39 protein-coding genes and 8 pseudogenes are annotated in these 44,049 nt (G+C 69.5%); 32 read left to right on the top strand and 15 right to left on the bottom strand.

The window, feature by feature from the left end:
* Positions 1-84: 84 nt before the first annotated feature.
* From A6302_RS05120 to A6302_RS05140, 5 genes are all read left to right on the top strand, one after another.
* Positions 85-1,023: an HD-GYP domain-containing protein gene (locus A6302_RS05120; protein WP_069306145.1), complete on the top strand. Its 939-nt coding sequence runs from the start codon at positions 85-87 to the stop codon at positions 1,021-1,023.
* 97 nt (positions 1,024-1,120) lie between these two features.
* Positions 1,121-1,984 carry a 23S rRNA (adenine(2030)-N(6))-methyltransferase RlmJ gene (locus tag A6302_RS05125; RefSeq protein ID WP_069306146.1) on the top strand — a complete coding sequence of 288 codons (864 nt, stop codon included), beginning with the start codon at positions 1,121-1,123 and terminating at the stop codon, positions 1,982-1,984.
* A gap of 473 nt (positions 1,985-2,457) precedes the next feature.
* Positions 2,458-2,886 (top strand): hypothetical protein, encoded by a 429-nt coding sequence (locus tag A6302_RS05130; RefSeq protein ID WP_069306147.1) that lies wholly within the window; start codon positions 2,458-2,460, stop codon positions 2,884-2,886.
* A gap of 13 nt (positions 2,887-2,899) precedes the next feature.
* Complete coding sequence (locus A6302_RS05135) at positions 2,900-3,565, top strand: ribonuclease T2 family protein (protein ID WP_069306148.1); 666 nt, start codon at positions 2,900-2,902, stop codon at positions 3,563-3,565.
* Between the two features lie 42 nt (positions 3,566-3,607).
* Positions 3,608-4,225, top strand: a complete 618-nt coding sequence (locus A6302_RS05140) for a glutathione S-transferase family protein (RefSeq protein WP_069306149.1) — start codon at positions 3,608-3,610, stop codon at positions 4,223-4,225.
* 153 nt (positions 4,226-4,378) lie between these two features.
* Here the strand turns inward: A6302_RS05140 and A6302_RS05145 are convergent, their stop codons facing one another.
* The gene (locus A6302_RS05145; protein ID WP_083255539.1) at positions 4,379-5,053 is read right to left on the bottom strand and encodes an outer membrane protein; all 675 of its coding nucleotides are present in this window, start codon (positions 5,051-5,053) and stop codon (positions 4,379-4,381) included.
* 384 nt (positions 5,054-5,437) lie between these two features.
* On the opposite strand from A6302_RS05145, the gene A6302_RS05150 reads away from it, so the two are divergent.
* The 11 genes and pseudogenes from A6302_RS05150 to A6302_RS05200 all read left to right on the top strand — a co-directional run bounded on the left by A6302_RS05150 (position 5,438) and on the right by A6302_RS05200 (position 15,874).
* Positions 5,438-6,253 carry an SDR family oxidoreductase gene (locus tag A6302_RS05150; protein ID WP_083255540.1) on the top strand — a complete coding sequence of 272 codons (816 nt, stop codon included), beginning with the start codon at positions 5,438-5,440 and terminating at the stop codon, positions 6,251-6,253.
* Positions 6,254-6,419: 166 nt separating this feature from the next.
* Positions 6,420-8,410: pseudogene (uvrC, locus tag A6302_RS05155) on the top strand (excinuclease ABC subunit UvrC).
* 368 nt (positions 8,411-8,778) lie between these two features.
* A pseudogene (locus A6302_RS05160) lies at positions 8,779-9,410 on the top strand (oxidoreductase); the annotation flags it as partial.
* A gap of 192 nt (positions 9,411-9,602) precedes the next feature.
* Positions 9,603-9,971: an oxidoreductase gene (locus A6302_RS24140; protein WP_280938852.1), complete on the top strand. Its 369-nt coding sequence runs from the start codon at positions 9,603-9,605 to the stop codon at positions 9,969-9,971.
* A gap of 578 nt (positions 9,972-10,549) precedes the next feature.
* Positions 10,550-10,942 (top strand): DUF6152 family protein, encoded by a 393-nt coding sequence (locus A6302_RS05170; RefSeq protein ID WP_069306152.1) that lies wholly within the window; start codon positions 10,550-10,552, stop codon positions 10,940-10,942.
* Positions 10,939-11,406 (top strand): hypothetical protein, encoded by a 468-nt coding sequence (locus A6302_RS05175; protein WP_069306153.1) that lies wholly within the window; start codon positions 10,939-10,941, stop codon positions 11,404-11,406. The genes A6302_RS05170 and A6302_RS05175 overlap by 4 nt, the downstream gene beginning before the upstream one ends.
* A gap of 158 nt (positions 11,407-11,564) precedes the next feature.
* A complete protein-coding gene (gene pgsA / locus A6302_RS05180) occupies positions 11,565-12,137 on the top strand; it encodes a CDP-diacylglycerol--glycerol-3-phosphate 3-phosphatidyltransferase (RefSeq protein ID WP_069306180.1) in 573 nt (190 codons plus the stop codon).
* Positions 12,138-12,282: 145 nt separating this feature from the next.
* Positions 12,283-12,535: pseudogene (gene moaD / locus A6302_RS05185) on the top strand (molybdopterin converting factor subunit 1).
* Position 12,536: 1 nt separating this feature from the next.
* Entirely contained in the window at positions 12,537-12,989 is a 453-nt protein-coding gene (locus A6302_RS05190; RefSeq protein ID WP_069306154.1) for a molybdenum cofactor biosynthesis protein MoaE, read from the top strand.
* A gap of 301 nt (positions 12,990-13,290) precedes the next feature.
* Positions 13,291-14,547 (top strand): multidrug effflux MFS transporter, encoded by a 1,257-nt coding sequence (locus tag A6302_RS05195; RefSeq protein WP_210183267.1) that lies wholly within the window; start codon positions 13,291-13,293, stop codon positions 14,545-14,547.
* 58 nt (positions 14,548-14,605) lie between these two features.
* Entirely contained in the window at positions 14,606-15,874 is a 1,269-nt protein-coding gene (locus A6302_RS05200) for a Y-family DNA polymerase (protein WP_210183268.1), read from the top strand.
* 234 nt (positions 15,875-16,108) lie between these two features.
* Here the strand turns inward: A6302_RS05200 and A6302_RS05205 are convergent, their stop codons facing one another.
* Positions 16,109-17,005: a branched-chain amino acid aminotransferase gene (locus A6302_RS05205; protein ID WP_069306155.1), complete on the bottom strand. Its 897-nt coding sequence runs from the start codon at positions 17,003-17,005 to the stop codon at positions 16,109-16,111.
* Positions 17,006-17,289: 284 nt separating this feature from the next.
* On the opposite strand from A6302_RS05205, the gene A6302_RS05210 reads away from it, so the two are divergent.
* From A6302_RS05210 to A6302_RS05220, 3 genes are all read left to right on the top strand, one after another.
* A complete protein-coding gene (locus A6302_RS05210; RefSeq protein ID WP_083255541.1) occupies positions 17,290-17,820 on the top strand; it encodes a MarR family winged helix-turn-helix transcriptional regulator in 531 nt (176 codons plus the stop codon).
* A 50-nt stretch (positions 17,821-17,870) separates the two neighbouring features.
* Positions 17,871-18,602, top strand: coding sequence for a response regulator (locus A6302_RS05215; RefSeq protein ID WP_069306157.1), 732 nt, complete (start codon positions 17,871-17,873; stop codon positions 18,600-18,602).
* Between the two features lie 151 nt (positions 18,603-18,753).
* Positions 18,754-20,106 (top strand): ATP-binding protein, encoded by a 1,353-nt coding sequence (locus tag A6302_RS05220; protein WP_069306182.1) that lies wholly within the window; start codon positions 18,754-18,756, stop codon positions 20,104-20,106.
* A 34-nt stretch (positions 20,107-20,140) separates the two neighbouring features.
* Here A6302_RS05220 and A6302_RS05225 read toward each other — a convergent pair whose 3' ends face one another.
* From A6302_RS05225 to A6302_RS05240, 4 genes are all read right to left on the bottom strand, one after another.
* The gene (locus tag A6302_RS05225; protein ID WP_069306158.1) at positions 20,141-20,977 is read right to left on the bottom strand and encodes a hypothetical protein; all 837 of its coding nucleotides are present in this window, start codon (positions 20,975-20,977) and stop codon (positions 20,141-20,143) included.
* Between the two features lie 229 nt (positions 20,978-21,206).
* Complete coding sequence (locus A6302_RS05230; protein ID WP_069306159.1) at positions 21,207-21,560, bottom strand: tRNA-binding protein; 354 nt, start codon at positions 21,558-21,560, stop codon at positions 21,207-21,209.
* A 138-nt stretch (positions 21,561-21,698) separates the two neighbouring features.
* On the bottom strand, positions 21,699-21,923 hold the full coding sequence (locus A6302_RS05235; RefSeq protein ID WP_069306160.1) for a hypothetical protein: 225 nt from the start codon (positions 21,921-21,923) through the stop codon (positions 21,699-21,701).
* Positions 21,908-22,384: a hypothetical protein gene (locus tag A6302_RS05240; protein ID WP_069306161.1), complete on the bottom strand. Its 477-nt coding sequence runs from the start codon at positions 22,382-22,384 to the stop codon at positions 21,908-21,910. The genes A6302_RS05235 and A6302_RS05240 overlap by 16 nt, the downstream gene beginning before the upstream one ends.
* Positions 22,385-22,626: 242 nt before the next feature.
* Between A6302_RS05240 and A6302_RS05245 the strand changes: the two genes are divergently transcribed.
* Positions 22,627-24,045 (top strand): amidase, encoded by a 1,419-nt coding sequence (locus A6302_RS05245; RefSeq protein ID WP_069306162.1) that lies wholly within the window; start codon positions 22,627-22,629, stop codon positions 24,043-24,045.
* Positions 24,046-24,266: 221 nt separating this feature from the next.
* On the opposite strand, the gene proC is transcribed toward A6302_RS05245, so the two are convergent.
* From proC to A6302_RS05260, 3 genes are all read right to left on the bottom strand, one after another.
* Positions 24,267-25,088, bottom strand: coding sequence for a pyrroline-5-carboxylate reductase (gene proC, locus A6302_RS05250; RefSeq protein WP_069306163.1), 822 nt, complete (start codon positions 25,086-25,088; stop codon positions 24,267-24,269).
* Positions 25,089-25,252: 164 nt separating this feature from the next.
* On the bottom strand, positions 25,253-25,753 hold the full coding sequence (locus A6302_RS05255) for a type III secretion system chaperone family protein (RefSeq protein WP_069306164.1): 501 nt from the start codon (positions 25,751-25,753) through the stop codon (positions 25,253-25,255).
* A gap of 539 nt (positions 25,754-26,292) precedes the next feature.
* On the bottom strand, positions 26,293-26,493 hold the full coding sequence (locus A6302_RS05260; protein WP_425349118.1) for an accessory factor UbiK family protein: 201 nt from the start codon (positions 26,491-26,493) through the stop codon (positions 26,293-26,295).
* Positions 26,494-26,790: 297 nt separating this feature from the next.
* Between A6302_RS05260 and lgt the strand changes: the two are divergent.
* From lgt to A6302_RS05285, 6 genes and pseudogenes are all read left to right on the top strand, one after another.
* Positions 26,791-27,603, top strand: a pseudogene (lgt, locus tag A6302_RS21960) (prolipoprotein diacylglyceryl transferase); the annotation flags it as partial.
* Between the two features lie 61 nt (positions 27,604-27,664).
* Positions 27,665-28,740: pseudogene (locus A6302_RS21965) on the top strand (class I SAM-dependent methyltransferase).
* 283 nt (positions 28,741-29,023) lie between these two features.
* Positions 29,024-29,794 (top strand): peptidoglycan editing factor PgeF, encoded by a 771-nt coding sequence (gene pgeF / locus A6302_RS05270; RefSeq protein WP_069306166.1) that lies wholly within the window; start codon positions 29,024-29,026, stop codon positions 29,792-29,794.
* Positions 29,795-29,811: 17 nt separating this feature from the next.
* Positions 29,812-30,965 (top strand): annotated as a pseudogene (locus tag A6302_RS05275) (M24 family metallopeptidase).
* 314 nt (positions 30,966-31,279) lie between these two features.
* The gene (locus tag A6302_RS22715; protein WP_069306167.1) at positions 31,280-31,699 is read left to right on the top strand and encodes a hypothetical protein; all 420 of its coding nucleotides are present in this window, start codon (positions 31,280-31,282) and stop codon (positions 31,697-31,699) included.
* Positions 31,700-31,987: 288 nt separating this feature from the next.
* On the top strand, positions 31,988-32,920 hold the full coding sequence (locus tag A6302_RS05285) for a ribose-phosphate pyrophosphokinase (protein WP_069306168.1): 933 nt from the start codon (positions 31,988-31,990) through the stop codon (positions 32,918-32,920).
* Positions 32,921-33,012: 92 nt separating this feature from the next.
* Here A6302_RS05285 and A6302_RS05290 read toward each other — a convergent pair whose 3' ends face one another.
* Positions 33,013-33,540, bottom strand: a complete 528-nt coding sequence (locus A6302_RS05290; RefSeq protein WP_245293926.1) for a YcxB family protein — start codon at positions 33,538-33,540, stop codon at positions 33,013-33,015.
* A gap of 312 nt (positions 33,541-33,852) precedes the next feature.
* On the opposite strand from A6302_RS05290, the gene A6302_RS05295 reads away from it, so the two are divergent.
* The 4 genes from A6302_RS05295 (at position 33,853) to A6302_RS05310 (ending at position 37,435) form a co-directional block, all read left to right on the top strand.
* Positions 33,853-34,470, top strand: a complete 618-nt coding sequence (locus A6302_RS05295; protein ID WP_069306170.1) for a 50S ribosomal protein L25/general stress protein Ctc — start codon at positions 33,853-33,855, stop codon at positions 34,468-34,470.
* Between the two features lie 106 nt (positions 34,471-34,576).
* Positions 34,577-35,284, top strand: a complete 708-nt coding sequence (gene pth, locus A6302_RS05300; RefSeq protein WP_069306171.1) for an aminoacyl-tRNA hydrolase — start codon at positions 34,577-34,579, stop codon at positions 35,282-35,284.
* A 32-nt stretch (positions 35,285-35,316) separates the two neighbouring features.
* The gene (ychF, locus tag A6302_RS05305; RefSeq protein ID WP_069306172.1) at positions 35,317-36,411 is read left to right on the top strand and encodes a redox-regulated ATPase YchF; all 1,095 of its coding nucleotides are present in this window, start codon (positions 35,317-35,319) and stop codon (positions 36,409-36,411) included.
* Positions 36,412-36,598: 187 nt separating this feature from the next.
* Positions 36,599-37,435, top strand: coding sequence for a hypothetical protein (locus A6302_RS05310; RefSeq protein ID WP_069306173.1), 837 nt, complete (start codon positions 36,599-36,601; stop codon positions 37,433-37,435).
* A 24-nt stretch (positions 37,436-37,459) separates the two neighbouring features.
* Here A6302_RS05310 and A6302_RS05315 read toward each other — a convergent pair whose 3' ends face one another.
* On the bottom strand, positions 37,460-38,353 hold the full coding sequence (locus tag A6302_RS05315) for a protein-methionine-sulfoxide reductase heme-binding subunit MsrQ (protein ID WP_210183269.1): 894 nt from the start codon (positions 38,351-38,353) through the stop codon (positions 37,460-37,462).
* Between the two features lie 448 nt (positions 38,354-38,801).
* Here A6302_RS05315 and A6302_RS05320 point away from each other — a divergent pair.
* Both A6302_RS05320 and A6302_RS05325 read left to right on the top strand, forming a co-directional pair.
* Positions 38,802-40,212 (top strand): annotated as a pseudogene (locus A6302_RS05320) (alanine/glycine:cation symporter family protein).
* Positions 40,213-40,406: 194 nt separating this feature from the next.
* Positions 40,407-41,198, top strand: a complete 792-nt coding sequence (locus A6302_RS05325) for a sulfotransferase-like domain-containing protein (protein ID WP_210183270.1) — start codon at positions 40,407-40,409, stop codon at positions 41,196-41,198.
* 89 nt (positions 41,199-41,287) lie between these two features.
* Here the strand turns inward: A6302_RS05325 and A6302_RS05330 are convergent, their stop codons facing one another.
* From A6302_RS05330 to fliI, 4 genes and pseudogenes are all read right to left on the bottom strand, one after another.
* A complete protein-coding gene (locus A6302_RS05330) occupies positions 41,288-41,671 on the bottom strand; it encodes a VOC family protein (protein ID WP_069306175.1) in 384 nt (127 codons plus the stop codon).
* 94 nt (positions 41,672-41,765) lie between these two features.
* Complete coding sequence (locus A6302_RS05335) at positions 41,766-42,074, bottom strand: addiction module antidote protein (protein WP_069306176.1); 309 nt, start codon at positions 42,072-42,074, stop codon at positions 41,766-41,768.
* 98 nt (positions 42,075-42,172) lie between these two features.
* A pseudogene (gene fliJ, locus A6302_RS05340) lies at positions 42,173-42,579 on the bottom strand (flagellar export protein FliJ).
* A gap of 67 nt (positions 42,580-42,646) precedes the next feature.
* On the bottom strand, positions 42,647-43,999 hold the full coding sequence (gene fliI, locus A6302_RS05345) for a flagellar protein export ATPase FliI (RefSeq protein WP_069306177.1): 1,353 nt from the start codon (positions 43,997-43,999) through the stop codon (positions 42,647-42,649).
* Between the last annotated feature and the right edge of the window lie 50 nt (positions 44,000-44,049).

Consider the following 44,049-nt stretch of genomic DNA (forward strand, 5'->3'; position numbering starts at 1 on the left):
ATTCACGCAGGACGGGCGGGCGATTCTGTTCGCGAGGTCGCCACGCAGTTCGGTTCGGACATCATATCGATTTCAGACACGCGGATGATTGGTAAGATCACTTATCCCGTTCTGGTCGACATCGATCTGCACAACCGCCATCATGTCGAGACGTTGCGACGGGAGTTGCCGAAACGCTCGCGCGCGGACGCGCTGATCTTTGCCGTCCACAGCGACGACCGCGCGGCGATCGTCCAGGCGAAGATCCTCGGCGGTACCTTCCTGGTGCGCAAGCCGCTCAAGATCGACGAAGTGCGCTTCTGCCTCGACAGCCGGCCGAAAGCCGCCGACCCCCCGGCCAACGGTGTTCCGGTCGCCATGTCCGCCACGGCCGCCGTCCTCGACCACGCGATGTCCGCCCTGCGGACCGGCGTTCCCCTCGACATCACGCCGGTGGCAAAGACGGCCCAGCAATTGGTCAGTGCCATCGCCGAAGTCGGGATCGACGCCTGGCTGAACGCGGTGCGCAACCACCATGAAGGCACGTTCCAGCACTGCATGCTCGTGACCGGCGTCGCCACGGCCTACGGCCACGGCACTGCCCTGCCGCCGCCGGAGGTCGTCAAGCTGGCCACCGCCGGCCTGCTCCACGACATCGGCAAGGCCTCGATCACCACCGACATCCTCGACAAGCCCGGCCGCCTCACGGATGTGGAATACGCCATCATCAAGCGACACCCGACCGAGGGCTACGAGTTCCTGCGCGCGCACTCGCTGGTCGGCAAGGACGTGCTGGCGGCGGTGCGCGACCACCACGAGTTCCTGGACGGCAGCGGCTACCCGGCCGGTCTGACCCGTGCCGAGATCGCTCCCCTGACCCGCATCCTCACCGTCTGCGACATCTATGCCGCCATGATCGAGGAGCGGTCCTACAAGCCGCCGATGCCGCCGCAGCAGGCGATCGAGGTGCTGAAGTCGATGGCGCGGAGCGGCAAGGTGGAAGACCGCATCGTGGATGGCCTGTCGCGCACGATCGGAGTCTGATACGGCTGCGCCATGCGCGGGCGCGGCCCGCCCGGCCGCCGCGGCTCCTTCGCGACCCCGTCAGGCCCGACGCCTCCGACCGGCAGATCCTTTCGCCATGAACTATCGTCACGCCTTCCATGCCGGCAACTTCGCCGACGTCCTGAAACACGCCCTGCTCGCCCGGATCCTCCGGCGCCTCGGCGTCAAGGACGGCGCCTTCCGCGTCGTCGACACCCATGCCGGCATCGGCCGCTACGACCTGGCCGGCGACGAGGCCGGTCGCACCGGCGAGTGGACAGGGGGCGTCGGCCGCATCGTCGGCGCCGACCTGCCACCCGTGCTGGCCGACTTCCTCGCCCCGTGGCTGGAGGTCGTCGCGGAACTCAACCCGGAGGGCGGGCTGCGCCACTATCCGGGCTCGCCGCTGATCGCGGCCCGGCTGAAACGCCGGCAGGACACGCTGTTTGCCAACGAACTCCACCCGGAGGACGCCGAGCATCTGCAGGCGGCGCTGGCCGGCGAACGCCGCTGCCGGGTGATGAGCCTCGACGGCTGGATGGCGGTCCGCAGCCTGCTGCCGCCACCGGAGCGGCGCGGCCTGCTGATCGTCGATCCGCCCTTCGAACAGGCCGGCGAGTTCGAGCGGCTCGCCGAGACCATGGTCGAGGCGCACCGCCGCTTTGCCACCGGCGTGCAGATGGTCTGGTATCCGCTGAAGGACGCCGGCGCCGTGCGCCGCTTCCACGCCGCCGTGGCGGCCAGCGGCCTGACGCGCATTCTGCGGGTCGAGCAGTGGGTCCGCCGTACCGGTACGGCCGGGCCGCTCGCCGGCGCCGGCCTGCTGCTGGTCAACCCGCCGTGGCAGCTCGACGAAGAGATCGCCGCCGCCCTGCCCGCCCTGACCGCCCTGCTCGCCAACGGCGAGGGCGCCGGCGAGCGGGTCGACTGGCTGGTGGGCGAGGAAGCCCCGGAGGACTGAGCGCGGACGCGATGCGGATAGTGCATATTCCGCGTGCGGCGCCGGATGGCCGGTTCATCTGCGAACGTGAGGATGGCGCGGCCGGTGTTGGCGCGCCCTGATCGCGCACCCGGCCTCGTCCTTCGAGACGGCCCTGCGGACCTCCTCAGGATGAGGCCTCGGGGAATTCTTATCATTCAGAAACAAGGAATTGCTCTTCCCTCATCCTGAGGAAGGCGCGCAGCGCCTGTCTCGAAGAACGAGGGAAAAACCCCCATGTCATCCTGTCGGCAGTTCATCGGCCTGCGGGCGAGATGCGCAGCGCGGCAGCGATCCCGCAACCTGCGCGCCTGCTCATCCCGCAGAAAAACCCCGGTTCGCCAAGGCGATCGCGCCCGTTCGTTAACATTGTCTTAAAATTTAGCTCCGGCTCGGGTTGATTCGCCCGCCCCGCTTGGACACTCTGGCCCTCTTCCGTCCGACAGGGACATCCGATGCGCCAGATCAGTATCTCGTACTGCGCAACCCTTGCGCTCGTCCTCTTTTCGAGCCCCGCCACCGCCTTCGAGACCATCTCGCTGACGGGCAACGCGGCCCAGTCCCTCCCCGCCTGCAGCGATGCCGGCGTCCTCGGCACGATCCGCAGCCGCCACGCGGCGGCGACGCCGGAGGCGCGCGACGGCATCGAGATCCGCGACATTCACGATGCCGGTCCCGGCCGTCTGGAGGCCTTCGGACCGAGCGCCATCGCCACGCGCCACTGCGCCGCAAAGGCCCGGCTGGCCGATGGCCGCACCGGCCGGCTCTACTACATGCTGTCCGCGGGCCGGGGCTTTGCCGGCATCGGCTGGAACGTCGACTTCTGCGTCGCCGGTCACGATCCGTGGTATGTCTACGGTCAGGAATGCCGAAGCCTGAAATGATCGACGGACCGACATGACACCAGTTGCCCTGCGGCCGCGCGCCCGTCTGCGCGGCCTTGCTCTCGCCCTGCTGGCGGCCGTCGGCACCATGGCTCCGGCCGCCGCCGACGACCGGCCCGGGGATTTCGACTTCTATGTCCTGTCGCTCTCGTGGTCGCCGACCTATTGCGAGGATCGGCAGGGCCGCGACAGCCTGCAATGCGGACCGGGCCGCGCCTACGGCTTCGTCGTCCACGGGCTGTGGCCGCAATACGAGCGCGGCTGGCCCGAGTTCTGCGACGCACGGGCCGAGCCCCGGCGCCGGACCATCGACGCCGTGATCGACCTGATGCCCAGCGTCGGCCTCATCCGCCACCAGTGGCGCAAGCACGGTGCCTGCACCGGCCTCGATCCCGAAGACTACTTCGATCTCGTCCGCAAGGCCCACGCCCGCGTCGTGATCCCGCCGTCGCTGCGCCGGCTCGACCGCCATGTGGTCACCAGCCCGCAGGCGGTGGAATCCGCCTTCCGCGCCGCCAATCCCGCGATCCAGGGCAGCGGCATCGCCGTCTCCTGCGACGGGCGGCGGCTGGACGAGGTGCGGATCTGCATGACGCCCGACCTTGAATTCCGGCCCTGCGCGGAGGTGGACGCCAAGGGCTGCCGCTCGGCCTCGGTCGTGCTGCCGCCGATCCGCTGAGCGCCCTTCCCCCGTCCCACGCTCATTATTCCGGAGAGACAGATGACCGACGCCGACCTTCTGCTTCGCGGCTCGCCCGCCTCGCCCTTCGTGCGCAAGGCCCGGATCGCCGCCGCCGTCCTCGGCCTGGGGCCGCGCCTGCGCCTCGTCGAGACCGACACGGCGACGCCCGGTCCGGATCTCCTCGCCGACAATCCGCTCGGCAAGATCCCGGTTCTCGTCGGCCCCTCGGGCAAGCCGGTCTACGACAGCCGCGTGATCGTCGAATATCTCGACCATCTCGCCGGTGGTGGGCTGTTTCCGGCCGATGCGGAGGCGCGCTTCGACGACCTGGTGCTGCAGGCGACCGCCGACGGTCTCGCGGACGCGGCCTTGCTGATCGTCTACGAAACGCGGTTCCGCGCCGACGGTGAACGCAGCGAGACCTGGGTGGCACGGCAGATGGCCAAGATCACCCGCACGCTGGCCATGCTGGAAGCAACGCGCGCCCCCTTTGCGGCGCCGGTGACCGCAGGGGCTGTCGCGCTCGCCTGCGCACTCGGCTATCTCGACCTGCGCTTTGCCGGAGACTGGCGCGCGGAGCGGCCGCGCCTCGTCGGATGGCTTGAGGATTTCTCCGCGGCGGTTCCGGCCTTCGCGGCAACGCGGCCCGCCGGCTGAACGCCGGCATCGCACCGCATCGCGGCCGACGGGGTCAAAGAAGATCACGCAAAGAAAAGGCGCGCGGCCCTTGGGGCCGCACGCCGAAGTCGCGGGACGCTGGTCCCGGGAGGAAACCGGCGGAGCGCAGGGCGCTCCGCCCGATCGCAGAGATCAGAACTTGTAGCCGACGCCGACCTTGATCAGGCTGCCGTCGAGGTCCGCCTTGGCCGACTCGCCGGCGACCGTGTAGGTCTCTTCCGACATGTCGGTGTAGGTGTACTCGGCGCGGGCCGTGATGTTCTCGGTGAGGGCCGCTTCGACGCCGCCGCCGACAACCCAGCCGACGTGGGTGTTCTCGTCCTTGCCGCCATTGAACTTCGCTTCGCCGCCAGCGATCGCGACACCGGTGGTGCCGTAGACCATGACGTTGTCGAAGGCGTAGCCCACGCGGCCACGGACCGAACCGGCGACCGACGAGTCGGCCTTCACGTCCGTGCCCTGGAAGCGGAACTTGGCATCGTCGCCGAGGCCGAGGTCGGCTTCGGCGCCGACCACGACATTCGGGGTGACCATGTAGTTGTAGCCGCCGTAGATGCCGCCGGTGAAGCCGTCGACGTCGATGTCACGGCTGCCGTCGGCATTCGAGACGTCATAGGAGCCGAAGCCGTAAGCGCCGTAGGCGCCGACATACGGGCCGTTCCAGTCGAAGGTGGTCGGCGCGACATAGGGGTCGGCGATCGGAGCCGCGGGGATCGGCTCGGAAATGTCGGCCGCGAGGGCCACGCCACCGGTGGCGAGAACCGCGGCGGAGACGCCGGCCATCATCCGGATGATCGAGATACGCATGTAAGACTCCTAATTTCTGTCCCTGACGCGGGAAGGTCACGCCAGGTGGAACACCGGACATCCGAGGCCCCACCCGTCCCGAACCACCTTTCGGTGATTTGCCGGCAGGACAACGCGGCTTTGGCTCGGACTGTTCCGTTGATGTGAAACTGCCCGCGCAATGTGGCGCTGCACCCGGCCGCAAATGGCGAAAATGTGACGATTGCAAGGTGATTGTGCGGTGCGGTTAACAGGTGTTGACCATGAGTGAACTGGCCGTCCCGCGTTGACACGCCCCGTGAAGACCCCGGAAATCCGGCGCCGGACGGTGATCCGCCGGATCGCCGCCGCGTATAGAGCGCACGGCGGCGGCCGCGGGGCCGCCATGATCCGGAGACGGTGTCGATGGGCTACGAGGATCGCACGGAACGCTATCGGATCGACGGCGGCACCGGCCGTCGCCAGCCCCGCGAAACGGCGCTGGTGACCGGCGGTGCGCGGCGCATCGGCCGGGCGATCGCCGTCGGTCTCGCCCGCGCGGGATTTCGGGTGGCGATCCACTGCAACACCTCGCGGGCCGAGGCGCAACGCGTGGTGGCCGAGATCGCCGCGGCCGGCGGCGAGGCGGCGATCGTCCGTGGCGACCTTGCCGATGCGGCCGCGGTCGCGGAACTGATCCCCCAGGCCGAGGCGGCGCTGGGGCCGGTCAGCCTCGTCGTCAACAACGCCTCGATGTTCGTCGGCGATACGGTGGACGATCTCGACCCCGACCTGTTCGCCCGGCAGATGGCGGTGAACCTCGCTGCGCCCTGCCTGCTGGCCAGCCAGCTTGCCGCGCGCCTGCCGGACGGCTGGAGCGGCAACGTCGTCAACATGATCGACCAGCGGGTCTGGCGCCTGACGCCGAACTTCTTCTCCTACACGCTGGCGAAATCGGCGCTGTGGACCGCGACGCGGACGATGGCGCAGGGCCTTGCCCCGCGGATCCGCGTCAACGGCATCGGCCCCGGCCCGACGCTGGCCAACGAGCGTCAGTCGCCGGAGGATTTCCGGCGCCAGTCGGAGGCGGTGCTGCTCGGCGCCGGCCCGGGGACCGACGAGATCGTCGCCGCCGTGCTGTTCCTCGTGACCACGCCCTCGATCACCGGCCAGATGCTCGCGCTCGACGGCGGCCAGCATCTTGCGTGGCAGACGCCGGACGTCGTAGGCATCGTCGAATGAGGCGAGTCGGCACCCCATATGCGGGTGGCGGAGCAAAGGACGGGCGCGGGACGATCGGCGGAGCGACGCCGGCGGCGTGACCCGGCAGGATCCCCACGGGACCATGGACGACGACGACATCACCGACATCGACGCGCCGGAGACGGGCGGGACCGGGTCCGAAGGCATGGCGCCCGAAGGCACGACTCCGGACGGGATCGAGCCGACGGAGCCGGGCGCCACCCCGTCCACCGACGACGAGGACGCGGACGAGACCACCCCCGCCGGCGCGGCAGCGGCCGAGGCGCGCCTGCGCCGCGGCGTGGACGTGATCGCCGATGCGGTGAAGCTCTTGCCGATGGGCCCCGGCGTCTACCGCATGCTGTCTGCAACCGGCGACGTGCTCTATGTCGGCAAGGCGCGCAGCCTGAAGAAGCGGGTCGCCAACTACACCCGGATCATGGGACAGTCGAACCGCATCGCCCGGATGATCCAGGCGACGGCGGCGATGGAATTCGTCACCACCGCGACCGAGACCGAGGCGCTGCTGCTCGAGGCCAACCTCATCAAGCAGCTGAAGCCGAAGTTCAACGTGCTGCTGCGCGACGACAAGTCGTTTCCCTACATCCTGATCACCGGCGACCACCCGGCGCCGCAGCTGGTCAAGCACCGCGGCGCCCGCTCGCGGCCAGGCCGCTTCTTCGGCCCCTTCGCCAGCGCCGGTGCGGTGGCGCGCACCATCAACGCCATGCAGAAGGCGTTCCTGATCCGCACCTGCACCGACGCAGTGTTCGAGAGCCGCACCCGCCCCTGCCTGCTGCACCAGATCAAGCGCTGCTCGGCGCCCTGCACCGGCGAGATCTCGCCGCCGGACTATGCCGAGCTGGTGCGCGAGGCGACCGCCTTCCTCTCGGGCAAGAGCCGGGCGATCCGCGACACGCTCGCCGCGAGATGCAGGCCGCCTCCGCCGAGATGGAGTTCGAGCGCGCCGCGGTCTACCGCGACCGCCTCGCCGCCCTCTCCCACGTGGTCTCGCACCAGGGGATCAATCCGCAGACGGTGGAGGAGGCCGACGTCTTCGCGCTCCACCAGGAGGCGGGTCAGGCCTGCGTGCAGGTGTTCTTCTTCCGCACCGGCCAGAACTGGGGCAACCGCGCCTATTTCCCGCGCGCCGACAAGGCGATGGAGCCGGGCGAGATCATGGCGAGCTTCATCGGCCAGTTCTACGACGACAAGCCGGCGCCACGTCTCGTGCTGGTCGGCCACGAACCGGACGAGCTCGACCTGCTGTCGGCCGCGCTGTCGGAACGCGCCGGCCACCGGGTGGAGATCGCCGCGCCGAAGCGGGGCGAGAAGAAGGACCTCGTCGACCATGCCCTGCAGAACGCCCGCGAGGCGCTCGGCCGCAAGCTGGCCGACACCTCCTCCCAGGGCGTTCTGCTCGACGGCGTCGCCCGCGTGTTCGGCCTCGACGCCCCGCCGCGCCGGATCGAGGTCTACGACAACTCGCACATCCAGGGTTCGAACCCGGTCGGCGGCATGATCGTCGCGGGGCCGGAAGGCTTCGTGAAGGGCCAGTATCGCAAGTTCAACATCCGCTCGACCGACATCACCCCCGGCGACGACTTCGGCATGATGCGCGAGGTGCTGATGCGGCGCTTCTCCCGGCTCGTGAAGGAGCACGGGGTTCGCGGCGACACGGCCTCTCCCGAGGGCGAGGTCGGGCCGTGGCCGGATCTGGTGCTGATCGACGGCGGCGCCGGCCAGCTTTCGGCGGCCAAAGCGATCCTCGACGAACTCGGCATCGACGACGTGCCGCTGGTGGGCGTCGCCAAGGGCCCGGACCGCGACGCGGGGCGCGAAAAATTCCACGTACCCGGCAAGCCCGACTTCATGCTGCCGCTGCGCGACCCGGTGCTCTACTACATCCAGCGCCTGCGCGACGAAGCCCACCGCTTCGCCATCGGCTCGCATCGGGCCCGACGCTCCAAGGACATCGGCCGCGCCGGCCTCGAAGAGATCCCCGGCGTCGGCCCGACCCGCAAGCGCGCCCTGCTCAACCATTTCGGTACCCTGAAAGCCATCGAACGCGCCGGCCTCGACGACCTCGCGTCGGTCGACGGGATCTCGGCGGCGACGGCCAAGGCGATCCACGACTATTTTCATGAGGGGTCGTGAGGGGGGAAGGCGCGTCGAGTTCTGCTCCGCCTCGCCGCCGTCTTCGCCGGGCCTTACTCGAGCTCCACGCACCCGCCTCGCCCTTCGAGACGGCCCTGCGGGCTTCCTCGGGACGAGGCCTTCGGGAGACGGGAGTTCCCTGCGAGAGTCGCTCTTTCCCCTCCTCCTGAGGAAGGCGCGCAGCGACTGTCTCGAAGGATGAGGGGAAAGCCACGGCCGCTGTTGCACCTCACCCGCCCATTGAACTAGATTAAATCCAATGTGAGTATGATCGAAATTCACCCCCCCCCCCGCAGCGCTTGTGCCCCGCGCGGAGGATCGGAGATCTGCGCGATGGTTTTCGCCGCGCGAAGCTGGGAGGGATGGCCATGCGGGCGCTGCAACCGGGGACGATCGGCGGGCTGCGCATTCCCAACCGGATCGTCCGGGCGGCGACGTCGGAGGCGCGCGGCGGCCCGGGGGGTGAGGTGACGCCGGAGGCGATCGAGTTCTATCGCCGGCTGGGTGCCGGTGGCGCGGGTCTCGTCATCACCGGCCACATCTACGTCCACCCGCGCGGCCGCCATCACGGCCTGCAGACCGGCATCCATCACGACGGCCTGATCGAGGGCCATGCCCGATTGACCGAGGCCGTGCACCGCGAGGGCGGGCTGATCTTCGCCGAACTCGGCCACGTGGGATCGCAGACGATGATCCCCGAGATCGCGCCGCTGGCGCCCTCGGCCGTGACCAATCCGATGACCGGCATCACCGCCAGCGAGATGACCGAGGCCGACCTTGCCGAAGTGATCGACGCCTTCGGCGCGGCGCGCGCCGGGCCAAGGCCGCCGGCTACGACAGCATCTTCCTGCTGGGGGCAAGCGGCTACCTGCTCAGCCAGTCGATGTCGCCCTATTCCAACCAGCGCAGCGACGGCTGGGGCGGCGATGCAACACGGCGCGCCCGGCTGGTGACCGAGGTGATCCGCCGCATCCGCGCCGAGGTCGGCGAGGGCTTCCCCTTCGCCGCCCGGCTCGGCCTGATGGACAAGGTGGACGGCGGCCTGACGCTGGAAGAGGGACTGGACCGGCTGTCGGCGATCCACGCCGAGGGCCTGCTCGACGCGGTGGAACCGGGGCTGAACATCCTCCACGACTATGCCGAGAACATCCGCCCCTATGTGGGCGTCGGACCGCTGCGGGCCCTGCAGGACATGCTGCTGCACCGGGTGTTTGCCCGCGGCCCGGCGGAGGCCTATTTCCGGCCGCTTGCCCGCGAGGTGAAGGCCCGCACCGGCCTGCCGGTGATCCTGATGGGCGGCATCCGGTCGACGGAGATCATGGAAGAGGTGCTCGCCTCCGGCGACGCCGACTTCCTCGCCATGGCCCGCCCCTTCATCCGCGAGCCGGACATCGCCCGCCAGATCGTGCAGGGCCGCCGCGGCAAGGTCGACTGCGTGTCGTGCAACGCCTGCCTGATCCACGACGGCTTCGGTCCGGTGCAGTGCTGGCGCACGCCGAAGACGCGGCTGGTGGAGCATTTTTACAAGGTGCTGTGGGCGTATCGGGGGAAGGGTCACTGAGGAGGATCTCGTGGGTTTGTGGGTGTGGCTCACCCCTCACCCTGTCCCTCTCCCCCTAGGGGAGAGGGAACGCCGGATTGCAGCGGCTTTCGTCAGATGACTGTCCGTTCCGGCGGGATGCCGGAGGTGAACGCGGCATCGCCTCCATCGTCCCCTCTCCCCGCTGGGGAGAGGGTCAGGGTGAGGGGGTCTGCGAGGCGGCCGGCTGTCGGGTCGGGTGGAGCGGCGTGCAAACCCGGCGCATCGAGAAAGCCTGTTCGTAGGCGTCGTGCCGTGGGGGCTCCCCCCTCCCTGTCCCTCCCCCACGAGGGGGGACGAAACGCTGCTGTCGAATGCGGAAGATGCGCCCATCGTCTCCTCCCCCCCTCGCGGGGGTGAGGCCGATGGCCGAACGCCGAGGGGCCCGTGATCCATGGCCGGCAGGACAGGGAGGGGGGTGCGGCAGAACCCTCCTCAAAGACCCCCGCTCAACATTCCGTGAACCCGCCTCCTTCCACCTTGCCCTTGCCGCACTCCGCGCGACCCTTGGACGGGAGACCACCTGGCGCTGTGCCGGGCGGCAGCACAGGGAGGCCGGTATGAGGCAGACAACACGGCGCGGGATTCTCGCGCTCGGCGGCGCACTGGTCGCCAGCGGCGGGCTGGCCGGCGCGGCCTTCGCCCACCATGGCTGGTCGTGGACCGAGGACGGCTTCTTCCAGCTCGAGGGCGTCGTCCGCGAGGTCTATGTCGGCAATCCGCATGCGACGCTCGACGTGGACGTCGAGGGCACGATCTGGCGGGTGGAGCTTGCCCCGCCCTATGCCACCCGCGCCGCCGGTTTCACCGAGGACAGCGCCGCCCCCGGCGAGGAGGTGACCGCGATCGGCAATCGCTCGCGGGAAGACACCGAACCGCGGATGAAGGCGGTGCGGCTGATCGTGCGCGGCACCACCTATGACGTCTATCCGCGCCGGACCGACGGGCTTTGACCGAGTGGCTGCAGGCGCTGGAGGCCTCGGCGCCGGCCGCGGCGCTGCGCGCGTCCTTCTGGATCTATCCGCTGGTGAATGCGCTGCACATCGCCGGCCTCGGCGCGCTGGTGACCTCGGTTCTGGTGATGGACGTCCAGTTGCTGCGCCGCGCTGCGGACGGGGCCGCGGCCGAGCGCCTGCTGCGCCCGGTCGCGATCGCCGGCCTCGTGGTCGCGCTGCTGACGGGCTTCGCGCTGTTTTCCGTCCGGCCGGTGGACTATGCCGCCAACCCGGCCTTCCGGCTGAAGCTGGTGCTGCTCGCCCTTGCGCTGGCCAATGCGGCGATCTTCCTGACCACGTCGCGCGGCGCGGTCGCAGGCTCGCCGGTTCGCCGACCGCTGGCGCTGCTCTGCCTCGGGCTGTCGCTGCTGCTCTGGCCGGCCGTGCTCGTCGCCGGCCGCTTCATCGGCTTCGTGGAATAGTCCGCCGGCTGACCATGGCCTCCGGTGGCGGACGGCTGGCCCGTTGCGGCAAAGCCGCTTTGTCGCCGCCGCTCATTGACGCGGACCGCCCGGCATGGTCTCAAAGGCCGATGGCGCACCCGGCGCCCGTGACCGTCCGCCGAGCCGAGACCCGACGTATCATGAAGTCCCACGCGCTTTCCCTGCCCAACGTCCTGACCTATTTCAGGATCGCCGCCGTGCCGATGGTGGCGGCCTCGATGTATGTGGAGGGGGATTCCGGGCGCTGGCTGGCCTTCGGCCTGTTCCTCGTGGCAAGCGTGACCGACTATCTCGACGGCTATCTCGCCCGCGCCTGGAAGCAGCAGTCGGCGCTCGGCCGGATGCTCGACCCGATCGCCGACAAGCTGCTGGTCGCCGTGTCGCTGCTGGTGCTGACCGGCGAGGGCACCATCGGCGGCTGGTCGCTGTGGGCGGCGGTGATCATCCTGATGCGCGAGATCTTCGTCTCGGGCCTGCGCGAGTTCCTCGCCGAGCTGAAGGTCAGCGTGCCCGTGACCTGGCTCGCCAAGTGGAAGACCGCGGCCCAGCTGGTCGCGATCGGCTTCCTGCTCACCGGCGAGGCCGGCGACAACCTCATTCCCGGCACCAGCCTTGTCGGCCTGACCCTGCTGTGGGCGGCCGCGCTGGTGACGCTCTACACCGGCTACGACTATCTCCGCGCCGGCCTCGTCCATCTGATGGACGATTGAGCCTTTCCCCGGAAACCTGACGCGTCAGGTTTCCGGACTCACGGCCTGACCGGCCGGCGCCCGGTCGGGCGATTCCTCACGCACACGCCCCTGCAGGCAGGGGCATGCGCGGCTCGGTGAGACGCAGACCTGCAAGGAAACACCCGTGGTCAAGCTCGTCTACTTCGCCTGGGTCCGCGAGCGGATCGGCCGGACGGAAGAAACCCTCGATCTGCCGGACGATGTCGTCACCGTCGCCGACCTGCTGACCTTCCTGAGCGCGCGGCGAGGGCTATGCCGCCGCGCTGGACGACGACGCGCGCATCCGCGTGGCGCTCGACCAGACCCACGCCCAGCATGACGAGCCGGTGGCCGGCACCCGCGAGATCGCGCTGTTCCCGCCGATGACCGGAGGCTGAGATGGCGACCATCCGCGTCACCGCCGAGGATTTCGATCCCGGCGCCGAGATCGCCGCCCTGTCCGAGGGCCGGGCCGATGTCGGCGCGGTGGCGAGCTTCGTCGGACTCTGCCGGGACGAGGGCGGCCGGCTCGCCGCGCTGGAGCTGGAGCACTATCCCGGCATGGCCGAGGCAGAGATTGCCCGCGTGGCCGAGGCCGCCGCCGCCCGCTGGCCGCTGCTGGGCCTCACCGTGATCCACCGCCACGGCAGGATCCCGCCGGGCGGCCGCATCGTGCTGGTCGCCTGCGCCTCGTCGCACCGCGAGGCGGCCTTTGCCGCCGCCGAATTCCTGATGGACTACCTGAAGACCGGCGCGCCCTTCTGGAAGAAGGAGCATCTGAAGGACGGCACCTCCGGCGACTGGGTCGAGGCGAAAGCCGACGACGATGCGCGCAAGGCGCGGTGGAGCTGAAAACAGCCCCGCGTCCGCGCCATGCATCCGGCGGGAGGCGGCTCTCTCCAAAAGTTGATCCGCCTTCCTTACGTTTTCAGGTATAGATGATCCGTCGCGCCGGAGAGCGCGGCCCGACCGCGCGTCCGCGTGCCCTGACCGGGCCGCCGGGATGCGCCGTCGCCGTTCCGGCCCCCCGCGGCCGCGACGTCCTCCATTCCGTGCGGAATGCCGTCGCCATTCGCGATGGCGCTCCCATATTTGATCATCATGCATGTGACGGCCGACCGACCAGGTTCGCCGCCGACAGGACTTTCGACCCATGTCTTCCACCCCCCCGAAAGCCGCGCCGCCCTATGTCGCGACCCACGACGGCATCGGCTTCAAGGAATTCATCGCGCTGATGGCGATGGCCATGGCCATGAACGCGCTCGCCATCGACATGATGCTGCCCGCCCTGCCCGACATCGGCAGTGCGCTCGGCGTCACCGACGAGAACGGCAGCCAGCTGGTGGTGACCGCCTACCTGCTCGGCTTCGGCTTCGCCCAGCTGTTCTACGGCCCGATGTCCGACATCTGGGGTCGGCGCAGGGTGCTGATCGCCGGCATCGTCATCTACGTCGCCTTTGCCGGCCTCGCCAGCTTTGCCGGCAGCTTCGAGCAGCTGCTGTTTGCCCGTGCCATGCAGGGCGTCGGCGCCGCCGCGACCCGCGTCATCAGCGTCTCGATCGTGCGCGACTGCTACGGCGGCCGGCGCATGGCGAGCGTGATGTCGCTGATCATGCTGGTGTTCATCCTCGTGCCGGTGATCGCCCCGGCCCTTGGCCAGATCGTCATCCTGCTCGCGCCCTGGCGCTGGGTGTTCGGCCTCCTGACCCTGCTCGGCGCCTTCGTGCTGCTGTGGGCGGTGCTGCGCCTGCCCGAGACGCTGCCGCCCGAGCGCCGCGCCGCGCCGAACGTCACCACCATCGCCCGCGCCTATGTCATGGCCCTCACCAACCGCGTGGCCCTCGGCTACACGATGGCGACGACGCTGATCCTCGGCGCCCTGTTCGGCTTCATCAACCAGTCGCAGCAGGTGTTCGTCGGCGTGTTCGACCTCGGCACGATGTTTCCGCTCGCCTTCGCCTCGATCGCCCTGTTCATGGCGGCGGCCTCCTTCCTCAACTCGAAGATCGTCGAGCGCCTCGGCATGCGCCTCGTCTCCCATGCGGCGCTGATCGGCTTCACCCTCGTCAGCCTGCTGCATGTGCTGGTGATCGCGGCCGGCGGCGAGAGCGTGTGGAGCTTCATCGCGCTGCAGTCGGCGACGATGTTCATGTTCGGCCTGGTGATGTCCAACTTCAACGCCATGGCCATGGAGCCGCTCGGCCACATCGCCGGCACGGCCTCCTCGACCCTGGGCTTTGCCACCACCTTCGGCGGCGCGCTGTTCGGCTTCTTCATCGGCCAGCATTTCGACGGCACCACCCTGCCGCTCGCCCTCGGCTTCACCCTGCTCGGCGCCGGTGCGCTCGCCATCGTGTTCGTGACCGAGGGCGGCCGGCTGTTCCACGCCCGCAACGTGCCGGCGGAATAACCGGCCGCGCGGGTCCGCGCGGTTCCGAAGGCTCTCGACTCTGATCCCGGTCGGCGCTATGTTCTCTTTCTGTTCTCATGATCAGCGAGAGATCCATGCGCGGCCGGACCGTATCGAACGGCTCTACATCGACTTCGACAGCTTCTATGCCAGCGCCGAGCAGCACCTCGATCCGGCGCTCGTCGGGCGGCCTGTCGGCGTCATTCCGATCGAAAGCCGCTCCACCAGCCTGATCGCGGCCAGCCGCGAGGCCAAGCGCTTCGGCGTCAAGACCCACACCCCTCTGCGCGAGGCGCTCCGCCTCCTGCCCGATCTCGTCGTCCGCGTCGCCCGGCCGGACGTCTACGTGCGTCTCCATCACGAGATCCGCGCCGTCGTCGACAGCGTGGTGCCGATCCTCGCGGTGCGCTCCATCGACGAGATGGTCTGCGCGCTGCTGGAGAACGAGGCGGCGCGCGGTGCGGACCTTGCCCGCGCGGTCAAGGACGGCCTGCGCCGCGCCTTCGGCCCGGCCCTCACCGCGTCCATCGGCCTTGCCGCCAACGAACGCCTCGCCAAGATCGCCGCCGAGATGGAAAAGCCCGACGGCTTCGTGCGTCTCGACCCGGACACCCTCCCCGGCCGCCTGCTGGACGTGCCGCTCGGCGACATCCCGGGCATCGGCGAGCGGATGGCGACGCGGCTTGCCCGCGCCGGCGTGACCGACATGCCCGCGCTGTGGGCGCTCGCGCCCAAGCAGATGCGGGCGCTGTGGGGCAGCGTCGAGGGCGAGCGGCTCTGGTACGAACTGCACGGCTACGAGGTGATCCGCGAGGCGACCGAGACCGGCATGTTCAGCCACGGCCGGGTGCTCGCCGGCGACTGGCGCACCCCGGAGCGCCAGCGCGACTGCGCGCGGCTGCTGCTCGGCAAGGCAGCGCGGCGGATGCGCCGGGCCGGCTTTTCCGCGCGGCGGCTGACGCTCTCCATCAAGGGCGAGACCGGCGGACGCTGGCACGGCGAGGCGCCGCTGCCCGACGCCCGCGACGACTTCACCCTGCTCCACGCCCTCGACGGCCTGTTCGCCCGCGCCGCCCGCCAGACGGCGCCGGCCCGGGCACGCGGGGTCGCCGTGTCCCTGTCCGATCTCGTGGCGAGCGACACCCGCGAGGCCGGACTCTTTCCCGGCGCCGACGACGCCGCCCGCGGCCGCCGCGAGCGGCTCGCCGACGTGGTCGACGCCCTCCACGCCCGCCACGGCCGCACCTCGTCACCCTCGGCCTCGAACCGGCGCTGCCCGGCGGCTACGCCGGCGGCAAGATCGCCTTCGGACGGATCCCGGACATGACGGATTTCTGAGGGGGGTAACGCCGGCGCTGTGCCGCATGGCTCCCCCCTCACTGTCCCTCTCCCCTGAGGGGCGAGGGTCAGGGTGAGGGGGTCTGCGAGGCGGCCGCTGTCGGGTCAGCCCCCGAAGCCTTCGCCCCTGCGAACGAAAGGCCCTTTCGGACAACGAAAAAGGCCGAACTTTCGCCCGGCCTTCCCATGCGCCAGCAGCCGGCCAGAACCGGCCGGAAAGGCCTTACTCCGCCGCGGCGGCGGCCGGCTTCGGCTGGACCTCGGCCATGTAGTCGTTCATCAGCGTCTCGGTGATCGTCGCCGGCTGGAAGCGGTAGGGGCCGATTTCCGAGACGGGCGTCACCTCCGCGGCGGTGCCGCAGATGAAGCATTCGCTGAAGGTGGCCAGCTCGTCCGGCAGGATGTGGCGCTCGTTGACCACGAGGCCGCGGCGCCTGGCCAGTTCGATCACCGTCTGGCGGGTGATGCCGTTGAGGAAGCAGTCCGGGGTCGGTGTGTGGATCTCGCCGTCCCTGACGAAGAAGATGTTGGCGCCGGTCGCCTCGGCCACGTAGCCGCGATAGTCGTACATCATCGCGTCCGCATAGCCCTTGGCCTCGGCCGCGTGCTTGGAGATCGTGCAGATCATGTAGAGGCCGGCGGCCTTCGACTTCGACGGCGCAGTCTTCGGATCGGGGCGGTGATACTCGGCGATGTCGAGGCGGATACCCTTCAGCCGCTCTTCCGGCTTGAAGTAGGACGGCCACTCCCAGGCGGCAATCGCAAGGTGGATGGTGTTGTTCTGCGCCGAGACGCCCATCATCTCCGAGCCGCGCCAGGCGACGGGCCGCAGATAGGCATCGACGAGATTCATCCGCGACAGGGTCTCGCGGCAGGCCGCGTCGATCACGTCGGCGCTGTAGGGGATCTTGAAGCCGAGGATGCGGGCCGACTCGATCAGCCGGTCGGTGTGGGCGCGCAGCTTGAAGATCTCGCCGCCATAGGCACGCTCGCCCTCGAACACCGAACTTCCGTAGTGCAGGCCGTGGGTCAGCACGTGCACCTTGGCGTCCTTCCAGTCGACGAATTCGCCGTCGTACCAGATGACGCCGTCACGGCTGTCGAAGGGAACGCTTGCCATTGTCCGAACTCCCGTTTGTTTCGGCCGGGACGCCGCCGGGCCGCTCCGCGAGCTGCGGGGGCCCATTGCACGAGGCGACCATTGTTTTGCGCGGCGGCGAAGGAGCGGATAGTGTCGCACGAAAGCGACCCGGAAGGCATCCGCTGTCGCCGGAACGGTCGGGGGCGCCGGTGGGGCGGCACCCGGGATCCGCGCCGGTCGAAAGGCCGGACGGGCGCAACGCGCCGCATCCGGTCTCCTGCCGAAGCGTCACGGGAATAACAATCGGGACCAAATAAGTCAATATGGCTGACATAAATTTCTCGAAGGTCGCGACGACGATGCGGGACGAGACGGCGGCGGGTGCGGGGGCAACCGGACCGGCCGACGCGCCGGGGCATGTCGACCTGATCGAGCTGATCTTCTTCTCCTATCGCGACTTCGTCGGCGATGCCGACCAGCTGCTGGCGCGCTTCGGCTTCGGCCGCGCCCATCACCGGGTGCTGCATTTCGTCGAGCGCAATCCGGGCATGCGGGTGACCGACCTGCTCGACCTGTTGCGCATCACCAAGCAGAGCCTCGGCCGGGTACTCAAGCAGCTGGTCGACGAGGGCTACATCGTCCAGACCCCCGGCGAGGTCGACCGCCGCCAGCGCCTGCTGACCACGACGCCGCGCGGCAGCCGGCTCGCCCGCGAGCTGATCGCCCTGCAGTCGCGCCGGATCGACCACGCGCTCGCCAGCCTGTCGCCGGCCGAGCAGCCGGCCGTCCGCCGCTTTCTGGAGGCGATGATCGGCGGCGGCGAGGGCGCGCCCCCCGCCGACGACATCGCCTGACCCCATTCGCCTGAGCCGATCCGCCGAGCGCACAGCACGAGGAGCCGACGATGACCCCCGACGCCCGCGGCCAGACGCCCGCCGGTCCCGCCGACGACGCCGCGCACATTCTCGTCGTCGACGACGACAGCCGCATCCGCAGCCTGCTGCAGCGCTTTCTTGCCGCGCGCGGGTTTCGCGTGACGGTGGCGGGGGACGCGGCCGAGGCGCGGCGCAAGCTGGAGACGATCGCCTTCGACCTGCTGGTGCTCGACGTGATGATGCCGGGCGAGGACGGGATCTCGCTGGCGGCCAGCCTCACCGTCAGCCACGAGGTCGGCATCCTGCTGCTCACCGCCCGCGCCGAGGGCGAGGACCGCATCCGCGGCCTCGAGACCGGCGCCGACGACTACATGACCAAGCCCTTCGAGCCGCGCGAACTGGTGCTGCGCATCCAGAACATCCTGAAGCGCCGCGCCCCGGCAGCGGCCGCGCCCGGCACCACGCCCACCCGCCGCGTCGCCTTCGGCCGCTTCAGCTTCGATGTCGCTCGGGGCGAGCTGTTCGAGCGCGACGACCCGGTGCGCCTGACCGAGCGCGAGCGCCAGCTCCTCACGCTGTTCGCCCGCGCGCCCGACGGCGTGGTCGCCCGCGAGGTGCTGGTCGGCGGCGACGGGGCGGTCGGCGAGCGGACGGTCGACGTCCAGATCAACCGGCTCCGGCGCAAGATCGAGGACGATCCGTCGAGCCCGATGTTCCTCCAGACCGTGCGCGGCGTGGGCTATCGCCTGCGCCTCGACTGAGGGCCCGATGGCACCCGGCGACGAGACCCCGCGCGCCTCTCCCGGCGCCCTTCCCGGCGGAGATCCCGACGAGGGCCCCGACCTCGTCAGCCGCGCGCTCGACCGCTCGTCCGACGGGGTGCGCGTCCTGCGCCGGGGGCTGGCGCGGGTGATGCCCGCGCCGCTGGTGCGCGGCTGGCGGGCGCTGGCCCGCGCCGTCAACCGCCAGATGCCCAAGAGCCTGTTCGGCCGGTCGATGCTGATCATCGTGCTGCCGATGGTGATCCTCCTGGCCGTGCTGGCGCAGGTGTTCATCGACCGCCATTACGAACTCGTCACCCGGCGCCTGTCCGACGCAGTGGGCCGCGAGGTGGCGAGCCTCGTCGACCTGATCAAGGCGGCGCCCGACGATGCGGCAATCGCCACGGTCGACCGGGTCGCCACCACACGGCTCAGCATGACCGTGAGCTTCCAGCAGGGTGTGACCTTCGGCCCCCCGCCCGACCCGGGTTTCTCTTCCCTGCTCGACCGGACGCTCGCCAGCAGCCTGACCCGCCACATCGCCGAGCCGGTCCGGATCGACACCACCAGCTACGGCTCGCTGGTGGAAATCCGCGTCCTGCTGCGGGACGGCCTGCTGCGGATCATGGTGCCGCGCAACTTCGCCTATGCCTCGAACTCCCACATCTTCATCGTCTGGATGGTGGTGACGGCGCTGGTGCTGATCATCATCTCGATCATCTTCCTGCGAAACCAGATCCGGCCGATCCAGCGGCTGGCGCAGGCGGCCGAGATGGTCGGCCGCGGCCAGCCCCCGCCCAAGGACTTTGCGCCGTCGGGCGCCCGCGAGGTTCGCCAGGCGGCCCATGCCTTCATCGAGATGCGCCGCCGCATCGAGCGGCAGGTGGAGCAGCGCACCACCATGCTCGCCGGCGTCAGCCATGACCTGCGCACGATCCTCACCCGATTCCGCCTCGAACTGGAGATGCTGCCGCCCGGCGAGGAAACCGAGGCGATGCGCGGCGACGTCGACATCATGCAGGCGATGCTGGAGGCCTATCTCGCCTTCGCGCAAGGAGTGGCCGACGAGGCGAGCGTGCTTTCCGATGTCGGCGATCTCCTCGGCGACATCGAGGCGATGATGCAGCGCGCCGGCCGGATCGTGACCGTCGACTGCCCGCCGGAGCTTGCCGCCCACCTGCGCCCGCTCGCCTTCCGGCGGATGATCGGCAATCTCGTCGGCAATGCCGCCCGCTTCGGCAGCCGCGTGACCGTGACCGCCGCCCGCCAGGGCGACTGGCTGACCGTGACCGTGGACGACGACGGGCCGGGCATTCCGGAGGCCGAGCGCGAGGCGGTGTTCAGGCCGTTCCACCGGCTCGACGACGCCCGCAACCAGGACGTCGCCGGCTCCGGCCTCGGCCTCGCCATCGCCCGGGACATCGCCCTGTCCCACGGCGGCGACATCCGCCTGCTGTCGAGCCCGATCGGGGGATTGAGAGCGCAGGTGCGGTTGCCGGTGTGAGGGGGGGACGACCCATTCGCCGACCCTGGAGGCGTCAGTCGCAACCTGCTCCGGTAACCTTGGTGGTCGCGAATATCTCAGCAATGAATTTCGGCGCCTTGCTGAAGAAACCGGGAGCGAAGTCGCCTTCCTGGAGGATCCCCTTCTCGGCAAGAGAGACGAGGCGGCGGCGAATGCGCGGGTCCGGAGCAAGGAACGCCGGATCGTCGGCACGCGGTTTCTGGTCGAAGTAATCGCTTCCCTCCGTGATCTTCGCGACAGTTTCATCGAACTCCTTGTCACGAAATCCAAATATACTATTGTCGCGCATCATCTGCTCTTCCTGCTCTTTGCGCCATTCGGATTTCTGGACTTCAAGGTAGGACACGACAAGATCAACGATCCGGCCCTTCACTTCGGGGTGGCACAGATCCGTCGCTGGACGCGTCATCGAACAGTCGACGTAGGATGCGACACGTCTGACGCCGACCGGTCCGTACATCCAGGCGACACGCGACGCATCACCGTCATGCATCCGGATGATCGATGCGAGATCGCTTGTGGCGGAGGCAAGGCACTTCCTGTGGATGGATGCTTCCGTTTCCTCCAGCTGCCCACCGCCGAAGCCGACAACCGTATGGAACTTCTCGGCATTGGGAACCTCGCCAACGGACTCCCATGAGCGTGCAAGCTGGTGACCGAGTTGGATGAAGAGGTAGTAGGTAAGCCCGGTGGAGGCGACCAGCAGCACGATGAACACCAGTAACAGGCGCGATGTCAGGGACACTCCCCCGGTGTGGTCCCGAGGCTCCTCGGGATCCATCTCCTTTGGCTGCTCGATCACCACTCTCGGCTTGGGGGCGACAACCACGCCGCGCTTTCCAAAGGACATCCGCTGTCTCCGCTGAACAGGTCGCGATGCACGGCCGTCCGTTCGCCGCGATCCTGCGATCGCGGCCGGGACGTCGCTCTCCGGCACTTGAAGTCATCGACGAAGTGGCGCTGCACCCGCAGCAGCAACGACTGATTGCACAACCTATGCGAAAGAAAATGAAAGGCAGATTAACGTCATACCTTGGAAAATGAGGAGATCGGCGCTGAAGGCGAGGCGATGCACCCCCTCAGAACAGCCGCCCACCCAGCGGCACGTCCTGGTCCGGGGTGATCAGCACGACCTCCCCGTCCGCGTCGGGGACGCCGAGGGTCAGGACTTCGGAGATCGACTTGCCGATCTGCTTGACCGGGAAGTTGACCACGCCGAGCACGCGGCGGCCGATCAGGCTGTCCGGCGTGTAGTGTTTCGTGATCTGCGCCGAGGTGCGTTTGACGCCGATCTGCGGACCGAAGTCGATCTTCAGCTTCAGCGACGGCTTGCGCGCGCCCTCGTTGACCTCGGCCTCGACGACGACGCCGACGCGGATGTCCACTTTCAGGAAGTCGTCGAAGGTGATCAGGGGGACGGCGGCACTGTCCATCGCGGGCTCCGGGGTGTGAGGACGAGGGGCGGACCGCAGATCCGCCCGGTTGTCCATGGAGTTAGCCGCAAAGTGCGCGGATGGCCAGAGGGATCGGGGCCGGAGGGATGGAGCCGGCGGGATGCGCGGACGGGGGTGTCAGATCCCCTCGCCCGCGGCCGCCTCGCCGGGTGTGGCCGGCGGAACCGGCGTGGCTTTCGGCGGCGTCTTGCGGCGGCCGGCGACGCGGCAGGCGATCCGCTCGGCAAGGCCGGCGGCCTTGTCGGCGCAGCCGAGCCAGCGCTCGCCGCGGCGCAGCCCCTTGTCCACGGCGATCATCGTCGCCGACAGGCCCGGATCGGCGTCGTTCAGCCAGGCTTCCATGGTGCGGGTCCAGACGGCGGCAAGGCCCTGCGCCCGCAGGAGCCGGGCAGTCCCGGCCGGTCGGTGGCGGCCGCGACCATCATCCATCGCATCGAGGTGACCGCAAGGCCGTTCAGCGCCAGCGCCAGCGCCGGATCGCGCCGGGCGGCGAGCAGCAGCTTCTTCACGGCGGTCTTGTGCGGGGCGATCACGTCGAGCCGGCGCATCAGCACGTCGAACAGACGCTCGCGCGCCGGCTCGGCGGCCATCTCCGGATCGATCGCCTCCAGCACCGCCATGTCGGTCCGGCGCATGAACTCGGCGAGAATGGCGAGGCGGCCGTCATAGTCGGCACGCAGCTCGGCCGGCGACAGGCCGGCGTCCGCCGCAACGTCCGCAAGGGTCAGCGCCTCCCAGCCGCCATCGGCAAGCCGCTGGAGAAAGGCCTCGACGATCTTCTGCCGCTGGTCCGTGCTGGTCATGACGATCTCCTCGGTTGCCGCAAACGGTCGCCGCCCGCGGGCGGCATGCGCGCCATGATCAAGAGATAGGGGACCGGAGGTCGCCGTGCACCCCCCTTGTGCAGACGCCGCGCGAAGGGCGCCGGCCGCAAGATGCCTGCCGTCACGGTATCCCCGCAAACCGGCGAGGGGCATGGAAAGGCACGGCCATTGCATGCAATTCTGAGATTACCTTTGTGAATCAAGCCAACGAGGACCGCAGGATGAGCACCGAACCGCTGTACTACCGTTCCGCGACCGAGCTTGCCGGCCTGCTCCGCGCCCGCGAGATCTCCGCCATCGAGGTGATGAAGGCCTTCCTCGGCCGGATCGAGGAGGTCAATCCGAAGCTGAATTCGATCGTCACCCTGATGCCGGAAAGCGCGGCGCTGGCGCTCGCCGAGGAGGCCGACCGCAAACTGGCCGCCGGCGATCCGGCCGGCATCCTCCACGGCCTGCCGACCGCCGTGAAGGACCTCAACAAGGTGAAGGGCTTTCCGACCAGCTACGGCACCCGTGCCTTTGCCGAGGCCGCTCCGGAAACCGAGGACGCGCTGTTCGTCAAACGCCTGCGCAGCGCTGGCGCCCTCGTCATCGGCAAGACCAACACGCCGAGCTTCGGCGTCGGCACCCTCGCCTTCAACGAGGTCCATGGTGTCACCCGCAATCCCTGGGACCTCGCCCTGCACGCCGGCGGATCGAGCGGCGGCGGCGCGGCGGTGGCCGCCGGCATGCTGCCGATCGCCGACGGCGGCGACAGCGGCGGCTCGATCCGCTACCCCTCGTCCTTCTGCAACACGGTCGGGCTGCGCACCTCGCCGGGCCGCGTGCCCTTCGAGGCGGTCGGCGACGGCTGGACGCCGCATGTGGTGCTGGGGCCGATGGCCCGCTCGTCGCAGGATGCCGGCCTGCTGCTCGCCGCCATGGCGGGGGCCTCCGACGTCGCGCCGATCGGCCTTGCCGAGGATCCGGCGATCTTCCTGACGCTCGCCGACGTGGATCTCTCCGATGTGCGCATCGCCTGGAGCAAGGATGCCGGCGGCCTGCCGGTGTCGCCGGAAATGCGCGCCGCCTATGCCGGCGCCCGGGCGAGGCTGGAGAGCCTCGGCTGCACGATCGACGACGTGGAACTCGACCTCTCCACCGCCGACCGCGCCTGGGAGGCGATCGAGATGTTCGGCTTCTACACCGACGCGCCGGCGCTGGTGCACAGCCGGCCGGACCTGTTCCGCCCCGACTATGTGCGCAACATCCGCCAGGGCGCGGCCACCGACCCGGCGGAACTGGCGTTTGCCACCCGCGAGCGCACGGCGATCTTCCAGCGCACCGCCGCGCTGCTCCACGACTACGACGTGTTCGTGACCCCGGCAACGCCGGTGACCGCCCCGCCGGCCGAGGTGGAATGGGTGGCCGAAATCGACGGCACGGTGTTCGACCGCTACTTCCTGTGGCAGCGCATGGCGTGCCGGCTGACCATGACCGCCCATCCGATCCTCGTCACCCCCGGCGGCTTCACCGAGCGCGGCCTGCCCTTCGGTCTGCAGATGGTCGGCCGGATGCGCGGGGAACACGCCCTGCTCTCCCTCGGCCACGCCATCGAGACGGCCACCGGCTGGGCGGCGATGCGGCCGACGGGCATCTGAGGCGGGCGGTGATGGAGGGCTGAGACAGGAGGGCGCGGGGCCAAGAGGCGCTGCGCAACCCCTCGGTTGTCATCCCCGGCAAGCCGAGCGACAGCTCGGGTTGGGAAGGGGATCCAGAAGGCAGCTTTTGAATTCCGTAGCCGGCTTCTGGATCCCCTTCCCGTCGGCGCTGCGCGCCGCCGCCGGGGATGACAAGTACCGCGGACCAGCCACCGTCCGCTTCAGCCCCCCGCGAGTTCCCTCGAACGGCGGGTGGCGGCGGCGACGGCCTTTTCCATCAGCGGGCCGAGGCCGTCCTCGGCCATCAGCACCTGCAGGGCGGCGAAGGTGGTGCCGTTCGGCGAGGTGACGTTCTCGCGCAGGGTGGCGGCGGGCAGGGGCGACATGCGCAGGAGTTCGCCGGAGCCGACCACGGTCTGGCGGGCAAGCTTCTCGGCAAGATCGGCCGGCAGGCCGGCGGCGCGGCCCGCCGCGGCCAGCGCCTCGGCGAGGAGGAACACGTAGGCCGGACCGGAGCCGGACACGCCGGTGACGGCATCGATCAGCGCCTCGTCGTCGATCCACGCCGTCTCGCCGACCGCGTTCATCAGCGCGGTGACGAGCGCGCGGTCGCCCTCGCTCACCGCCGCATTGCCGACGCAGACCGACATGCCGCGCCCGACCTGGGCCGGCGTGTTCGGCATCACCCGCACCACCGGCCCGGCGCCGAGCCCGGCCGAAAGGGTGGCGAGCGTGGTGCCGGCGGCAACCGAGACCGTGACCGTGCGCGGCCCGAGCACGCGGCTGGCGGCATGCAGCACCGAACCCATGATCTGCGGCTTGACGGCGAGCACCACCACCGCCGGCGTGAGGCCGATGTCCTCCAGCCGGGCGGCGTGGCTGACGCCGCGCAGGGTGAAGGTTTCCGCCAGCGGCGACAGCGTCGGGTCGACGATCGTCACCGACGCCGGGTCGAGCCCCTGGTCGAGCCAGCCGTCGAGCATGGCGCCGCCCATCTTTCCGGCGCCGACGAGAACGAGGGGAGCGGCGGTGGCGAGCGACATGGGAACAACCTCGTGGACATGGCGCGGCGGACGGTCACCGGCGCGAAACAAGAAAAAAGGCCCCCGCCGAATGGCGGGAGCCCTTGATAGCCTTGATCGGGAGGGAACGGGAACCGGTTTCTGCCGCAGGTCCAGCCCTGGCCAACGCCTGCGGCTCGCCGGGGTCACGCCTCGCCGACGGTCTCGATCATCGCCATGTCCAGCGATTCGCGGGCGGTCTTGCCGGCCCAGACCACGAACTGGAACGCCTGGTAGAAGCGCTCGCAGGTCTCCAGCGCGGTCTCCAGCATCCGGCCGATCTGCTCGTCGGTCGCCTCGAGGCAGCCGGCGAGCAGCAGCCCGTGCCGGTACATCACCACGCCCTCGTCCTGCCAGAGATCGAAATGACCGATCCAGAGCTGCTCGTTGACCAGCGACAGCAGCCGCACGACCTCGGTGCGCCGTGCCTCGAGCACCTTGATGTCGAAGGCGCAGGCGAGATGCAGCGATTCCAGCTCTTCCATCCACGTGAACGACACATGGTAGTCGCACCAGTGGCCGGTGACGGACACGGTGATCTCCTCCTCGCCGGACCGCTCGAAGGTCCAGTCGTTGTGGGCGGCGATCAGCTCGATGTTGTCCACGGGATTTGCGGGGCGTTCGGTCGAGATATCGATGAGGGTCATGGCGACCTCCAGAGGTTGCGACTGACGAGACCGTGCCCGGCCGGGCCGGACCCGGGCAGGAGCCTCTGACCAACCGGCTGCAGACTCGGCATCGTCACGGCGGACGACGCCCGGACCTGCAGGCCGGCCACCGGCCACGGCCGAAACGGATCAACGGATCCGGTCCCCGCACCGCGGCCACTCTTTCCACGCCGGCTGACCGCCGGCCGCAGAATCCGCATGCATCCCTCATGCGCACCGGCCCCGATGCCCCGGACGGGGCGCTGCCGCAAGGCACGGGCCGAAGCGCGAATCCGAACTTCCTGAAGACTATAGAGCGCCCCCGGAAATTTACGAATGGTTAACGCGGCCCGGATCGCGGTGCGGTGGACAACCGCATGTGGAATGGCGGCAGACGTGGCACATCGGCCACAGCGGAAGAGCAGGAAGCCGCGGGACGCCGGTCGGCGGCAGGGCACGCCTGAACCCCTGCCGGCGGACGGACCGCACGCGGCAGACGCCTTGCAGACGTGGGAACCGGGACGAATCGCGGAACCGTCTCAGGCACCGTCGACCGGCTCGTCCGGCAGCGGGCCGGCACCGGTGGCAGTCGGCAGCCTCGCTTCCAGATCCTCGATGCGGCGGGTCAGGCGCTCGACCTCGGCAAGGGCCTTCACCGCCAGTTCGCGGACGATCTCGATATCCTCGCGCTTGGCAAGGTCCATCTCGGAGACGAACCGTTCGCCCTGCGAACGGAACATGGTCTCGACCTCGCGGCGGGCGCCCTGCGCGCGCCGGCGGCGTCGGTCATCAGCTTGGCAAACTCGTCGAACAGGCGGCCCTGGGTCTGGGTCATCGTCGTCTCCGTGACATGTCATCCGCGCAGGTTGGCCGGGCAGTGTCCGGCGGCGCGGCGCTTTCCTGCAAGATGGGCGGTCGGGCGCGTCAACGCAAGGCGGCCGATCCGGGGGAGACGGGGCGGAGGCCCTGCCCGGCTTGACGCGGGCCCGCGCTTTCGACCAACGTGCCGCCGCCCGCGACCGGAGACGACACGCCCCATGCTCGCCCTGCCCTTTCCGGCCATCGGCCCGGACATCGTCAGTATCGGTCCGTTCGATCTCGGCGGATTCGCGCTCGGCCCGTTTGCGCTGCGCTGGTATGCGCTCGCCTATGTGGGCGGCCTCATGTTCGGCTGGTGGTATCTGCGCCGCATGGTGCGTACCGACCGGCTCTGGGCCGGACGGACGCGGCCGGACGAGATCGACATCGACGATCTGCTGGTGTGGATGACGGCCGGCGTCGTGCTCGGCGGCCGCATCGGCTACGTGCTGTTCTACGATCTCGGCGCCTATCTCGCCGCCCCCTCGGAAATCCTGAAGGTCTGGCACGGCGGCATGTCGTTCCACGGCGGCCTCGCCGGCACGGCGCTCGCCATGCTGATCTTCGCCCGCCGCCGCGGCCTGTCGGTCCGCACCCTGTTCGATCTGTCCGCCGCCGCCGTGCCGCTCGGTCTCGGGCTCGGCCGCATCGCCAACTTCATCAACGGTGAGCTCTGGGGCCGGGTCACCGACGTGCCCTGGGCCGTGGTGTTTCCCCGCGAGGCCGCCGGCTGGGTGCCGCGCCATCCGAGCCAGCTCTACGAGGCGGCGCTGGAAGGCGTGGTGCTGATGGCCGTCCTCACCGTGCTGGTGTGGAAGCGGCAGGCGCTGGCCCGGCCCGGCCTCGTCACCGGCGTGTTCGGCATCGGCTACGGCCTGTCGCGGATCGTCGTGGAGCATTTCCGCATGCCCGACCCGCAGGTCGGCTACCTCGCCTTCGACGTGGTGACCATGGGCATGGTGCTGTCGGTGCCGATGGTGCTGATCGGCCTCGCCTTCGTGCTGGCCGCGCCGAAGCGCCGGCCGGGACGCGCGACACGCCCGATCCGGACCGATGACCCCGCGGCCGGGAACCACGCGGCTCGGCGCGCGGATCGCCGGGCTGATCCGCGCGGGCGGGCCGTTGTCCGTCGCCGACTACATGGCGCTCTGCCTCGGCGATCCGCAGGACGGCTACTACATGGCCCGCGAGCCCTTCGGCGCCGCCGGCGACTTCGTGACCGCGCCCGAGATCAGCCAGATGTTCGGCGAACTGATCGGCCTCTGGTGCTTGGCGAATGGCAGAAGATGGGCGCGCCGGCGCGGGTCGCGCTGGTGGAACTCGGCCCCGGGCGCGGCACGCTGATGGCCGACGCCCTGCGCGCCGCCGCCGTCCGGCCCGACTTCCGCCGGGCGCTGGAGGTGCATCTGGTCGAGACCAGCGCGCGGCTGCGGGCGCGGCAGGCCGAGGCGCTCGCCGGTGCCGCGCCGGTCTGGCACGACGACATCGCCAGTCTGCCGGACCTGCCGCGGATCGTGATCGCCAACGAATTCTTCGACGCCCTGCCGGTGCGCCAGTATGTGAAGACCGGCGCCGGCTGGCTGGAGCGCGTGGTCGGCCTGTCTCAGGACGGCGAAAGCCTCGCCTTCGGCCTTGGCCCCGGCCGGCCCGATCCGGCCGAACTGCCCGAGGATGCGGCCGGCGCGCCGCAGGGCGCGATCGTCGAGGTCGCCCGCCCGGCGGCGGCGATCATGGCGCGGCTGGCCGAGGACGCCGTGCGCCACGGCGGGGCGATCCTGGCGATCGACTACGGCCACGCCCGCTCCGGTGTCGGCGACACGCTGCAGGCCCTGCGCCACCACGCCTTCACCGACCCGCTGGCCGAGCCGGGCCTCGCCGACCTCACCGCCCACGTGGATTTCGCGGCGCTGGCCCGGGCAGCCCGCGGCGCGGGCGCCCAGGTCGACCCGGTGACGACGCAAGGCGACTTCCTGCTCGCCCTCGGCCTCGTGGAACGCGCCGGGACCCTCGGCGCCGGCAAGGACGCGGCGACGCAGGAGGCGCTCCGGGCAGCGGTGACGCGGCTTGCGGGCAACGGGCCTGGCGAGATGGGGGAACTGTTCAAGGTGCTGGTGGTTCGGGGTGCGTGAGGGGTTTGGTGGTCACGCTCCGCATGAGGCCTCGCATTTCCCCTCTCCCCCAGGGGGAGAGGGTGGCCCGAAGGGTCGGGTGAGGGGGGCGGCCACAGGGGTCGCGTCGCCCGTCAGCCCCCTCATCCGGCCGCTGCGCGGCCATCTTCTCCCCCGAGGGGAGAAGGGTTTTCCCTCACCAGCACACTCCGATCCGGCCGCCGCCCTCAAGACACCCGCCCCGCCCTTTGACAGGCGCGCCCATCCCCGCCACCATCCGCCCCCGTTCGAAAGGTGCTTCGCGATGATGATCCAGTCCCCGGCACTGGCCGCCCTGCCCGGCATTCGCCACGGCTTCTTCACCCGCGAGGGCGGCGTCTCCACGGGGATCTATGCCTCGCTGAACCTCGGCGTCGGCTCGAACGACGACCGGGCGAATGTCATGGAAAACCGCGCCCGCGCGGCGACCGCGCTCGGCGTTGCGCCGGACCACCTCGTTTCGGCCTACCAGATCCACAGCCCGGACTGCCTCGTCGTCACCACGCCGTGGGCGCCGGAGGACAATCCGAAGGTGGATGCGCTGGTCACCCGCACGCCCGGCATCGCGGTCGCGGCCGGTTCGGCCGACTGCGGGCCGATCCTGTTTGCCGACGCGAAGGCCGGCGTGGTCGGCGCGGCGCATTCGGGGTGGAAGGGCGCCTTCACCGGCGTGCTGGAATCGACCGTCGACACCATGGAGCGCGAGGGCGCGCGCCGCGCGGACATCGTTGCCGTGATCGGGCCGATGATCTCGCAGCGCGCCTATGAGGTCGGCCCGGAATTCCTCGCCCGGTTCCTCACCGCCGATCCGGCGAACGCCGCCTTCTTCGGCCCGTCGGAACGCGATGGCCATGCCATGTTCGACCTGCCGGCCTATATCGCCATGCGGCTGAAGGCCGCCGGCGTCGGTCTCGTGGGCAGCACGGGCCTGTGCACCTATGCCGACGAGGCGCGCTTCTTTTCCTACCGCCGCATGACCCATCGCGGCGAGCCGGACTATGGCCGGCACCTGTCCGCCATCGCCCTCGTCGCCTGACGCCTCCCGGAGTTTCCATGGCCCTTCACTTCGACAGTTCCGAATTCGAGGCCCGGCAGGATGCGCTGGTGGCCGGGATGACCGAGCGCAAGCTCGACGCCATGCTGCTGTTTGCCCAGGAAAGCATGTACTGGCTGACCGGCTACGACAGCTTCGGCTTCTGCTTCTTCCAGTGCCTCGTGGTGCTGCGCGACCGCCGCACCGTGCTGCTGACCCGCCTGCCGGACCTGCGCCAGGCCCGCCACACCTCGATCATCGAGGACATCCGCCTGTGGGTGGACCGCGGCGAGGCGAGCCCCGTCGGCCAGCTCAAGGACCTGCTCGACGACCTCGACCTGCTCGGCGCCAAGATCGGCATCGAATACGACACCCACGGCCTGACCGCCAAGAACGGCCGCGCCCTCGACGACGCCTGAAGACCTTCGCCGACCTGTCGGACGCCTCCGACCTCATCGCGGCGCTGCGCACCATCAAGTCGCCGGCCGAGGTCGCCTATGCCCGCGAGGCCGGGCGCCTCGCCGACCTCGCCTTCGAGGCCGGCATGGCCGAGATCCGCCCCGGCGCCGACGAGGGGAAGATTCTCGCGGCCATGCAGGGCGCGGTGTTCGAGAATGGCGGCGAATATCCCGCCAACGACTTCATCATCGGTTCGGGCGCCGACGCGCTGCTGTGCCGCCACAAGGCCGGCCGGCGCAAGCTCGACGCGAGCGACCAGATCACCCTGGAGTTTGCCGGCACCTGCCGTCATTACCACGCGGCCCTGATGCGCACGGTGGTGGTGGGCGAGCCCGGCACCCGGCATCTGGAGCTTTACGCCGCCGCCCGCGAGGCGCTGGAGGCAGTGGAGGCGGTGATGCGGCCCGGCAACGTGTTCGGCGACGTGTTCGACGCCCATGCGGCGGCGATGGACGCCCACGGCCTGATGCAGCACCGGCTGAATGCCTGCGGCTACTCGCTGGGTGCGCGCTTCGCCCCGAGCTGGATGGACTGGCCGATGTTCTACCGCGGCAACAAGGCCGAGATCCGGCCGAACATGACGCTGTTCGCCCACATGATCCTCGCCGACTCGGCAACCGGCACCGCGATGACCCTCGGCCGCACCTATCTCACCACCGAGGGAGACCCGGAGCCGCTGTCGAAACTGTCGCTCGACCTGCCGGTCGTGCGCTGACACGGCCCGGCTTGCCAGAGGCGCCGTAAAATCGGATGGTTCGCCCCGCCGACGAAGCGCCGCAGGGGCCGACGCAGCGCCGCAGAGGCCGACGCGGCGCAGAGGATGGAGCAGACCGACATGACGGACAGGACGCCGACCCGCCTACAGCCGAGCCGCCGACGGTTTATCGCCGGGCTCGCCGCCAGCGGCGCAAGCCTCCTTCTTGCCGCCTGCCAGAGCCGCACCGGCGGCCAGACCGCCTCGACCACGTCGTCGCCGCAGCGCGCCACCCTCACGCCCCGCCGGATGCGACCCGGCCGAACCGCGCGCCCGTGCAGGGCTCCGCCGCCACCTTCCGCTTCGACCAGATGCTGGGCCTGCCCACCACCCAGGCCGACGATCTCGCCGGCCGGATCGGCAGCCGCGCCCGCAGCCGCGGCCTGGCCCTCGTGCGCCAGGGCGACCCCAACGCCTCCTACCGGGTGCTCGGCTATCTCTCGGCCGCCGGCGACGACAAGGGCACCGCCGTTTCCTACGTGTGGGACGTGATGGACCCGAACAACCGCCGGCTCCACCGCATCTCCGGCTTCGAACTCGCCGGCGACGCCGGCGGCGACCCGTGGTCGGGCGTCAGCAGCACCACGCTCGACGCCATTGCCGCCCGCACCGTGGAGGCGCTGGCCGCCTGGACCAACCTGCCGCCGCCCTCCCCGGCCGCGCCGCAGATCGCCGCCGGCGGCACCTCGATCTGATCGGGGATCTGATCGGGGATCTGATCCTGATCCTCCCGGCAGGCGCCTCCGGGCGCGGATCACGGCGTCCGGATCGTTGCGACCGGTCCCCCGAATTTGCCCGCTGCGGCATCACGCTGTGGATGGCCGTGCCCGCGGCGACGGAGCTGTGCCTGCGGCGCTGTTTACACGGCGACGAGGACACTGATATACCGCGCCTTCCGCGGGAAAAGGCCATCGGCCGCCGCTCGAGGTGCCCCGTCGCATGGAGCCCGCCCGCTCCGTGACGTTTGTCAAGGATCAGGCTCCATGAAGCTCGTTGCCGGCAATTCCAACCGCGCCCTTTCCGAAGCGATTGCCGACTATCTCGATGCGCAACCGACCCGCTGCTCGGTCCGCCGCTTCGCCGATCAGGAAATCTTCGTCGAGATCCAGGAGAACGTGCGCGGCGAGGACGTGTTCGTCATCCAGTCGACGAGCTATCCGGCCAACGACAACCTGATGGAGCTGCTGATCCTGGTCGACGCGCTGCGCCGCTCGTCAGCCCGCCGCATCACCGCGGTGCTGCCCTATTTCGGCTATGCCCGGCAGGACCGCCGCGCCGCCGGCCGCACGCCGATTTCGGCCAAGCTGGTCGCCAACCTGATCACCCACGCCGGCGTCGACCGCGTGCTGACCCTCGATCTCCACGCCGGCCAGATCCAGGGCTTCTTCGACATCCCGACCGACAACCTCTATGCCGCGCCGGTGCTGACCCGCGACATCAAGGAACGCTACAAGCTCGACAACACGGTGATCGTCTCGCCGGACGTCGGCGGCGTGGTCCGCGCCCGCGCGATCGCCAAGCGCATCGATTCCCCGCTCGCCATCGTCGACAAGCGCCGCGAGCGGCCGGGCGAATCGGAAGTGATGAACATCATCGGCGACGTGGAAGGCCGCGACTGCATCCTCGTCGACGACATCGTCGATTCGGGCGGCACGCTGTGCAACGCCGCCGAGGCGCTGCTCGCCGATGGCGCCACCTCGGTCACCGCCTACATCACCCACGGCGTGCTGTCGGGCGGCGCGGTCGCCCGCATCGCCGCCTCCAAGCTCAAGGAACTGGTGATCACGGACTCGATCGAGCCAACCAGCGCGATCGCCGGCGCCCGCAACATCCGGGTGATCTCGGTCGCCACCCTGATCGCCGAGGCCATCGCCCGCACCGCCAACGAGCAGTCGGTGTCGAGCCTGTTCGACTGAGGCGGGCCGGCGAGGACTGCGGGTCACGCGGGTTCTGCCTCTCCACCGTCTCCGCCGGCCATGCGGCAGCTTTGCCTCAGCCCGTCCCCCCCTCAGCCCGTCGTCCGCGCCAGAACCTTCCGCCGCGCCACGTGGCTCGACAGGTCCATGATCTGCGCCTTCGTCAGGACGCGCTTCGGCAGGATCTCGGCCAGCTGCGGCGTATCGTAGAAGACGAACAGGTCGCGGCTCTCGCGGGCGTCGTGGAGTTGCTGCCAGCCGCGCTTCGTCTCCTTCCGCCCCTCGCGCCAGGCGATGCCGGCGTCCGACCACGACAGGCGGCGCGGCGCCTGGAACTGCGGGTTGCGGGCGAACTGCCGGCGCGCGTTGGCCGGCAGCTGCAGATGCCAGCCGGCGAAATGCAGGATCGCCGTCACCGGCACCATCACCACCTGCGACAGCAGGGCGCGGGTCAGCGGATCGCCGGGGATCACGAAATAGGTGATGGCGGAGCCGGCCATGTGGGTGCCGCTGATCGAGCGCCTGAGGCCCCGGAGGAACACCGCCCGGCTGGCGGCCAGCACGTCGGCCTCGGTCAGCTGGTAATCGACCGATCCGCCCGTCTCGCCCGTCTCGTCCATCTCGTCCACAGCATGGTCCTCCCGCGGACAGGTGGCACGCGCCCCCGTCTCTTGCGGGCGGAACGGTACGGGCGGGCACGGTCCGTGTCCATCATGCGGGGCCGGACAAACTGTTGCGAATTCCGTCACCGGCGGGTGTTGCAAGGGGCCTGCAGCGCGGATTTCCGGGAATTCCGCCGCTGGCAGCTTGAGAAAACGGCGCGCATGGCCTATAAGCCCGCCGACCCGGTTCGCACCCCTGGAGGCAGCCGGGCGATGCCGCTTGGAAAAAGCGGCGTCTCAATCCAATCATCTCTTTGAGGAGAAGCACCGATGGCTCAGAACTATGAGCTCAAGGCGACGGTGCGCGAGCGGGTCGGCAAGGGGGCCGCGCGTGCACTTCGTCGCGAAGGACTGGTACCGGCCGTGATCTACGGGGACAAGAAGTCTCCGATCGCGATCTCGATCCCGTCGAAGGAAACCACCCTGCGTCTGCATGGCGGCGGCTTCCTGACCCACGTCGTCACCATCGACGTCGACGGCGAGAAGATCGACGTGATTCCGCGCGACTACCAGCTCGACCCGGTCAAGGACACCCTTGTCCACGTCGACTACCTGCGCGTTTCGGCCTCGTCGAAGCTCACGGTCGACATTCCGGTGCATTTCCTCAACCAGGACACCTGCCCGGGCATCAAGCGCGGCGGCGTGCTGAACATCGTCCGCCACGAGGTGGAGATGGAAGTGTCGGCCGACGCGATCCCCGAGTATATCGAGGTCGATCTGGCGGGCGCCGAAGTCGGTGACTCGATCCACATCTCGGCCGTGACCCTGCCCAAGGGCGCCCGTCCGGTGATTTCCGACCGCGATTTCACGATCGCCACCATCGCGGCCCCCGCCGCGCTGAAGTCGGAAGAAGCCGGCGCCGACGCCGAGGCCGACACGGCGGAGTGATCCGCCGGCCGTCGATGCATCCCTTCGCCGCTGCGGAACCCCGCGGCGGCGAAGCCGTTTTCCGGACCCGCCCGATCCCGGCGGCTCAGTCTCGGGGCAACTCGCCATGCTGCTGATCGCAGGTTTGGGCAATCCCGGCGCCCGCTATGCCGGCAACCGCCACAACATCGGCTTCATGGCGGTCGACCGCATCCATGACCTGTACCGCTTCGGTCCGTGGCGCTCGAAGTTCCAGGCCGAGATCGCCGAAGGCACCATCGACGGCCAGAAGGTGCTGCTGATGAAGCCGCTCACCTTCATGAACGAGAGCGGCCGCGCGGTCGGCGAGGCCGCGCGCTTCCACAAGATCGCGCCCGGGCAGATCGTCGTGATCCATGACGAGCTCGACCTGCCGGCGGCGAAGATGCGGGTGAAGACCGGCGGCGGCCACGGCGGCCACAACGGCCTGCGCTCCCTCGACGCCCACCTCGGCAAGGACTACCGCCGCATCCGCCTCGGCATCGGCCATCCGGGCGACAAGGACCAGGTCCACAACCACGTGCTTGGCGACTTCCACAAGGTCGACCGCGAATGGATCGACCCGCTGCTGGACGCGCTGGCGGCGCAGGCGCCACTGCTGGTCGCCGGCGAGGACGAGACATTCGCGAGCAAGGTGCATCTGGCGACCGCGCCGGACAAGCCCGCGCGCAAGCCGAAGCCCGCCGCCCCTCCCGCCCCGGCGGCCCCCGCCGACATCGCGGCCCCGACCCGGGCCGCCGACACTCCGAAGAGCGCCCTCGCCGAGGGTCTTGCGAAATTGCTGCGCCGGGACTGACCGGTCCGCGCCCGTTGAAAGGTTGAAGTGACATGGGTTTCAAGTGCGGCATCGTCGGCCTGCCGAACGTCGGGAAATCGACGCTGTTCAACGCCCTGACCAAGACGGCGGCGGCGCAGGCGGCCAACTATCCCTTCTGCACCATCGAGCCGAACACCGGCGACGTGGCCGTGCCCGACCCGCGGCTGTTCAGGATTGCCGCGTCCGCCAAGTCGGCGAACATCGTGCCGACCCGCCTCACCTTCGTCGACATCGCCGGCCTGGTGCGCGGCGCGTCCAAGGGTGAGGGCCTCGGCAACCAGTTCCTCGCCAACATCCGCGAGTGCGATGCGATCGCCCACGTGCTGCGCTGCTTCGAGGACGACGACATCACCCACGTCGAGGGCCGGGTCGACCCGATCGCCGACGCCGAGACCATCGAGACCGAGCTGATGCTCGCCGACCTCGAAAGCCTCGAGCGCCGGGTGATCCCGCTGCGCAAGCGGGCCCAGGGCGGCGACAAGGACGCGAAGGAACAGGTCGAGCTGATGGACGCGGCGCTGACGCTGCTGCAGGCCGGACAGCCGGCCCGGCTGGTCGACGTGCCGAAGGGCCAGGAGAAGGCCTTCGCCATGCTCAACCTGCTCTCGTCGAAGCCGATCCTCTACGTCTGCAACGTCGAGGAGGCTGCGGCCGCCACCGGCAATGCCCAGTCCGCCCGGGTGTTCGAGAAGGCGGCCGCCGAAGGCGCGCGCGCCGTGGTGATCTCGGCCGCCATCGAATCGGAGATCGCCCAGCTGCCGGCCGAGGAACAGGCCGACTACATGGAGGCGATCGGACTGGAGGAGCCGGGTCTCGACCGGCTGATCCGCGCCGGCTACGAGCTGCTCGGCCTGATCACCTATTTCACCGCCGGCCCGAAGGAGGCCCGCGCCTGGACGATCACCAAGGGCACCAAGGCGCCGGGCGCCGCGGGCGTGATCCACACCGACTTCGAGCGCGGCTTCATCCGCGCCCAGACCATCGCCTACGAGGATTTCGTGACGCTGGGCGAAGTCGGCGCCAAGGACGCCGGCAAGGCCCGGGACGAAGGCAAGGAATATGTCGTCCACGACGGCGACGTGATGCTGTTCAAGTTCAACACCTGAGCGGTGACACGGACCGGCGACACGGGCCTGTGACATGGGCCTGTGACATGGGCCAACTACATGGGCCCGTGACGGAGTGCGCGATTGCTGTCAGGCTGATTCATCGTGGCGGGTATCCCCGGATTCGGGCCCCCGCCGCAGGCGCATCGGCCGGGGGGCCGGCGATCTTCAACGGGGGGAGGCGCAGATGGGCGACACGGGGCATGATCGCGGAGCGCCGGCGCAAAGCCTGCTCTTCTTCACCTGCGCCACGGGCTACTACGAGAATTTCGTCGTCCCCTACATCTATTTCGCGGCCCGGCACAACAAGGGCGCGAAATTCGAGTTCATTGTCAGCGATCTGAAAAGCTTCACGGCCAAGAACGGCGCGGCGCTGGGCTGGCTGGAGAAGACGCTCGGCGTTCGCCCGCTGATCCGTGACCTGCATGACCTGCCGGTGCGCTCGAAGAACGAGAACGCGCTGCGCTTCATCAACACGCCGATCCAGACCGCGAGCCACGTCTACATCGGCGATGTCGACATCCTGATCTTCGACGACGTCATGGCCTGGCACCAGCCCGTGTTCGACGTGGGGCTGCCCTACAGCAACATCATCCGCAAGGGCACCAGGCGGCTCAGCGGCCTGCATTTCACCACCTGGGACGGGTATTATCCGATCCCGCCGCTCGGCGACCTGATGGCGCGCTACAAGAACGACGAGGAACTGCTCTACGCCATCGTCGCGCGCAAGGGATCGCTCTACGATCTCGCCCTCTACCGCGCCCTCGTGAAGGGCCGCCCGGTGCACGGCGTCCACATGAGCCTCAACCGGCTGCCCTTCTCCGCCCCGGCGGAACGCGCGGCGTGGGGCATCACCTATCGCTACATGGCGGAATTCGAAGCCATCAGCCGGACGCCGGAATTCGAGAGCTTCTACGAGACGCTCTACGCCGGTCCGGCCCAGATCCTGCTGAACCTCATCTTCCTCTCGCGCGGCGTCTGCGACTACGGCGAGGACTTCCTCCAGGCGAAGGTGCGGCGCTGACGGCCTTGCGGCCCGTCCTCATGCTCAGCCCGGCGCGGCCTTGCGCGGCCGCGGCGACGGCGCGCCCCGGACCGCGGCGAGGCCCGCCGCCAGCAGCGCGAAGGCGACGCCGGCGATCAGTGTCAGCAGCGCCGGGCGCAGGCCGACGTCGAGGTCCACGGCGAGATTGGCGCCGAGCACCCGCAGCGGGTCGACGCCGGTGGCAAGCGCATACCAGCCGGCTTCCAGTCCGGCGGTCAGCGGCGCGGCGGCAAGCGCCACCACCAGCGCGGTGCCGACGGTGGGCGGGGCCTTCAGCCGCAGCGCGAGGCGCAGGCCGATCAGCACCACGAACAGGCCGGCGTGAAAGGCCGGCTGGCTGGCATCGATCTTGACCTGCATGAAATAGTGCAGCAGCCCGAGGATCGTGATCGCGTAGATGAGCGCATGCAGCCGTGTCCAGTTGCGGCCCATCCGCCGGATCATCGCATCGGTCGAGGTGACGCCGAGGGCGGCAAGGCCGAGGATCGCGACGAAGCCGATCGTGAGATAGACGCGACGGACGATTTCGGACGCGACGCGGACGAGGTCGAAGCCCTGGTCGGCGACGTAGAGGCCGAGGTGGGCGAGCGCGTAGAACAGGGTGGCCAGCCCCAGCATCCGCCGCACCGCGATGATCTTCGGGAAGCGGCTGAATCGCGCCAGTGGCGTCACCGCCAGCGTCGCCAGCAGGAAGCGCACCGCCCAGTCGCCGGCCTCGTGGATCGCCGCCGTGTAGGGCCGCGGCCCGAGCGCGCCGCCGAGCAGCGGATCGCCGCCCAGGGCGGTCCCGGGAGGGCGGGACCGGGCAATGCAGGCCCCGGAAGCGCCGGTCCACCGATCCTGCCGGCCGCGTCGAGGCCGGGAAGCGGGACCGCGCCGGGCCCGAAGCTGCGCCACAACGCCACGGCCAGCAGCACGGCCGGCAGCAGGGTGGCCGCGAAGACCACGGCCTTCAGCAGCGAGAAGCGGCCGGTCCGGTCGTTCCAGGGGCGGGGTAGCGAAAGCGTCATCGGCGATCCTGTCCGGACGGCATCCCGCGTCCGGATCCAGAGGGCAAGGGCAGGATCCGCGCGTCGCGCGACTGCGCCCTTGATCATAGCGCAGCTCACGGCGCTGTCGCGTCACGGTCATTCACGTTCGCGGCAGAGCGCCGTGACGTCAGCGCCATCGTTCGGTCGAGCCTGCTTTCCCATTGATTGAACGATCAAATGCGCATTTGCCGGGCAAATGTCGACGTGTTTTTCCGCTTGCGGCCAGGCTGCTGATCCGCTCCGATGAAAGTCGTAGCCGGCGGAGGACGAAAGCCGCCCGCTGCCCGATCGGACATCGCGCGGGAGGGGCCGTCATGGTTGACGCCGTCATCGACTTTCTGAACACGATCTTCTGGAACTACGTGCTGGTCTACGGCCTTCTGCTCGTCGGCATCTTCTTCACGCTGCGGCTCGGCTTCCTCCAGTTCCGCCATTTCCCCGAGCTCTTCAAGTCGGTGATGGGTTCCTCCAAGACCGATTTTGCCGGCATCACGCCCTTCCAGGCGCTGTGCACCTCGCTCGCCTCGCGCGTCGGCACCGGCAACCTCGCGGGCGTCGCGGTCGCGCTCTATCTCGGCGGCCCCGGCGCGCTGTTCTGGATGTGGATGGTGGCTCTCGTCGGCCTCGCCACCGCCTATTCGGAATCGACGCTGGCCCAGCTCTACAAGGTCAAGGACGGCGAGGGCCGCTACCGCGGCGGGCCGGCCTTCTACATCGCCAAGGGCCTCGGCGCCCCCTGGGCCGGCGCGATCTTCTCGGTCTGCCTGATCCTCGCCTTCGGCCTCGTGTTCAACGCCGTGCAGGCCAACTCCATCGCCGACGCCATGCAGGGCGCCTTCGGCGCGGACAAGCTGCTGGTCGGCCTCGGCCTCGCGGTGCTCTCCGGCATCGTCATCTTCGGCGGCATCCGGCAGATCGCCCGGATCGCCGAAATCATCGTGCCGTTCATGGCCGTCGCCTATCTGGCGCTCGCGCTCGTGGTGGTGGCGATGAACATCACCGAGGTGCCGGCGGTCCTCGCCCTGATCGTCAAGAGCGCCCTCGGCATCGACGCGGCCGCCGGCGGTGTCTTCGCCGCAATGCTCAACGGCATCAAGCGCGGCCTGTTCTCCAACGAGGCGGGCATGGGCTCGGCCCCGAACATCGCCGCGGTGGCGACACCGGACCCGCACCATCCCTCGTCGCAGGGCTTCGTGCAGGCGCTCGGCGTCTTCATCGACACGATCCTGATCTGCACCGCCACCGGCATCATGATCCTGCTGTCGGGCGCCCTCGTCGCCGACAGCGGCGTCACCGGCACGCAGCTCACCCAGGACGCGATGGTCACCCACATCGGCGAGGCCGGCCGCTACTTCATCGCCATCGCGATCTTCTTCTTCGCCTTCACCTCGATCATCGGCAACTATTCCTATGCCGAGAACGCCATGGTCTTCCTCGGCATCGGCAACAAGACCGGCATGACCGTGCTGCGCGTGGCCTGCCTCGCATGGTGGTCTGGGGCGCCTACGAGAGCGTCGCGACCGTGTTCACGCCGCCGACGCGTCGATGGGCCTGATGGCGACGATCAACCTCGTGGCGATCTGCCTGCTCTCCGGCACGGTCGCCAAGCTGACGAAGGACTATCTCGCCCAGCGCAGGTCGTCCGGCGACCCGGTGTTCCACGCTGCCGACTATCCGGAGCTGAAGGGCGAGATCGACGAGGCGATCTGGTCGCGCCAGCCCTGACGCCCGGCGTGCAGGCACTGTGAGCAGGGGCCGCGGATCCGATGACCCGCGGCCCCTGCATTGTCCGGTGCTGGCAGCGCCGGCCGGACCGCGCCCGACGATTGCAGCTCGCCCGCCTGCGCGATCTCCCCTATATGGAAAACGAGTGCGGGAAGGCTCCGGACGCCTTCGGAGCCCGCAGGACGGAGGACGGCGTGAGCGAGGCGATCGAGAGGCAGGACGGCGTGGTGCGGATCGCGATGTGGTCGGGTCCGCGCAACATCTCCACCGCGATGATGCGGTCCTTCGGGGCCCGCGCCGACAGCGTGGTGGCCGACGAGCCCTTCTATGCCGCCTATCTCGCCGCGACCGGCCTCGACCACCCGCTGCGTGCCGAGGTGCTGGCCGGCCAGCCGACCGATCCGGACGCGGTGGTCGCCGGCCTGTTCGCCCCCCTGCCCGCGGGCAAGACCGTGTTCTACCAGAAGCACATGACCCACCACATGATCCCCGGTTTCGACCGGAGCTGGACGGAGCGGGTCGCCAACGCCTTCCTGATCCGCCGGCCGGAGGACGTGCTCGCCTCCTATGTGGCCAAGCGCGAGGACGTGACGCTGGAGGACATCGGCTTTCTCCAGCAGGCGGAGATCTTCGACCGGCTCGCCGACCGCCTTGGCGCCGCCCCGCCGGTGGTGGAGGGCAACGACGTGCTGGCCGCGCCGTCGAAGACGCTGACGCTGCTCTGCGCCGGCCTCGGCATTCCCTATGATCCGGCGATGCTCGCCTGGGAGCCCGGCCGCCGCGCCACCGACGGCGCCTGGGCGCCGCACTGGTATCACGCGGTGGAGGCCTCCACCGGCTTCGGCCCGCCGCGCGAGGGCATCGAGGCGAGTAGCCTGCCCGATCACCTGCGCGCCATCGCCGACGCCGCCCGCCCGGCCTACGAGCGCCTCGCCGCCCACGCCCTGCGCCCCGGCACGCTGACGACGACCGCGCCGCTGGGGTGAGCGGGCATGGCCTGAAGGGTCTGCGGCCCGGCATCGCGCAGGCACAGGCACCGGACAGCAGGATCAGCCGATGAGGCCGCGCCGGCCGCTCACGCTTCGGCGCAGGACGTCATCCAGCCGGCCACGGCGCCCGAGGCATCCTTGACGATGCCGAAGCGGCCGACCCCGGGAATGTCGCTCGCCGGCCGCACAACCTCGCCGCCGGCCTCCGCGACCTTGGCAAGCCGCGCATCCACGTCGTCGACCTCGATATAGGTGAACCAGTGGGCGGGCATGCCGTCGAACATCGGGCTCGTCAGCCGGAAAAGGCCACCGACGCGCTCGGTCCCGGAAAAGATGATCCAGTAGGGCTCGCCCTCGCCCATCGGCATCGGCTCGAAGCGCCAGCCGAGGGTCGCGGCATAAAAGGCCTTGGCGGCCTCGACGTCCCAGGTTTCAAGCTCGGTCCAGACGATGGTTCCGTGGGCGGGCATGTGGGTTCCTCCCTCTGCGCGTCCGGCAGCGGTGTCTGCCGGGACCAGAAGGATGGCACAGGACCGTGACGGCGCAAGGACGGACGGAACCGGATCAAGCGGGCGGCGTCTGACGTCCGTGGGCCGTGGCCGTCAGTTCGATGCCGAGGGCCTTCATCACGGCGATCGTCGTCTTCAGCGTCGGATTGCCGTCCGCGCTGAAGGAGCGATAGAGTTGCTCGCGCGACAGGCCCGTCTCGTTGGCGATCTGCGCCATGCCCCTGGCCCGCGCCACGACACCCAGCGCATGGGCGATATAGCCGGCGTCCTCCGAAGTGAAGGCTTCCGTCATGAAGGCCGCAATGACCTCATCGGAGGTCAGTACTTCCGCAGGATCGAATGTCGTCAGTTTCGATGCAGTCATCAGAAAAATGTCGTCAAAGAACTACTAAATATCAAGCCGTCCGATATGGCGACAGTCATGGCAGGTCGCGCCATGTCGCCTTAGTCCCGAACCCTCGCTCACCGCATCGCCCGCTGCGTCGCGATCTCGTCCAGCTGGTCCTGTTCGGCCGCGTCGAGAGCGTGGCGGGCGCGTTCCTGGTCGCGCTCTTCCATCAGTTCGATCTTCTTGAGGTCCTCGACCGCTTCGGCGAGCGCGTCCTGGGCGGCCTCGAGCTGGTCCTTGAGGTCGTCGGCGGAGGCGCGCAGGTTGTCGCGGCGCTGCATCGCGCCTTGGCGAAGGTCGGATAGGCGAAGTGGGTGATGTCGGTGATGCCGGCGCGGGTCTGCTCGGCGACGATCTGCTCGTCGAGTTCGCCCGCCATGCGCCGGAATTCGGCGATCATCGCCTCGATCTGGTTCAACTGCCGACGCTTCTCGTCGACCTGGAACCGTCGCAACCGGATCAGACTGTTACGCGCCTTCATCACTCACACTCCCGGTGGGACGGAGCGGCCGCGCCGGCTCCACCGCCCACGGCGGAGGGCCGCGCACTCAGGGGCCGCTGCTCTCAGGACCCAACCTTAACCCCGTTGCGGTTTCCAAAAGGTTGGCGAGGTCGGAATAACCCGCATGGCGCCGGGTGCACTCGCCCTTGCCCTGGCGCAGGAAGGTCTCGACCGGCTCGTTGAGGCGGATCGCGGCGTCCACCTCCGGGTTGGTGCCCTTGCGATAGGCGCCGAGCCGGATCAGCTCCTCCATGTCGCCATAGGTCGCCATCAGGCGCTTGACCTCGCGCAGGAGATCGCGCCACTCCGGCTCGACGCAGCCCGGCATCGTCCGCGACACGGATTTGAGCACGTTGACCGCCGGATAGCGGCCGCGCTCGGCGATCGCCCGCTCCATGACGATGTGGCCGTCGAGAATGCCGCGCACGGCGTCGGCGATCGGCTCGTTGTGATTGTCGCCCTCGACCAGCACGGTGAACAGGCCGGTGATCGACCCCTCCCCCGGCCGGCCCGGCCCGGCCCGCTCCAGCAGGCGCGGCAGTTCGGTGAAGACGGTGGGCGTGTAGCCCTTGGAGGTCGGCGGCTCGCCGGCGGCCAGGCCGATCTCGCGCTGGGCCATGGCAAAGCGCGTGACCGAATCCATCAGGCACAAGACATCCTTGCCCTCGTCGCGAAAATGCTCGGCGACGGTGAGGGTGAGATAGGCGGCCTGGCGGCGCATCAGCACGGATTCGTCCGAGGTCGCCACCACCACCACCGAGCGGGCAAGGCCCTCCTCGCCGAGGTCGTCCTCGATGAACTCCTGCACCTCGCGGCCGCGCTCGCCGATGAGGCCGATCACGGCGACGTCGCAGGCGGTGTTGCGGGCGAGCATGGAGAGAAGCACCGACTTGCCGACGCCCGAGCCCGCGAAGATGCCCATGCGCTGGCCGCGGCAGCAGGTGGCGAAGGTGTTGAGCGCGCGCACGCCGAGATCGATCGGCGCGCCGACGCGGGTACGCTCGTTGGCGGGCGGCGGCGGGCTGCGCAAGAGCTTCTCGTGCGGGCCGAAGGGCACCGGCCCCTTGCCGTCGATCGGCTCGCCGAGCGCGTTGACCACCCGGCCGAGCCAGCCGGTGGCCGGGCGCATGGTCGAGGCGAGCGAGGTGATTGCCGCCTTGGCGCCGAGGCGCACGCCCTCCAGCGGACCGAAGGGCAGGCACAGCGCCCGGGCATCGCGAAAGCCCACCACCTCCATCGGCACCTGCGCGCCGCCGAAGCCGGAGACGGTCAGCCGCGTGCCGACGCTCATTTCCTGGATCGGCCCGGCCACCTCGACCAGTAGGCCCTGCACGGCCGCCACGCGCCCGTAGATCTCCAGCGTGGGAATGCGCCGGATTTCTCCGATGAGACGTTCCATGGGCCTGTCCCTGCCTGATTCGCCGCCTGTTACATTTCTTTCCGGATTCT

The sequence above is a fragment of the Methylobrevis pamukkalensis genome, assembly GCF_001720135.1.
Lineage (GTDB): Bacteria > Pseudomonadota > Alphaproteobacteria > Rhizobiales > Pleomorphomonadaceae > Methylobrevis > Methylobrevis pamukkalensis.

Bases quoted from the DNA above. Each gene is read 5' to 3' on its own strand.
- A6302_RS05120 (WP_069306145.1), top strand. From the start codon at position 85: ATGATTGGTAAGATCACTTATCCCGTTCTGGTCGACATCGATCTGCAC.
- A6302_RS05125 (WP_069306146.1), top strand. From the start codon at position 1,121: ATGAACTATCGTCACGCCTTCCATGCCGGCAACTTCGCCGACGTCCTG.
- A6302_RS05130 (WP_069306147.1), top strand. From the start codon at position 2,458: ATGCGCCAGATCAGTATCTCGTACTGCGCAACCCTTGCGCTCGTCCTC.
- A6302_RS05135 (WP_069306148.1), top strand. From the start codon at position 2,900: ATGACACCAGTTGCCCTGCGGCCGCGCGCCCGTCTGCGCGGCCTTGCT.
- A6302_RS05140 (WP_069306149.1), top strand. From the start codon at position 3,608: ATGACCGACGCCGACCTTCTGCTTCGCGGCTCGCCCGCCTCGCCCTTC.
- A6302_RS05145 (WP_083255539.1), bottom strand. From the start codon at position 5,053: ATGCGTATCTCGATCATCCGGATGATGGCCGGCGTCTCCGCCGCGGTT.
- A6302_RS05150 (WP_083255540.1), top strand. From the start codon at position 5,438: ATGGGCTACGAGGATCGCACGGAACGCTATCGGATCGACGGCGGCACC.
- A6302_RS24140 (WP_280938852.1), top strand. From the start codon at position 9,603: ATGCTGCTGCACCGGGTGTTTGCCCGCGGCCCGGCGGAGGCCTATTTC.
- A6302_RS05170 (WP_069306152.1), top strand. From the start codon at position 10,550: ATGAGGCAGACAACACGGCGCGGGATTCTCGCGCTCGGCGGCGCACTG.
- A6302_RS05190 (WP_069306154.1), top strand. From the start codon at position 12,537: ATGGCGACCATCCGCGTCACCGCCGAGGATTTCGATCCCGGCGCCGAG.
- A6302_RS05195 (WP_210183267.1), top strand. From the start codon at position 13,291: ATGTCTTCCACCCCCCCGAAAGCCGCGCCGCCCTATGTCGCGACCCAC.
- A6302_RS05200 (WP_210183268.1), top strand. From the start codon at position 14,606: ATGTTCTCTTTCTGTTCTCATGATCAGCGAGAGATCCATGCGCGGCCG.
- A6302_RS05205 (WP_069306155.1), bottom strand. From the start codon at position 17,005: ATGGCAAGCGTTCCCTTCGACAGCCGTGACGGCGTCATCTGGTACGAC.
- A6302_RS05210 (WP_083255541.1), top strand. From the start codon at position 17,290: ATGGCTGACATAAATTTCTCGAAGGTCGCGACGACGATGCGGGACGAG.
- A6302_RS05215 (WP_069306157.1), top strand. From the start codon at position 17,871: ATGACCCCCGACGCCCGCGGCCAGACGCCCGCCGGTCCCGCCGACGAC.
- A6302_RS05220 (WP_069306182.1), top strand. From the start codon at position 18,754: ATGCCCGCGCCGCTGGTGCGCGGCTGGCGGGCGCTGGCCCGCGCCGTC.
- A6302_RS05225 (WP_069306158.1), bottom strand. From the start codon at position 20,977: ATGTCCTTTGGAAAGCGCGGCGTGGTTGTCGCCCCCAAGCCGAGAGTG.
- A6302_RS05230 (WP_069306159.1), bottom strand. From the start codon at position 21,560: ATGGACAGTGCCGCCGTCCCCCTGATCACCTTCGACGACTTCCTGAAA.
- A6302_RS05235 (WP_069306160.1), bottom strand. From the start codon at position 21,923: ATGGAAGCCTGGCTGAACGACGCCGATCCGGGCCTGTCGGCGACGATG.
- A6302_RS05240 (WP_069306161.1), bottom strand. From the start codon at position 22,384: ATGACCAGCACGGACCAGCGGCAGAAGATCGTCGAGGCCTTTCTCCAG.
- A6302_RS05245 (WP_069306162.1), top strand. From the start codon at position 22,627: ATGAGCACCGAACCGCTGTACTACCGTTCCGCGACCGAGCTTGCCGGC.
- proC (WP_069306163.1), bottom strand. From the start codon at position 25,088: ATGTCGCTCGCCACCGCCGCTCCCCTCGTTCTCGTCGGCGCCGGAAAG.
- A6302_RS05255 (WP_069306164.1), bottom strand. From the start codon at position 25,753: ATGACCCTCATCGATATCTCGACCGAACGCCCCGCAAATCCCGTGGAC.
- A6302_RS05260 (WP_425349118.1), bottom strand. From the start codon at position 26,493: ATGTTCCGTTCGCAGGGCGAACGGTTCGTCTCCGAGATGGACCTTGCC.
- pgeF (WP_069306166.1), top strand. From the start codon at position 29,024: ATGATGATCCAGTCCCCGGCACTGGCCGCCCTGCCCGGCATTCGCCAC.
- A6302_RS05285 (WP_069306168.1), top strand. From the start codon at position 31,988: ATGAAGCTCGTTGCCGGCAATTCCAACCGCGCCCTTTCCGAAGCGATT.
- A6302_RS05290 (WP_245293926.1), bottom strand. From the start codon at position 33,540: ATGGACGAGACGGGCGAGACGGGCGGATCGGTCGATTACCAGCTGACC.
- A6302_RS05295 (WP_069306170.1), top strand. From the start codon at position 33,853: ATGGCTCAGAACTATGAGCTCAAGGCGACGGTGCGCGAGCGGGTCGGC.
- pth (WP_069306171.1), top strand. From the start codon at position 34,577: ATGCTGCTGATCGCAGGTTTGGGCAATCCCGGCGCCCGCTATGCCGGC.
- ychF (WP_069306172.1), top strand. From the start codon at position 35,317: ATGGGTTTCAAGTGCGGCATCGTCGGCCTGCCGAACGTCGGGAAATCG.
- A6302_RS05310 (WP_069306173.1), top strand. From the start codon at position 36,599: ATGGGCGACACGGGGCATGATCGCGGAGCGCCGGCGCAAAGCCTGCTC.
- A6302_RS05330 (WP_069306175.1), bottom strand. From the start codon at position 41,671: ATGCCCGCCCACGGAACCATCGTCTGGACCGAGCTTGAAACCTGGGAC.
- A6302_RS05335 (WP_069306176.1), bottom strand. From the start codon at position 42,074: ATGACTGCATCGAAACTGACGACATTCGATCCTGCGGAAGTACTGACC.
- fliI (WP_069306177.1), bottom strand. From the start codon at position 43,999: ATGGAACGTCTCATCGGAGAAATCCGGCGCATTCCCACGCTGGAGATC.